52 protein-coding genes and 3 pseudogenes (2 of these 55 running past the window's edge) are annotated in these 56,004 nt (G+C 70.9%); 27 read left to right on the top strand and 28 right to left on the bottom strand.

Annotation, left to right across the window (positions count from 1 at the left end; all coding sequences use genetic code 11):
• Together FL583_RS04205 and FL583_RS04200 are read left to right on the top strand one after the other, a co-directional pair.
• Positions 1-628 carry the 3' portion of an alpha/beta hydrolase gene (locus tag FL583_RS04205; protein ID WP_142703108.1) on the top strand. The gene continues 272 nt to the left of window position 1, outside the view, so the window shows 628 of its 900 coding nt (coding positions 273-900); its start codon lies off the left edge, out of view; its stop codon occupies positions 626-628.
• Positions 629-716: 88 nt separating this feature from the next.
• The gene (locus FL583_RS04200) at positions 717-902 is read left to right on the top strand and encodes a hypothetical protein (protein WP_142703107.1); all 186 of its coding nucleotides are present in this window, start codon (positions 717-719) and stop codon (positions 900-902) included.
• Here FL583_RS04200 and FL583_RS04195 read toward each other — a convergent pair.
• Both FL583_RS04195 and FL583_RS04190 read right to left on the bottom strand, forming a co-directional pair.
• Complete coding sequence (locus FL583_RS04195; protein ID WP_142703106.1) at positions 842-1,528, bottom strand: response regulator; 687 nt, start codon at positions 1,526-1,528, stop codon at positions 842-844. The two genes, FL583_RS04200 and FL583_RS04195, sit on opposite strands and share 61 nt — an antisense overlap.
• Complete coding sequence (locus FL583_RS04190) at positions 1,525-3,447, bottom strand: sensor histidine kinase (protein WP_142703105.1); 1,923 nt, start codon at positions 3,445-3,447, stop codon at positions 1,525-1,527. The genes FL583_RS04195 and FL583_RS04190 overlap by 4 nt, the downstream gene beginning before the upstream one ends.
• 118 nt (positions 3,448-3,565) lie before the next feature.
• Between FL583_RS04190 and FL583_RS41415 the strand changes: the two are divergent.
• Positions 3,566-4,246 (top strand): annotated as a pseudogene (locus FL583_RS41415) (lysostaphin resistance A-like protein); the annotation flags it as partial.
• A 116-nt stretch (positions 4,247-4,362) separates the two neighbouring features.
• Here FL583_RS41415 and FL583_RS04180 read toward each other — a convergent pair.
• A complete protein-coding gene (locus tag FL583_RS04180) occupies positions 4,363-5,223 on the bottom strand; it encodes a helix-turn-helix domain-containing protein (protein ID WP_142703103.1) in 861 nt (286 codons plus the stop codon).
• Between the two features lie 102 nt (positions 5,224-5,325).
• Between FL583_RS04180 and FL583_RS04175 the strand changes: the two genes are divergently transcribed.
• The 5 genes from FL583_RS04175 (at position 5,326) to FL583_RS42275 (ending at position 8,712) form a co-directional block, all read left to right on the top strand.
• Positions 5,326-5,910, top strand: coding sequence for an NADPH-dependent FMN reductase (locus tag FL583_RS04175; RefSeq protein ID WP_142703102.1), 585 nt, complete (start codon positions 5,326-5,328; stop codon positions 5,908-5,910).
• Between the two features lie 11 nt (positions 5,911-5,921).
• The gene (gene ychF / locus FL583_RS04170; protein ID WP_142703101.1) at positions 5,922-7,001 is read left to right on the top strand and encodes a redox-regulated ATPase YchF; all 1,080 of its coding nucleotides are present in this window, start codon (positions 5,922-5,924) and stop codon (positions 6,999-7,001) included.
• Positions 7,001-7,699: a VOC family protein gene (locus FL583_RS04165; RefSeq protein ID WP_142703100.1), complete on the top strand. Its 699-nt coding sequence runs from the start codon at positions 7,001-7,003 to the stop codon at positions 7,697-7,699. The genes ychF and FL583_RS04165 overlap by 1 nt, the downstream gene beginning before the upstream one ends.
• 357 nt (positions 7,700-8,056) lie before the next feature.
• Positions 8,057-8,191: a hypothetical protein gene (locus tag FL583_RS42280; RefSeq protein WP_276611543.1), complete on the top strand. Its 135-nt coding sequence runs from the start codon at positions 8,057-8,059 to the stop codon at positions 8,189-8,191.
• 392 nt (positions 8,192-8,583) lie between these two features.
• Complete coding sequence (locus tag FL583_RS42275; protein WP_276611542.1) at positions 8,584-8,712, top strand: hypothetical protein; 129 nt, start codon at positions 8,584-8,586, stop codon at positions 8,710-8,712.
• Between the two features lie 461 nt (positions 8,713-9,173).
• Here the strand turns inward: FL583_RS42275 and FL583_RS04160 are convergent, their stop codons facing one another.
• The 3 genes from FL583_RS04160 to FL583_RS42265 all read right to left on the bottom strand — a co-directional run bounded on the left by FL583_RS04160 (position 9,174) and on the right by FL583_RS42265 (position 10,890).
• Entirely contained in the window at positions 9,174-9,893 is a 720-nt protein-coding gene (locus tag FL583_RS04160; protein ID WP_142703099.1) for a DinB family protein, read from the bottom strand.
• A gap of 303 nt (positions 9,894-10,196) precedes the next feature.
• Positions 10,197-10,328, bottom strand: a complete 132-nt coding sequence (locus tag FL583_RS42270; RefSeq protein WP_276611541.1) for a hypothetical protein — start codon at positions 10,326-10,328, stop codon at positions 10,197-10,199.
• Between the two features lie 427 nt (positions 10,329-10,755).
• Positions 10,756-10,890: a hypothetical protein gene (locus FL583_RS42265; RefSeq protein ID WP_276611539.1), complete on the bottom strand. Its 135-nt coding sequence runs from the start codon at positions 10,888-10,890 to the stop codon at positions 10,756-10,758.
• Between the two features lie 192 nt (positions 10,891-11,082).
• Here FL583_RS42265 and FL583_RS04155 point away from each other — a divergent pair, with 192 nt between their 5' ends.
• A complete protein-coding gene (locus tag FL583_RS04155; RefSeq protein WP_142703098.1) occupies positions 11,083-12,819 on the top strand; it encodes an ABC transporter ATP-binding protein in 1,737 nt (578 codons plus the stop codon).
• Entirely contained in the window at positions 12,816-14,630 is a 1,815-nt protein-coding gene (locus FL583_RS04150) for an ABC transporter ATP-binding protein (RefSeq protein ID WP_142703097.1), read from the top strand. Before FL583_RS04155 ends, FL583_RS04150 begins: the two co-directional genes overlap by 4 nt.
• A gap of 37 nt (positions 14,631-14,667) precedes the next feature.
• Here FL583_RS04150 and FL583_RS04145 read toward each other — a convergent pair whose 3' ends face one another.
• Positions 14,668-15,474 carry a MurR/RpiR family transcriptional regulator gene (locus FL583_RS04145; protein ID WP_205751822.1) on the bottom strand — a complete coding sequence of 269 codons (807 nt, stop codon included), beginning with the start codon at positions 15,472-15,474 and terminating at the stop codon, positions 14,668-14,670.
• A gap of 152 nt (positions 15,475-15,626) precedes the next feature.
• Between FL583_RS04145 and FL583_RS04140 the strand changes: the two genes are divergently transcribed.
• A complete protein-coding gene (locus tag FL583_RS04140; protein WP_142703095.1) occupies positions 15,627-16,766 on the top strand; it encodes a DNA recombination protein RmuC in 1,140 nt (379 codons plus the stop codon).
• On the opposite strand, the gene FL583_RS39915 is transcribed toward FL583_RS04140, so the two are convergent.
• The 3 genes from FL583_RS39915 to FL583_RS04115 all read right to left on the bottom strand — a co-directional run bounded on the left by FL583_RS39915 (position 16,742) and on the right by FL583_RS04115 (position 19,831).
• A complete protein-coding gene (locus FL583_RS39915; protein ID WP_170323473.1) occupies positions 16,742-18,328 on the bottom strand; it encodes a methyl-accepting chemotaxis protein in 1,587 nt (528 codons plus the stop codon). The two genes, FL583_RS04140 and FL583_RS39915, sit on opposite strands and share 25 nt — an antisense overlap.
• Before the next feature lie 63 nt (positions 18,329-18,391).
• Positions 18,392-19,354: a 4-hydroxy-3-methylbut-2-enyl diphosphate reductase gene (locus FL583_RS04120; protein WP_142703094.1), complete on the bottom strand. Its 963-nt coding sequence runs from the start codon at positions 19,352-19,354 to the stop codon at positions 18,392-18,394.
• An 87-nt stretch (positions 19,355-19,441) separates the two neighbouring features.
• Entirely contained in the window at positions 19,442-19,831 is a 390-nt protein-coding gene (locus FL583_RS04115) for a hypothetical protein (RefSeq protein ID WP_142703093.1), read from the bottom strand.
• Between the two features lie 202 nt (positions 19,832-20,033).
• On the opposite strand from FL583_RS04115, the gene xseA reads away from it, so the two are divergent.
• On the top strand, positions 20,034-21,263 hold the full coding sequence (gene xseA / locus FL583_RS04110; RefSeq protein WP_142703092.1) for an exodeoxyribonuclease VII large subunit: 1,230 nt from the start codon (positions 20,034-20,036) through the stop codon (positions 21,261-21,263).
• Here the strand turns inward: xseA and FL583_RS04105 are convergent.
• The gene (locus FL583_RS04105) at positions 21,250-21,837 is read right to left on the bottom strand and encodes a hypothetical protein (RefSeq protein ID WP_142703091.1); all 588 of its coding nucleotides are present in this window, start codon (positions 21,835-21,837) and stop codon (positions 21,250-21,252) included. The genes xseA and FL583_RS04105 overlap by 14 nt on opposite strands.
• Positions 21,838-21,993: 156 nt before the next feature.
• Here FL583_RS04105 and FL583_RS04100 point away from each other — a divergent pair, with 156 nt between their 5' ends.
• The 3 genes from FL583_RS04100 to FL583_RS04090 all read left to right on the top strand — a co-directional run bounded on the left by FL583_RS04100 (position 21,994) and on the right by FL583_RS04090 (position 24,625).
• Positions 21,994-22,188: an exodeoxyribonuclease VII small subunit gene (locus tag FL583_RS04100; protein ID WP_142703090.1), complete on the top strand. Its 195-nt coding sequence runs from the start codon at positions 21,994-21,996 to the stop codon at positions 22,186-22,188.
• A gap of 108 nt (positions 22,189-22,296) precedes the next feature.
• Positions 22,297-23,004, top strand: coding sequence for a response regulator transcription factor (locus FL583_RS04095; protein WP_142703089.1), 708 nt, complete (start codon positions 22,297-22,299; stop codon positions 23,002-23,004).
• A 13-nt stretch (positions 23,005-23,017) separates the two neighbouring features.
• Entirely contained in the window at positions 23,018-24,625 is a 1,608-nt protein-coding gene (locus FL583_RS04090; RefSeq protein ID WP_142703088.1) for a sensor histidine kinase, read from the top strand.
• Here the strand turns inward: FL583_RS04090 and FL583_RS04085 are convergent.
• Positions 24,594-25,232, bottom strand: coding sequence for a TetR/AcrR family transcriptional regulator (locus FL583_RS04085; RefSeq protein ID WP_205751821.1), 639 nt, complete (start codon positions 25,230-25,232; stop codon positions 24,594-24,596). The two genes, FL583_RS04090 and FL583_RS04085, sit on opposite strands and share 32 nt — an antisense overlap.
• A 71-nt stretch (positions 25,233-25,303) precedes the next feature.
• Between FL583_RS04085 and FL583_RS04080 the strand changes: the two genes are divergently transcribed.
• From FL583_RS04080 to FL583_RS04065, 4 genes are read left to right on the top strand one after another with little or no spacing between them, the layout of a single operon-like run.
• Entirely contained in the window at positions 25,304-26,008 is a 705-nt protein-coding gene (locus FL583_RS04080; RefSeq protein ID WP_142703086.1) for an ABC transporter ATP-binding protein, read from the top strand.
• Positions 26,005-26,718 carry an ABC transporter permease gene (locus FL583_RS04075; protein WP_142703085.1) on the top strand — a complete coding sequence of 238 codons (714 nt, stop codon included), beginning with the start codon at positions 26,005-26,007 and terminating at the stop codon, positions 26,716-26,718. The genes FL583_RS04080 and FL583_RS04075 overlap by 4 nt, the downstream gene beginning before the upstream one ends.
• 34 nt (positions 26,719-26,752) lie before the next feature.
• Positions 26,753-27,664 carry an ABC transporter ATP-binding protein gene (locus FL583_RS04070; RefSeq protein WP_142703084.1) on the top strand — a complete coding sequence of 304 codons (912 nt, stop codon included), beginning with the start codon at positions 26,753-26,755 and terminating at the stop codon, positions 27,662-27,664.
• A complete protein-coding gene (locus tag FL583_RS04065; RefSeq protein ID WP_142703083.1) occupies positions 27,661-28,452 on the top strand; it encodes an ABC transporter permease in 792 nt (263 codons plus the stop codon). The genes FL583_RS04070 and FL583_RS04065 overlap by 4 nt, the downstream gene beginning before the upstream one ends.
• 123 nt (positions 28,453-28,575) lie before the next feature.
• Here the strand turns inward: FL583_RS04065 and FL583_RS04060 are convergent, their stop codons facing one another.
• Together FL583_RS04060 and FL583_RS04055 are read right to left on the bottom strand one after the other, a co-directional pair.
• Positions 28,576-28,872 carry a GlsB/YeaQ/YmgE family stress response membrane protein gene (locus FL583_RS04060; protein WP_142703082.1) on the bottom strand — a complete coding sequence of 99 codons (297 nt, stop codon included), beginning with the start codon at positions 28,870-28,872 and terminating at the stop codon, positions 28,576-28,578.
• A gap of 206 nt (positions 28,873-29,078) precedes the next feature.
• The gene (locus FL583_RS04055; RefSeq protein WP_170323472.1) at positions 29,079-29,738 is read right to left on the bottom strand and encodes a DUF4245 domain-containing protein; all 660 of its coding nucleotides are present in this window, start codon (positions 29,736-29,738) and stop codon (positions 29,079-29,081) included.
• A 147-nt stretch (positions 29,739-29,885) separates the two neighbouring features.
• Between FL583_RS04055 and glpX the strand changes: the two genes are divergently transcribed.
• Both glpX and FL583_RS04045 read left to right on the top strand, forming a co-directional pair.
• Complete coding sequence (gene glpX, locus FL583_RS04050) at positions 29,886-30,902, top strand: class II fructose-bisphosphatase (RefSeq protein WP_205751820.1); 1,017 nt, start codon at positions 29,886-29,888, stop codon at positions 30,900-30,902.
• A complete protein-coding gene (locus FL583_RS04045; protein WP_142703079.1) occupies positions 30,899-31,882 on the top strand; it encodes a carbohydrate kinase family protein in 984 nt (327 codons plus the stop codon). The genes glpX and FL583_RS04045 overlap by 4 nt, the downstream gene beginning before the upstream one ends.
• Here the strand turns inward: FL583_RS04045 and FL583_RS04040 are convergent.
• Complete coding sequence (locus FL583_RS04040) at positions 31,879-33,063, bottom strand: RtcB family protein (RefSeq protein ID WP_142703078.1); 1,185 nt, start codon at positions 33,061-33,063, stop codon at positions 31,879-31,881. The genes FL583_RS04045 and FL583_RS04040 overlap by 4 nt on opposite strands.
• Positions 33,064-33,329: 266 nt before the next feature.
• Between FL583_RS04040 and FL583_RS04035 the strand changes: the two genes are divergently transcribed.
• Positions 33,330-34,982, top strand: a complete 1,653-nt coding sequence (locus FL583_RS04035; RefSeq protein WP_142703077.1) for a fumarate hydratase — start codon at positions 33,330-33,332, stop codon at positions 34,980-34,982.
• Between the two features lie 703 nt (positions 34,983-35,685).
• Complete coding sequence (locus tag FL583_RS04030) at positions 35,686-36,630, top strand: winged helix DNA-binding domain-containing protein (RefSeq protein ID WP_240746581.1); 945 nt, start codon at positions 35,686-35,688, stop codon at positions 36,628-36,630.
• Here FL583_RS04030 and FL583_RS04025 read toward each other — a convergent pair.
• Entirely contained in the window at positions 36,627-37,220 is a 594-nt protein-coding gene (locus tag FL583_RS04025) for a Uma2 family endonuclease (RefSeq protein WP_170323470.1), read from the bottom strand. The two genes, FL583_RS04030 and FL583_RS04025, sit on opposite strands and share 4 nt — an antisense overlap.
• A 135-nt stretch (positions 37,221-37,355) precedes the next feature.
• Here FL583_RS04025 and FL583_RS04020 point away from each other — a divergent pair, with 135 nt between their 5' ends.
• The gene (locus FL583_RS04020) at positions 37,356-38,744 is read left to right on the top strand and encodes a class II fumarate hydratase (RefSeq protein WP_142703074.1); all 1,389 of its coding nucleotides are present in this window, start codon (positions 37,356-37,358) and stop codon (positions 38,742-38,744) included.
• Between the two features lie 39 nt (positions 38,745-38,783).
• Here FL583_RS04020 and FL583_RS04015 read toward each other — a convergent pair whose 3' ends face one another.
• The 5 genes from FL583_RS04015 to FL583_RS03995 all read right to left on the bottom strand — a co-directional run bounded on the left by FL583_RS04015 (position 38,784) and on the right by FL583_RS03995 (position 45,722).
• Positions 38,784-40,109 carry an aggregation-promoting factor C-terminal-like domain-containing protein gene (locus FL583_RS04015; protein ID WP_142703073.1) on the bottom strand — a complete coding sequence of 442 codons (1,326 nt, stop codon included), beginning with the start codon at positions 40,107-40,109 and terminating at the stop codon, positions 38,784-38,786.
• Positions 40,110-40,462: 353 nt separating this feature from the next.
• Positions 40,463-41,221: a 3-oxoacyl-ACP reductase FabG gene (gene fabG, locus FL583_RS04010; RefSeq protein ID WP_142703072.1), complete on the bottom strand. Its 759-nt coding sequence runs from the start codon at positions 41,219-41,221 to the stop codon at positions 40,463-40,465.
• 104 nt (positions 41,222-41,325) lie between these two features.
• A complete protein-coding gene (locus FL583_RS04005) occupies positions 41,326-42,762 on the bottom strand; it encodes a PhoH family protein (RefSeq protein WP_142703071.1) in 1,437 nt (478 codons plus the stop codon).
• Positions 42,763-43,019: 257 nt separating this feature from the next.
• Positions 43,020-43,787, bottom strand: coding sequence for an isoprenyl transferase (locus FL583_RS04000; protein WP_240746570.1), 768 nt, complete (start codon positions 43,785-43,787; stop codon positions 43,020-43,022).
• Between the two features lie 96 nt (positions 43,788-43,883).
• Positions 43,884-45,722 carry a phosphoenolpyruvate carboxykinase (GTP) gene (locus FL583_RS03995; RefSeq protein WP_142703069.1) on the bottom strand — a complete coding sequence of 613 codons (1,839 nt, stop codon included), beginning with the start codon at positions 45,720-45,722 and terminating at the stop codon, positions 43,884-43,886.
• Positions 45,723-46,152: 430 nt separating this feature from the next.
• Here FL583_RS03995 and trhA point away from each other — a divergent pair, with 430 nt between their 5' ends.
• Positions 46,153-46,773, top strand: a complete 621-nt coding sequence (gene trhA, locus FL583_RS03990) for a PAQR family membrane homeostasis protein TrhA (protein WP_142703210.1) — start codon at positions 46,153-46,155, stop codon at positions 46,771-46,773.
• A gap of 67 nt (positions 46,774-46,840) precedes the next feature.
• Here trhA and FL583_RS03985 read toward each other — a convergent pair whose 3' ends face one another.
• On the bottom strand, positions 46,841-47,443 hold the full coding sequence (locus FL583_RS03985; RefSeq protein ID WP_142703068.1) for a hypothetical protein: 603 nt from the start codon (positions 47,441-47,443) through the stop codon (positions 46,841-46,843).
• A gap of 117 nt (positions 47,444-47,560) precedes the next feature.
• Between FL583_RS03985 and FL583_RS42785 the strand changes: the two are divergent.
• A pseudogene (locus tag FL583_RS42785) lies at positions 47,561-47,880 on the top strand (TetR/AcrR family transcriptional regulator); the annotation flags it as partial.
• A gap of 620 nt (positions 47,881-48,500) precedes the next feature.
• Positions 48,501-48,809: pseudogene (locus FL583_RS03975) on the top strand (DUF6069 family protein); the annotation flags it as partial.
• Here the strand turns inward: FL583_RS03975 and FL583_RS03970 are convergent.
• The 6 genes from FL583_RS03970 to FL583_RS03945 form a co-directional block, all read right to left on the bottom strand.
• Positions 48,783-51,152, bottom strand: a complete 2,370-nt coding sequence (locus FL583_RS03970; protein WP_142703066.1) for an asparagine synthase-related protein — start codon at positions 51,150-51,152, stop codon at positions 48,783-48,785. The pseudogene FL583_RS03975 and the gene FL583_RS03970 overlap by 27 nt on opposite strands.
• A 51-nt stretch (positions 51,153-51,203) precedes the next feature.
• Complete coding sequence (locus FL583_RS03965) at positions 51,204-53,171, bottom strand: thioredoxin domain-containing protein (RefSeq protein WP_142703065.1); 1,968 nt, start codon at positions 53,169-53,171, stop codon at positions 51,204-51,206.
• Between the two features lie 29 nt (positions 53,172-53,200).
• Positions 53,201-53,620, bottom strand: a complete 420-nt coding sequence (locus FL583_RS41410) for a YciI family protein (RefSeq protein WP_142703064.1) — start codon at positions 53,618-53,620, stop codon at positions 53,201-53,203.
• A gap of 88 nt (positions 53,621-53,708) precedes the next feature.
• Positions 53,709-54,284 carry an SAM-dependent methyltransferase gene (locus FL583_RS03955; RefSeq protein WP_142703063.1) on the bottom strand — a complete coding sequence of 192 codons (576 nt, stop codon included), beginning with the start codon at positions 54,282-54,284 and terminating at the stop codon, positions 53,709-53,711.
• 57 nt (positions 54,285-54,341) lie between these two features.
• Positions 54,342-55,826 (bottom strand): aldehyde dehydrogenase family protein, encoded by a 1,485-nt coding sequence (locus FL583_RS03950; RefSeq protein ID WP_142703062.1) that lies wholly within the window; start codon positions 55,824-55,826, stop codon positions 54,342-54,344.
• Between the two features lie 46 nt (positions 55,827-55,872).
• Positions 55,873-56,004, bottom strand: the end of a protein-coding gene (locus FL583_RS03945; protein WP_142703061.1) for a hypothetical protein. Its footprint extends 276 nt past the window's final position; the window shows 132 of its 408 coding nt (coding positions 277-408); its start codon lies off the right edge, out of view — the gene reads right to left on this strand; the stop codon is at positions 55,873-55,875.

Below are 56,004 nucleotides of genomic sequence, written 5' to 3'. Positions count from 1 at the left end.
GGTCAGCGCGCTGGCGATCCACCCCGCGGTCGACGAGAACCGGATCGGCGCGGTCGGCATCTGCCTCGGCGGTGGCTACGCGCTCCGGTTCGCCGCGTTCGACCCGCGCATCAAGGCCGTCGCCTGCATCGCCGGCGGCTACAACGACCCCGCCGCCATGCGCGCGGCGATGGGCGCCGACGCCTACCGCGCCCAACTGCTCCAGGCGGCCGGGACGGCCGCCGAGCAGTACAGCACCGGCCGGATCGACTACCTCGCCGCGGTCTCCGACGACGAGGACGTCCCCGCCGTGATGGCGGGCCCCGAGCCGTTCGCCTACTACGGCACCGAGCGCTCGAAGGCCGACACCTGGGTCAACCGCCTCACCGCGCTCACCGTCCGCGAGCTGATCACCGTCGACCTGGCCATCGGCGCCGACTTCCTGGGCCCGACCCCACTGCTCGTCGTCCACGGGACGACCGACGCCTACTGTTCGCCCGAGGGCGCCCAGACCGTCTTCGAGCGGGCGAAAGGCCCGGCCCAGATCCTCTGGCTCGACACCACGAACCACATCGACCTGTACGACGGCCCTAAATACGTCGAACCTGCAGTCGAACGTACCGTAGAGTTCCTTATGTCCAGTATGTGAGAGCCCTTTGTCCGCCAGATAGCTGACAGCATTCTGTTGTCATCGACGGCACAATAAGCGGAGGGAAAGTACTCACGAGGGGAGGGTCATGACGCTCGCCAACGAACGGCCCGTCACGGTTTCCGCCCCTCAGTTCCTGGCCCGCGCGGCCGGCTGGGCCAAGGAGCGCCGCCGCCGTCGCTACGTCGCCGCGGTCAAGCGTCGCCTCCGCCGCTACGACCCGCCGCCGCGCCTCGACGACGAGGAGTTGGGGCGCACCACCCCGAGGTCGTAGGCGAGGATCGTCGCCTGCACCCGGTCACGCACCCCGAGCTTCGTCAGCAACGCGTTCACGTGCGTCTTCACGGTCCCGACGCCGACGCCGAGCTGGTCCGCCAGCTCGGCGTTCGACATTCCGGACGCCAGCAGCACGAACACCTCGCGCTCCCGGGACGTCAGCATCGCCAGCGCTTCCGACGCCTCCGGGCCCGGCGGCGGGCCGCCGGCCGCGAACGTCGCGATCATCCGGCGGGTGATCGGCGGCGCCAGCATCGCCTCACCGCCGGCGACCACCCGGATCGCCGCCAGCAGCTCGTCCGGCTCGGCGTCCTTGAGCAGATAGCCGGACGCGCCGGCCCGCAGCGCCTCGTACACGTAGGCGTCCAGATCGAACGTCGTCAGCACGACGACGGCCGGCGGCGACGGCCGGCCGGTCAGCAGCCGGGTGGCCGTCAAGCCGTCCATGCCCGGCATCCGGATGTCCATCAGCACGACGTCCGGCGCGAGCGCCTCGGCCTGCGCCACCCCCGCGGCGCCGTCGCCGGCTACGCCGACGACCTCCAGGTCCGGCTCCGCGTCCACGATCGCCGCGAAACCCGCGCGGAGCACCGGCTGATCCTCGACGACCAGGACCCGGATCATGCGGACGCCGCCAGCGCCGGCGCGGAAGCAGGCGGGTCGAGGGCCGTGAGCAGGTCCCGCATCGCGGCCAGCGCGGCCCGGGCCGCGGCCAGCACCTGGTCCGGGTCGCCCTGCTCGGCCGCGGTCACGACCCGGTCGGTCTGCTGCAGGACCTGGTCACGCAGGCCGGCGACCAGCCGCGCCCGCTCGGCCCGAGCCTCCGCCTCGGCCGCGGCCACCGCCGCGCCGACCGCCCCGTCTTCCCGGCCGACGATCCGGTCGCGCCGGATCCGCACCGCGAAGCCCACCGCCCACACGACCGCGACCGGCACCAGCCAGCAGGCCGCGAACAACCCGACCAGCAGCGGGAGGAACAGCCAGCCACCGGAGTCCTGCCAGCCGTACACCGCCGTGCCGACCGCGAACGTCGTGCCCAGGGCCACACTCGACGCCGGGACGACCAGCAGGCTCGGCCACTTGCGCCGGGCGTGCGCGCCGACCGCGTAGACCGCCACCACGTCGGCGCAGGCCCCGAACATCGCCACGTACTGCATCCGCTCGGACGGCGGCAGCCAATCGCCGAGCAGCCAGGTCGGCCACAGCGCGACCGTGACGAACACCGCGGCCCAGGCCACCCAGGGCGCCCGGCGACGGTAGAGCAGCGGCACCGCGTGCACCGGGACGACCACGGCCAGCAGCAGCCACGACCGCAGATCCAGCGGCGGCGACGGGTCGGGCAGGAGCGCGGCGCCGACCGGCAGGCCGAGCATCAACGCGACGACGCCGAGGTCGATGAAGCCGTGCCGCCACCGGCTGCTGCCCCGGGCGGTGGTCAGCATCGTCGCCTCCACCTGCCAGCGACCCCCGTCGGCCGGGCCGGCCGACCAGGTTCCGCCCAGCAGCTGCGTCCGGCGGCGCAGCCCGGCCAGGCCCCGGCCCGATCCGAGTCGTCCGGCGTCCGCCGGAGCGCCGGTACCCGGTCCGTTCTCGACGACGACGCGCAGCTGACCGGCGTCCGCATCGGTGGTACTGAGGGAGAGCCGGACGCCGACGTCGGCACCGGGCGCGTAGCGGACGGTGTTGGTCAGCGCCTCGCGGACGAGCGCGTGCGCGAGTTCGGCCACCGCGGGAGGGAGGACGCCGACCGAGCCGGCACCCTCCACGCGGACGCGCTGCCCGAGCCGGGTGAACGCGTCGGCGAGCTCGTTCAACCGCTCGGCCAGCGGGGTCTCGGCCGGCAGCGCACTGTCGGTCAGCAGCCGGCGCAGCTCGGCCTGGGCGGCCCGGCCGGTGTCGGCGGCCAGCCGCAGGCTGTCGTCGACCAGCTCCGGGCGGGCGAGGCGGCGAGCGGCGTTCATCGTGACGACGATCGAGGTCAGGTGGTGAGCGCTGACGTCGTGCAGCTCGGTGGAGAGGCGGCGACGCTCGCCGTCGCCGGCCTCCTGCCGGGCGCTCTCGGCCCGGCGCAGCGCCTCGGCCGCCTGCTCCCGCCCGGCCAGCCACTGCTTCCGGGCGACCCCGCAGCCCGCGATGAGCACGTAGCAGAGCAGGGTCATCCCGCTCTCGGCCACGTACTCCGACCCGAACCCGTACTCGAACGCGCCACACACGAGCTGCCAGACGGCCAGCGCGCCGAGCGCGGCCAGCCACGTCCGCCGGGGCTCGCGGGCGGCCACCGAGTAGAGCGCGATCATGTCGGTGATCTCCATCAGCACGACCGCGTCCTCCGGGGCGGTCAGCACCCCGAGCGTGAGGCCGGCGGCCGCACCGGCCAGCGCGATCAGCGGACGACGACGGCGCCACCCGAGCGCGACCGTGATGATCAGGATCCCGAGCAGAGCGGGGTACTGGCTGGGCTGCGGGGTCAGGTCACGCGGCCAGTACGCCACCTGGGCGACGGCCAGCGTTACCGGTAACAGCCAGTTGCGGACGGCGTTCATCGGCACACACGATAAAGGCTCCGACCTTATCGGGTCATTAAGTCTCTATCGCTCGGTAGAGAGCGGTTTCCTGCCCGCAGCCGACGAGATCGGCCAGGCCCGGCCGGACGCTGAGCCCATGATGATCTATCGCGCTCCGTCAACGCCGTACCACCACCTCGCGCGCACCGCGACCAACCGCTGGTGGAAGACGGCCCTCGGCTTCCTGCTGGCCCCTGCGCTCTACTTCCTGGTCGTGCTGGTCGCGGTGGCGGCGGCCACCCTGTTCGGCATCTCCGACGTCAGCCCGGTCACCGAGCTCGCGCTCACGCTGGGTTCGATCGTCCTGTTCCTGCCAGTGGTGCTGCTGACCGCGTGGTGGACGCAGGGACGCCGTCCGGGCACGCTCTCGTCGGTCCGCGGCCAGCTGCGCGTGCGCTGGATGCTCGGCTGCGCGGCGGTGGCGCTCGCGTTCACGATCGTCTCGTTCGTCGTGCTGGCGCTGCTCCCCGGCTCCGGGACCCCCTACGAGTGGGCCGGCTGGGCCACGTTCGTCCCGGCTCTGATGGTCATCGTCGTGCTGGTTCCGCTGCAGGCGGCGGCCGAGGAGTACCTCTGCCGGGGCTGGATCCTGCAGTCGATCGGGGCGTTCACGCGCTCGCCGTGGCTCGCGGTCGGCGTCCAGGCGGTGGTGTTCGCGCTGCTGCACGGCATCGGCACCCCGTGGGGGTTCGCCGACCTCGTCGTGTTCGCCGCGGTCGCCGGCTGGCTGGCCGTCCGGACCGGCGGCCTGGAGGCCGGGATCGCGTTGCACGCGATCAACAACCTGCTCGCGTTCACGCTGACGGCCAGCGCGGCCGGCGGCCTGACCGACGACACGACGGCGGCCGACGCCGGGTGGGCGGTGGCCGTCGTCGACATCGCGGTCGTGGTGGCCTACGGGCTGGTCGTGCGCTGGCTGGCCCGGCGGTTCCGGGTGGGCGCGGAGAGGCTGGTCCCGCTCGCGGTCGTGTCGAGGCGGGAGGTGCCGACCGCCCGCGGACCGGTCCTCACCAGCCGGTCGAGCCGCGACGACGTCTCCTCGTCGTGCGGCAGGTAGACGATGATCCGCAGGTCGGCCGTGTCGGCCACGGCCAGCGCCTCACGGGTCAACCGCAGCTCACCGACGTCCGGATGGTGCAGTTCGTCGCGGTCGGGAGGGCACGGACCGGCGGGCGGGGCACCCAGCTCGGCCAGCAGGCGGGCGACGTAGGGGTCGGTCGACCGCAGGTCGCCGACCACCGCACCGGGCCAGTTCCGGTAGGTCTCGCGGGCCCGCGGGTCACCCAGCACGAACCGCGCGATGTTGCGGTGGTCGAACAACCCGAGCGGCTCCATCACCAGGCGGAAGGCCGCGGTGTAGGCGAGCACGTCGGTGAGCCGGTTGACGACGACGGCCGGCGTGGGTTCCAGCCGCTCGAGCAGCAGGCGGACGCTGGGCCGCACCACGGTCTCGGGCGGCTCGACGACCAGACAGCCGACGCCGTCGGCGGCCTTGACGATCGCCCGCAGATCCAGCCGCTCGGCCGTCGAGAGCCGCAGCGCGTTGGCCAGCGCGTCGAGGACCTGCGCCGACGGGTGCCGATCGCGGCCCTGCTCCAGGCGGGCGAGGTACTCCACGCTGACGCCGGCCAGCGTGGCCAGCTCACCGCGCCGCAGCCCGGGAGTGCGACGGCGCGACCCGGTCGGCAGGCCGACCGCTTCCGGCGGGAGGGCCTCGCGCCGCCGGCGGAGGAATTCGCCCAGGTCGCTGCTCATGGGTTCGAGGCTAGTAGTGGGGCCGGTCTTTAGCGTCGCCCTCCGAGGGCTAGTCATCGCGCGGTGTTCCTGTTTCTTCGGCCGCCTCGCAGGCTGACCGGCATGAAACTTCTGATCATCGTGGGCAGTGTTCGTGAGGGCCGGTTCGGGCCGCGGGTGGCGTCGTGGTTCGCGTCGCAGGTCGACGGGCAGTTCGAGGTCGACGTGCTGGATCTGGCCGACGTCTCGCTGCCGGACGCGCTGCCGCCGAACGGGATGGCTCTCCGGGACGTGGCCGGGCGTGCGCCGGAGATGCAGGCCCTGGCCGCCCGGCTGGCCGCCGCCGACGCGTTCGTCGTGGTGACCCCGGAGTACAACCACAGCTTCCCGGCGTCGCTCAAACACCTGATCGACTGGCATTTCACCGAGTGGCAGGCCAAGCCGATCGGCTTCGTCTCCTACGGCGGCCACGGCGGTGGGTTGCGCGCCGTCGAACAGTTGCGGTTGGTCTTCGCCGAGCTTCATGCGGCGACCATCCGCGACACGGTCAGCTTCGACCGCCACTGGGAGCGGTTCTCCGACGGGCCTCTGGTGGACGCCGCTGGGCCGAACGCCGCGGCGAAGGTTCTGCTGGACGAGCTGGCGTGGTGGAGCCGCGCGCTTGCCGAGGCCCGGGCGGTGCGACCGTACGAGGCGGGCGCCGCGTAACCTTGGTCGGCGTGAGCCTTACGCTGGGTATCGTCGGCCTGCCGAACGTCGGGAAGTCGACGCTCTTCAACGCCTTGACCAAGAACGACGTGCTGGCCGCGAACTACCCGTTCGCGACGATCGAGCCGAACGTCGGTGTCGTCGGGGTGCCGGACGAGCGTCTCGGTGCGCTGGCGAAGATCTTCGACTCGCAGAAGATCGTCCCGGCCGCGGTGAGCTTCGTCGACATCGCCGGGCTGGTGCGGGGCGCCTCGACCGGTCAGGGCCGGGGCAACGCGTTCCTCGCGAACATCCGTGAGGCGAGCGCGATCTGCCAGGTGATCCGGGCGTTCAGCGACCCGAACGTGGTGCACGTCGACGGCAAGGTGAGCCCGGCCGACGACATGGAGACGATCAACACCGAGCTGATCCTGGCCGACCTCCAGACGCTGGAGAAGGCGATTCCGCGGCTGGAGAAGGAAGCCCGGATGAAGAAGGACCGGGTGCCGGTGCTTTCGGCGGCGCGGGAGGCTTCGTCGTTGCTCGATTCCGGGACGACGCTGTACGCGGGTGGGTCGGGCATCGATCTGGATCTGCTGCGGGAGCTGTCGCTGCTGACGACGAAGCCGTTCCTGTACGTCTTCAACGTCGACGAAGACGAGCTGGGGAATTCTTCGTTCCTGGACGAGCTGCGTTCGCTGGTGGCGCCGGCCGAGGCGGTGTTCCTGGACGCGAAGATCGAGTCCGAGCTGATCGACCTGCCTGCCGACGAGGCGCAGGAACTGCTCGAGTCGGTCGGGCAGGCGGAGCCGGGGCTGAACCAGCTGATCCGGGTGGGCTTCCGCACGCTCGGCCTGCAGACGTACCTCACGGCCGGGCCGAAGGAGGCGCGCGCCTGGACGATCCCGATCGGGGCGACCGCTCCCGAGGCGGCTGGGGTCATCCACTCGGACTTCCAGCGCGGCTTCATCAAGGCCGAGGTCGTGTCGTTCGACGACCTGATGGCCGCCGGTTCCATGCAGGAGGCGCGTTCCCGGGGTCGCGTCCGCATGGAGGGCAAGGAGTACGTCATGCAGGACGGGGACGTCGTCGAGTTCCGCTTCAACGTCTGATGGCGCTGCGCCTGGTGCAGGCCAACATCAAGGCCGCGGACGCGTCGGCGCTGGGCCGCTTCTGGGCCGCGGTGCTCGGGTGGGAGCTCGTCACCGAGGCGCCGGGCGTGATGAACGTCGAGGGCCCGGGCGCGTTCGGGGTCGACGTGGTGACCGTGCCGGATCCGTCGACGGTGCGGTACCGGGTGCACCTCGACCTGGCCTACCGGCCGGGCCTGGTCGAGCGGTGTCTGTCGCTGGGGGCGACGCCGGTGGACGTCGGCCAGGGAGACGTCCCCTGGACGGTCCTGGCCGACCCCGAGGGGAACGTGTTCTGCGTCCTGGAGTTCCGCGAGATCTATCGGGATACCGGACCGATCGCCGCGCTGGTGGTCGACTGCGACGACCCAAGGGCGATGGCCGGGTTCTGGGGTGCGGCCACGGACTGGGACGTGGTCGAGGTGACCGACGACTTCGCGTCGCTGCACGCCGGGAGCGGTCCGTACCTGGAGTTTTTGCGTAAGCCGGGGGAACGGGTGTGGTGGAACCGTTTGCATCTGGAGGTGGCGCCGTACGTCGGCGACGACCACTCGGCGGAGGTGGACCGCCTGCTCTCGTTGGGCGCGGAGTCTGTCGACGTCGGCCAGGGTGACGACGTGTCGTGGCGGGTCTTGGCCGACCCGGAGGGGAACGAGTTCTGCGTGCTCTCGGCGCGCTGAGGGGCTGCCGTTTTTGTCGGTTGGGGTGGCTACGGTCGGTGGGTGCAGTCGGAAACGTGGCTCGATCAGCTGGCGGCCGAGCGTAGGACCAGGGTCGAGCGGAGGGCAGTGGAGCGGGGGTTCCGGGCTGCCCGGCGGCGGCATGGGATGAACGCGAGGAATAGAGCGAAGTTGGAGCGGCTGAGGGGTGGGGATGAGTGGCCGCTGGACATGGAGTGGTGAGGTAGGCGGCTGGGCCGGCAGTGTTGGGAAGCGAACGTTCCTGTCGTCGGGAGGGCGAACGAGCCTGGGCGTGATTCCGGCGAAGCTGGAGGCACACGGGGAACGGCCCCGCAAACCTCACGGAGGCTGGACGATATGAGCGGCTGCTACGACGACTCGTACGACTACTGCAACGACAACTACTCGTACGACTACGACTGCCGGCCGCGTCGTCGTCACCACAAGCGTCGTCACCACAACGACTGCTGGGACTACAGCTACTGCAGCTGAGTTTGCTTGATGATGCGGGCCCGGAGCGGATTGCTCCGGGCCTTCGTCGTGTAGGAGCGACGATCATCGAGTTTCCCGCAGTGCCTAAAGAGTGGGCTGGCGGCGGCCCTGTTCGGATCAACGCCGACCGCCCAGTAAAGCGGTGAACGCTCGAGCACGGCAGTTGGTCTGGGCCGGGATGGTCGCGCAGATCTCACGTCGGCTCAGATACAGGTCGGGTCCTGGCCGGCGGCCCGCGCCGGCGTGGATCGAGCCGCGCTGCCGCGGCCGGCCCACCGTGTTGGGAAGCGAACGTTCCCGCCGTCGCGCGGCCGAACGAGCGCACGCCTGATCCCCGCGAAGCTAGAGGCACACGGGGAACGGCCCCGCAAACCTCACGGAGGCTGGACGATATGAGCGGCTGCTACGACTACCAGTACGACTGCAATGACTACTCGTACGACTACGACTGCCGCCCGCGTCGTCGCCACCACAAGCGTCGTCACCACAACGACTGCTGGGACTACAGCTACTGCAGCTGATCCTCACCTTCGCTGAGGCCCGGAGCTGATCGCTCCGGGCCTTCGTCGTGTAGAGGAAGCGGGTCGGTGGCACGCCGGGCGGCTTCGTTCGGGCCGGCAGTGGTCCTGGATGGAGCGTCGGGCCCAGCGACCGGCGCGGCCGCGGCGCGCACCGATCGGAGCCGAAGGACTGGGTCAGTTCCTGGGCCGCGGGTGCTGTGTTCCTCATGCGTTCGACGGTAGGAAAGTCGGGGTAGGCGGCGGCAGAGACGAATCACCGGAGGGCGCCATTCGTCCTACGCGGAACGGGCCGGGTCTAGGCCCTGTCCTGCGAATCCATGCTCGGCTGCGGCTCCGCTCAGCCGCCGCCAGGCCGCGTTGTCGGGATGTCCGGATACAACAGCGGTATCCGGACATCCTTCCGCCTTGCCTGACGACGGCTGAGCGGCGCCTCGCTGCGAGCGAGATTCGCAGGACAGGCCCTAGTCGGCATCTTGGGCCTCGATGAGGTCGAGGTCGCGGACGCAGAAACCGTGGTGCTCGAAGGTCTCGTTGAGCACGGTGCCGAGGCACTGGCGCACCGAGCGGCCCCGGGCGTACGGCGGCCAGACGTCGTCGTCGGGCACCGGGGCGACCGCGGCGAACTGGGCCGTCGTGACTTCGGCGAGCCAGGCCTCGAGCTCGGCGTTCTGGGCGGTGCGAACGCTGACGATGTCGTCGAAGCTCGGATCGGCCGTGAGGTCGAGCCCGTGCGTTCCGCGGTAGGGCTCGATCTCCGGGCCGATGCCCATGGGAGTGAAGAGGGCGGTCGAGCCCAGACAACAGCGGCGGAACCACGAGTCGTGAACGAAGACGAGGTGGCGCATGGTCTGTGCGGCCGACCACTCGTCGTTGACGCTGCGGCGCTCGATGCCGGGCGTCCGGCGGATTCGTTCGATCGTGGCGCCCCACTCGGCCTGGAGTTGCCGGAAGGCCTCGCGGAGATCGGCCGGCTGCTCGGAACGGATCAGGCTCCGAACCGGATAGCGCCGGTCGAGCTCGGCCTCGACGTACTCGCTGACCTCGACGCCGTTCACCACGAGGTTCGACACGAGCCCGTCAATGACGGCGTTCTGCATGACGACGCCGATGAGGCGCGCACCGGTCAGGTCGCACTCGCGGAACTCGGCACCGTTCAGATCCTCGTCGACGTACCGTTTCATGGCCTGGATGCTAGGGCGGGGCACCGACAGAATTGGGTCGACGGACCTTTGTCGAGGGTGGCGTGGTAGTCGGCCACGACAAAGGGCCCGGAGCGGTTTCGCTTCGGGCCCTTCGTGGGGGCTTCAGTTGCAGTCGTCGCGGCGGCCACAGGCGCTGCTGATCACCGCCGAACACACCGCGGAGTCCGTACTGCCGGCCGGGGCGGGCGCTGGCCGATAAGGCCCACGGATCCTGCACCACTAACATCCCGACGCGGCGAAGGGCCCGGAGCATTCCGCTCCGGGCCCTTCGCGGTGAGGAATTCAGCTGCAGTAGCTGTAGTCCCAGCAGTCGTTGTGGTGACGACGCTTGTGGTGGCGACGACGCGGGCGGCAGTCGTAGTCGTACGAGTAGTCGTTGCAGTAGTCGTACGAGTCGTCGTAGCAGCCGCTCATATCGTCCAGCCTCCGAGAAGTTGTCCCAGGGTGTGTTCCCCGTGTGCCTTCAGCTTCGCGGGGATCAGGCGTGCGCTCGTTCGCCCGGGCGACGGCGGGAACGTTCGCTTGGCGACACTCGGCCGGCCGCGGCCCGGCGGCGGCAGGTCCTCAAGAGGATCGGCTCGCGGGTTCGAACGAACGCACGGCTCTGATCGCTGAAACGTGTCCGTCAACTCGGCGATGATCCGGGCTGCCAGGGACGGGGATCGAGGCGCGCTCCGGGACCTCCAAGCAGCGCCACACCGTCCAGCGCAGACGGCTCGGCCACCTCTCCTGGCCGATCACTACCGACCCGAACGAAGCCCGCCCGGCGTGAAACCAACCCGCCTCCACTACACGACGAAGGCCCGGAGCATTCCGCTCCGGGCCCTTCGCGGTGAGGAATTCAGCTGCAGTAGCTGTAGTCCCAGCAGTCGTTGTGGTGACGACGCTTGTGGTGGCGACGACGCGGCCGGCAGTCGTAGTCGTACGAGTAGTTGTCGTTGCAGTAGTCGTACGAGTTGTCGTAGCAGCCGCTCATATCGTCCAGCCTCCTGAAGTCTTCGGGGCCGTTCCCCGTGTGCCTTCAGCTTGCGGGGAATCCCCGCCCCGCTCGATCAGACGCACGACGGCCGAAGCGTTCGCTTGCCAACACTGCCGGCCCAGCCGCCTACTCACCACTCCCCCGAAAAACCATGCACGCCGCCGAGCAAACCCCACTTATCGTCGAACCATGGGCGTCGAAACGGGGGCGGCGGAGCCCGGTGCCCTCTCCACTCTGTTCAGACTCCGCACCTACGCCAGGCCCCACTCCGCCTCCCTCGCCGCCATGCTCTTCTTCCACGCCGTCGGCACCGGCCTGGAGATCATCAGCCCCCTCCTCACCCAGCGCCTGATCGACGGACCGGTCCGGCACCGCACCACCGACGGCATCGCGGTCCTGGCCGGCCTGGCCCTGCTCGTCAGCATCGGCGTGATGGTCACCGACCACCTGGGACGCCTCGCGCACGCGGCCGGCACCGTCGGCATCGAGAAGTCGCTGCGCACCGACCTCTACTCCCACCTGCAGCGGCTCCCGCTGTCGTTCCACGAGCGGTGGCCGAGCGGCCAGCTCCTCTCCCGGGCCACGACCGACCTCCGGGTCGTCGGCGGCTTCCTCGGGTTCGGATCGGTCTTCATCGTCCTGCAGGCCTCGACGTACCTCGGGGTCTCGATCCTGCTGATCACGATCTACTGGCCGCTCGGCCTGCTGGTCTCGGCCGGCGTCATCCCCGTGCTCTGGCTGACGTACCAGCTCAGCCGGAGCTTCCTGCCGGTCTCCCGACGCCTGCAGGACGAGCTCGGCGACCTGACCAGCCTGGTCGAAGAATCAGTACTGGGCTTCCGGACGATCCGGGCGTTCGGACGGCACCGGTACGTCAACCAGCTGTTCAGCAAGGCCGCCAAGGTCGTCTACGACACCGGCCTGGAGAAGGGACGGATCATCGCCCGGTTCTGGCCGGCGATCGAGATCGTCCCCGGGCTGATGCTGGCCGCGATCCTGTGCGGCGGTGCCTACGCGGTCGCCAACGGCGCGATGACGATCGGCGAACTGGTCGCGTTCATCGGCCTGATGATGTTCGCGATCTGGCCGCTCGACTCGCTCGGCTGGCTGCTCGGCGAGGCCCAGCAGGCCGCAACCGCGGCCCAGCGCGTCTACGAGATCCTCGACACCGAACCCACCATCCGCAGCGGCCCGCGGACGATGAAGAGCCGCGGCCACCTGCAGTTCCATCAGGTCGCGTTCCGGTACCCGGGCGAGACCGCCGACGTCCTCCACGACGTCACGCTGAGCGTCGAGCCCGGCGAGACGATGGCCCTGGTCGGCGCCAGCGGCTCGGGCAAGTCGACGCTCACGCTGCTGGTCAACCGGCTGCACGACGTCACCGCGGGACGCATCACGCTGGACGGCGTCGACATCCGTGACCTGGAGCTGGCGAACCTGCGCACGGTCATCGGCGCCGCGTTCGAGGAGCCGACGCTGTTCTCGGCCAGCGTCCGCGAGAACCTGACGCTGGGCCGGCCGGACGCGACCGACGACGAGGTCCGCACCGCGCTCGAGATCGCCCAGGCCGAGTTCGCCCACGACCTGCCCTGGGGCCTGAACACCCGGATCGGCGAGAAAGGACTCTCGCTCTCCGGCGGTCAGCGCCAGCGGCTCGCGCTGGCTCGCGCGGTCATCGGCCGGCCGCGCGTCCTCGTCCTCGACGACCCGCTGAGCGCCCTCGACGTCCACACCGAATCACTCGTCGAGCAGGCGCTGAAGAGCGTCCTCACCGACACGACCGCGTTGCTCGTCGTCCACCGGCCGTCGACCGTGGCCCTGGCCGACCGGGTCGCGCTGATCGACGGCGGCACGATCGCCGCCGTCGGCACCCACCACGAACTGCTGCGGACTCCCGCCTACCGCGAGGTACTGGCCCAGAAATGACTACGGAATGGCACGGCGTCGCGGCCGAGGACGTCGACGAGGTCCCGGATGAGGCCGGCGTCCGGCTGCGCCGGCGCAGCCGCGCGCTGCTGGGCAGCCTGCTGCGGCCCTACCGCAACCGGATCGTGCTCGCGTCCGCCCTGCTGATCGTGCAGAACGTCAGCGGGCTGGCCGGTCCGTACCTGGTCAGCGTCGGCATCGACGCGGGCATCCCGCCGCTGGTCGACGACCGGAACGCGAGCGTGCTGATCGCGGTCGTCGTGGCCCTGGTCGCCAGCACCGCGATCGAGTACGCCAGCCGCCGCGTCTACCTGGCGATCAGCGCCCGGGTCACGAACGGCGTCCTGTTCGACCTCCGCCGGCGCGCTTTCGCGCACCTGCAACGCCTCTCGCCCGCGTTCCACGAGCGCTACACGTCCGGACGGGTCATCTCCCGGCTGACGTCCGACGTCGACGCGCTCTCGGACATGCTCGACGGCAGCCTCGACGACCTGATCATGCAGACGCTGAACCTCGTCGTGATCGGCGGGCTCCTGCTCGTCCTGGACTGGCGGCTCGGTCTGCTGACGATGCTCTCGTTCCCGCTGCTCGGGCTGCTGATCGCCTGGTTCCGGCGCCGTTCGGGCCCGGCCTACCGGCGCACCCGGGAAACCGTCGCGCTGGTCATCGTCCACCTGGTGGAGACGCTCGGCGGAGTCCGAGCGGTGCAGGCCTTCCGGCGGGAGCCGCGCAACGACGAGATCTTCGACGGCCTCGCGTCCGACCTCGCTGCGGCCGACCGGCGGGTGATGCGGTTGATGGCGGTCTTCGCGCCGGGCATCTTCGGCGTCGGGACCGCCACCACCGCGGTGGTGCTGGCCGCCGGCGGCTGGCTCGCGGTGCAGGGGGACCTGCAGGTCGGGGTGCTGGCCGCGATTTTGCTGTACGTCCGCCGGTTCTTCGATCCGATGCAGCAGCTGTCGGTGTTCTACAACAGCCTGCAGGCGGCGACGGCCGCGCTGGAGAAGATCTCCGGCGTGCTCGAGGAGCAGTCCGACGTCGCTCCGCCGACGACGCCGACCCCGTTGCCCGCCCGAGCCGGGCGGGGCCGGTCCCTCGAACTGAGGGGCGTCCGATTCGGGTACGCCGACGAGCGGACCGTGCTGCCGAGCCTCGACCTGACGATCCCGGCCGGTCAGACGGTCGCGCTGCTCGGCGCGACCGGTGCCGGCAAGACGACCGTCGCCCGCCTGCTGGCCCGGTTCTACGACCCGACCGCGGGATCGGTCCGGTTGGACGGCGTTGACCTCCGCGAGGTCGACGACGACGCGCTGCGCGCGAGCGTCGTGACCGTCACGCAGGAGAACTTCCTGTTCGGGGGCACCGTCGCCGACAACATCTCATTCGGACGTCCGGGAGCGAGCCGATCGGAGGTGATCGACGCGGCCGCGCACATCGGGGCCGAGCCGATGATCCGGGCCCTGCCGCTGGGCTTCGACACGCCGGTGGGGCAGCGCGGGTCGCGACTCTCGGCCGGGCAGCGCCAGCTGGTGGCGTTCGCCCGGGCGGTGCTGGCCGACCCGGACGTGCTGATCCTCGACGAGGCCACGTCGTCGCTGGACATCCCGAGCGAGCGGGCCGTGCAGCGGGCGCTGGAGACGCTGCTGGCCGACCGGACCGCGGTGATCATCGCGCACCGGCTGTCGACAGTGGAGATCGCCGACCGGGTGCTGGTCATGGAGAACGGCGTGATCGTGGAAGACGGCCATCCGGCCGACCTGTTGTCGGTCGGCGGCCGCTACGCCGAACTCCAAGAGCTGGCGAGCCGCTGAAGCGGCTGTGCGTCTCGGCGACCGAACGCACAGCGCTTCACGGGCCGTCCAGCTCGGCGGCCAGTGCCTCGGCCTGGGTCAGGCGTTGGGTGCCGTCTACGCCCAGGCGGTCCAGCACCCGCCCGGCCACCGCCTCCAGTAACGCGACGGCCGGGGTCAGGGCCCGGGGCGCCGACTCGCTCGGCAGCACGACTTCGGCGTGCGCCGCGGCCGGAGACAGCCCGGCCGCGGTGAACAGCACGACCTTGGCGTGCTGCCGGGAGGCGTACCGGGCCAGCGCCGTCACGGCCGGCTCGTACGGTGGCAGATCGAAGGCCACCAGGACGTCCCGCCCGGTCAGGTCGGCGATCGTCGTCGCCGACAACCCGCCGACGACCTGCACCCCCGGCCGCACGGTGGCCAGCAGTTCGTACAGGTATCCGGCCAGCAGCGACCCCCCGGCCACGTAGACCTGCCGACGCCGATCGGCCAGCAACTCGACCGCCTCCTCGACGTCGTAGGGCGGTAAGCCCTGCACCGTGCGCCGCATCGCCCCGGCGGCCGCGTCGATCGGCGCCAGCAGCGGGGTGTCCCGGGCCGCCGGGGCCGGGTCGGTGCCGCTCGTTTCACTGCGCAGGCCACGCTGGAAATCCGGAAACCCCTGGAAGCCGAGGCGGGTCGCGAACCGCACCACGGTCGGCCCGCTCACCCCGGCCCGCGCGGCCAGCCGCGCGACGGTCTCGAAGCCCGCCGCCGGGTAGTCGGCGAGCAGCACCCGCGCGACCTTCCGCTCGGCCGGACTGCAGTCCCCCAACCGCTGCCGGATCACCTCCGCCAGCGTTCCCTCCGCCACGATTCCCCCCACGTCTGTTCCTCCCCGTGATGCGCCGCCCCCTTGTGCACTACCTGACGGACGAAGCCTTCTTAACAGCATTTATCGGACGTTTGACCGAGAATCTGTCGTGATCGAGGGCGTGCCGACGTGGAACCACCGGCCCGATGAGTCACGATTCGCTCATGACCACCATCGGCTTGATCGTCGTCGCGCTGGTGTGTCTGGCCGCTGGAGTCACAGTGGGCTGGTTCGCCGCGCTGGCCAAGCACGCCACCGAAACGGCCGCCCTGAAAGCCACAGTGGAGGCCACCAACAAGAACGAAGCGAGGCTCGAGCAGGCCCTGCGGACGGTGTCCACCGAGGCCATCGACCGCAACAATGCCGCGTTCACCCAGCTCGTCGGCCCGATCCGGGAGAGCATCGCGAACGTCGAGCACACGGTCGTCGAGCTCGAGAAGGATCGCGCGGTCGCGCACGCGGCCCTCCGCGAGCAGGTCAACGCGATGCAGCAGACCGGCGAGAAGCTGCGGGTCGAGACCGGTCAGCTCGTGTCGGCGCTCAAGGCCCCGCAGGTCCGCGGACGCTGGGGCGAGCACCAGCTCCGGCGCATCGTCGAGGTCGCCGGCATGGTCGAGCACTGCGACTTCGTCGAGCAGGCCATCTCCAGCACCGAGGACGGCGTCCTGCGGCCCGACCTGGTCGTGACGCTGGCCGGCGGGAAGAGCGTCGTCGTGGACGCGAAGGTGCCGTTCGCCGCGTACCTGGAGGCGATGGAGGCCCGCGACGAGCAGGCCCGCAACACCCGGATGGAGGCGCACGCCCGGCACCTGCGCACCCACGTCGACCAGCTCTCGGCGAAGGCGTACTGGCAGCGGTTCGAGCCGACGCCGGAGTTCGTCGTGCTGTTCGTCCCGGCCGACACGTTCCTGGACGCGGCCCTGCAGCGCGAGCCGAACCTGCTCGAGCACGCGTTCGCCCGGAACATCGTCGTGGCCACGCCGTCGACGCTGGTCGCGCTGCTGCGGACGATCGCCTACACCTGGCGGCAGGAGGCGCTGGCCGAGAACGCGGCCGCCGTGCACGCGCTCGGTCGCGACCTGTACCAGCGGCTCTCGACGATGGGCGGCCACGTCGACAAGCTCGGCACCGCATTGAGCGCCGCGGTGGCCCGCTACAACGACGCGGTCGGGTCGCTGGAGGCCCGGGTGCTGGTCACCGCCCGCCGCTTCACCGACCTGCAGGTCGCCACCAGCGACATCACCCCGCCGCGTCAGGTGGAGGCGGTTCCGAGAGCGCTTCAGGCCCCCGAGCTGGTGGACTGAAATCCCGCCACCAGGCGTTCCAGTTCGCCGGCCATGCCGGCCACCTCGGCCGCCGAGCCGCGGGAGCCGTCGGCCTGCGAGCTGATCGCCACGGCCCCGTCCGCCACTCCCCGGATCGTCGTCGCGATGCCCATCGCTCCGGACGCGGCCTCGGCGACGCTCCGGTTCATCTCGATCACGGTCGCGCTCTGCTCCTCGACCGCGGCCGCGATCGTCGTCTGGTACTCGCTGATCTGACCGATCACCTCGGCGATCTCGGCGATCGCGACGACCGCACCCTGGGTGTCGGCCTGGATCGCGCTGACCCGCTGGGCGATGTCCTCGGTGGCCCGCGCGGTCTCCTGGGCCAGGTCCTTGACCTCACCGGCCACGACCGCGAACCCCTTGCCGAGGTCGCCGGCCCGGGCCGCCTCGATCGTCGCGTTCAGCGCCAGCAGGTTCGTCTGCTCGGCGATCGACGTGATGACCTGCACGACCTCGCCGACCTGGGCCGACGACGCGCCGAGCCGCTCGACCGTGTCCCGGGCCCCGGCGGCGCCCCGCACGGCCGAGGTCGCGACGTCCGCGGCCCGGGCCGCGTTCTGCGCGATCTCCTGGATCGAGACGCCCATCTCCTCCGACCCCGCCGAGACGGCCTGCACGTGCGCGGAGACCTCTTCCGCCGTCGTGGCGACGGTTCCGGCCGAGGACGCCGCACCGGTCGCCGACGCGCTGATCCGCTCCCCCACGCTGACCAACTCGGCCGACGACGACGAGAGCCGCTGCGCCGACGACCCGATCGACCTCACGATCCCGGCGACGCTGCCGACCGCGGTGTCGAGCTCGCGCCCGAGCCGTCCGATCTCGTCGTGGCCGGTGACGTTCGACCGCCGGCTCAGGTCCCCGCCGGCCATTCCGACGACGACGTGCTCGACGGCCCGGAGCCGGGACACCAGCGACCGGATCAGTGCGGCCGCGGCGACGCTCACGACCAGCGCGAGCAGCACCCCGGTGCCGACGATCCAGATCAGCGCCGACCGGCGGGCGTCGTCGACCCGGGCCGCCTCGCGGTCGGCCTGGGCCTGGACGCCGTCGGCCACCTCGGGCAGCGCCTCCTCGACCGCGGTGAACGCGGCGTTGAACGCCGGGAGCAGCGCGCGGGCGCGGTTCCGGTCGGTCGCGGCGGCGCGCAGGACGGCGTCCGCCCGGGTCCGGTAGTTGTCGATCGCGGTCAGCGACCGGGTCGCGGCCGCGGTGACCGCGGAGGAGACCCCCGCGTCGCGGACGCGGACGACCAGCGCACCGAGCTCGGCCGCGTGCGCTTCGAACTCACTACGGACGTCGCTGAGGCTCACGCCTCCGACCAGCGCGAGCAGCACGTCGCCGCGGATCGCGTCGTGATCCATGTCGGCCTGGAGCGTGGCGCGGGTCAGGTCACCGGCGACGAGGACGCGCTCGGCCGAGTCGTGGGCGACGGACAAGCCGTGCACGCCGACGGCACCGACACCGAGCGCACCTATCACCGCGAGGACCGCGAAAGCCGACAGCTTCTGACCAACCGACCGGTCGCCTAGGAAAGACATGCGGAGTCTCCCGACAACAAACCAGAGTTCGGGCACTCCACCATCGGCGGGAGACCGACGCAGTTAAGCCTTCGCGGCGGCCTTCAGGTCGCGGCGCAGCTCCTGGGGCAGCGAGAACGCGAGCTTCTCCTGCGCCGACAGGATCTCCTCGACCTCGCCGTAGCCGCGCTCGGCCAGGAACGCCAGCACCTGCTCGACGAGCTCCTCCGGCACCGACGCCCCGGACGTCAGGCCGACGGTCGTCACGCCCTCGAGCCAGGCCTCGTCGATCTGGTGGGCGAAGTCGACCAGACGGGCGTCGTTCGCGCCGGCCTGCTTGGCCACCTCGACCAGCCGCACCGAGTTCGACGAGTTCCGCGACCCGACGACCAGCACGAGCTCGCACCGGGCGGCGATGTCCTTCACAGCCTGCTGCCGGTTCGTCGTCGCGTAGCAGATGTCGTCGCTGGGCGGCGACTCCAGCAGCGGGAACCGGGTCTTGAGCCGGTCGACGGTGGCGTTGGTCTCGTCCACCGACAGCGTCGTCTGGGAGAGCCAGACGACCTTCGACTCGTCACGCACGGTGACGTTGGCGACGTCGTCCGGCCCGTCGACCAGGTGGACGTGGTCGGGCGCCTCGCCGCTGGTGCCGATGACCTCCTCGTGGCCTTCGTGGCCGATGAGCAGGATGTCGTAGTCGGCGGCGGCGAACCGGCGGGCCTCGTGGTGGACCTTGGTGACCAGCGGGCAGGTCGCGTCGATCGACCTCAGGTTTCGCGCGGCGGCCTCCTGGTGCACGACCGGCGCGACCCCGTGCGCGGAGAAGATGACGGTCGCGCCCTCGGGCACCTCGTCGGTCTCCTCGACGAAGATCGCACCGCGCTTCTCGAGTTCGGAGACGACGTGCCGGTTGTGCACGATCTGCTTCCGCACGTAAACCGGGGCGCCGTACAGTTCCAGCGCTTTCTCGACCGTGACGACCGCGCGGTCGACGCCGGCGCAATAGCCCCGGGGCTTGGCGAGCAGGACGCGCTTCGCGGAAGTCATGTCCCCATCGTAGGCAGACGAAGGCCCCGGCCACCTGATGAGGTGACCGGGGCCATGCGCAGTCAGGCCGCCACCTGACGGAGCGCGTCAGTCCTCGACGTACAGCGCCCAGACGCCGTAGCGGTGACCCCAGCGGTCCCACTCGCCGCCCCAGTTGCCGTAGGTGTTGCGACGGTCCCAGCCGCGACGCCACTGGTTGCTGCGGACGCAGACGTAGTCGTCACCGCGCCAGCCCCGGGTCTGCCACTGGCCGGCCCGCTCGCAGGCCCAGCGGCTGTTGTACAGCCCGCGGAAGTCCCAGTCGTCGTCGTCCCAGCCGTTCCAGTTGTGCCCGTGGGCGCCCCGAGCAGTCTGGTTCTGGGTGGTCGCAGCCTTGGCGTTGTCCGCCGAGGCCGGGTTCGCCAGACCGAGGACGCCACCGGCGGCCAGGGTCAGGCCGGCCAGTAGAACCGAAGTCCGTCGGATCGTGGTGTTCATGATTTCTGCCTCCCTTGGATCTTGCGGCAGAACGGAGCTAATCAGACAAAAGGTGTTTTCAGGGAGCTATTTCCCGGCCGTGAAAGCTTTCCGGCTTTGCGGAGGAAGACTCGTTAGCCGTTCGGTTGATAACGACCTAATACGCCCGTTTAGCACCAAATAGTGCAAGCGGACGAAGGTAGCCCCCACGTAGGCTCACGGCGTGACCGAAGCCGCCACCTCGCGCCCGCAGAGCACCGCCGACGCGCCCTGGCCGGTCCGCGTCGTCAGCATGAAGATCGGTCAGTGGGTCGCCCGGCTGGGCGAGGTCTGGGTCGAGGGGCAGGTCGCACAGGTGTCGCGCCGGCCCGGCGCCCCGACGGTCTTCCTCACCCTGCGTGATCCCGCCGCCGACATCAGCGTCTCGGTCACCTGCGCGCGAATCGTGTACGACGCGGTGCAGCCGCCGCTGACCGAGGGCGCCCGGGTGCTGGTCCACGCGAAGCCCGACTACTACCTCCAGCGCGGGACGCTCTCGCTCCGCGCCACCGAGCTGCGCGCGGTCGGCATCGGCGAGCTGCTCGCCCGGCTGGCGCGCCTGAAGGAGCTGCTGGCCGCCGAGGGCCTGTTCGCCGTCGAGCGCAAGCGCAAGCTGCCGTTCCTGCCCGGAACGATCGGCCTGGTCACCGGCCGGGCCAGCGCGGCCGAGCGGGACGTCCTGGAGAACGCCAAGCGCCGCTGGCCGGCGGTGCGGTTCGAGGTGCGCCCGGTCGCGGTGCAGGGCACGCAGGCGGTGCCGCAGATCCTCGACGCGCTCCGCGAGCTCGACAAGGACCCCGACGTCGACGTGATCATCCTGGCCCGCGGCGGCGGCTCGGTCGAGGACCTCCTGCCGTTCAGCGACGAGACGCTCTGCCGGGCGGTGTTCAGCTGCCGGACCCCGATCGTCAGCGCGATCGGGCACGAGACCGACACGCCGCTCGTCGACTACGTGGCCGACGTCCGGTGCTCGACCCCGACCGACGCGGCCAAGCGCGTGGTGCCCGACCTGAGCGAGGAACGCCAGCGCATCGACGCGGCCCGGCAGCGGATGCTGCGCTGCATCGTCTCCCGGCTCGAGGCCGGGCAGCAGTGGCTCGACGGCGTCCGGTCGCGGCCGGCGTTCGCGCAGCCCACCGTTCTGATCGACCAGCGCGAGGCCGACGTCGACGGCCTGCGCGAGCGCGCCCGGCGCACGCTCGGGCACCGCCTCGACGCCGCCGGCGGGGAGCTGGCGCAGGTCCGGGCCCGGGTGCGCGCGCTGTCCCCGCAGGCGACGCTCGACCGCGGCTATGCGGTCGTCCAGACGTCGGACGGCTCGGTCCTGCGCGACGCGTCCGACGCGTCCACCGGCGACGCGTTGCGCGTCCGTCTGGCGTCCGGAGAAGTGACGGCGACGGTCACCGAGAGCTGAGGTGCACCTCGGCGGTGCCGATCGGCTGGCCGGTCCAGAACCAGGTCGTGCCGAAGGCACGGTCGAGCGTCTGCTCGCCCTCGCGGGTCAGGCGCAGGCTGACGTCCCGGTCGGTGCGGTCGGCACGGTCGCGGTCCGGGCCGCGGCGGTCGCGCTCCTGCGTGCGGTCGGTGACCGAGAGCAGCGTCACCCGGTCGCGGCCGAGCCCGAAGCTGACCGTGTGCCGATCGAGGTCGACGGTCGGCCGGGTGAGCACGACGTCCGGCCGGCGCGGGCTGTCGAGCACCAGGCTGCCGCGGTGCTCGATCACGCCCGGCCGGGCCATCCGGTCGACCCGGAACGTGACCCGCAGGTCGTCGCCCCGTCCGCCGCGCTGGTCGGCGTCCACCGCACGGACGGAGACGCCCCACCGCGCGAGCTGAGCGACGACGGTCCGGTCGAACGTGACCTCGGTCTGGGCGCCGCGCTCGGGCGCGGCCGCCTGAGCGGGCACCGCGACCGCGACCGTGGCTGTGGCTGAGGCTGCGGCTGTGGCCACCGCCAGGCCCGAGCAGATCCGCTGTCGATTACGCATGAGAACTCCTTCCCCGGGTCCGGCCTCGGCGCCGGACTCCTCCGGACCTTTCCGACGGGAAGACGGGCAATCACCCTTTACGGGAGTAATGTCGGAAACTGACCCCAGGGTCGAGGCCTCGGCCACCCGGCGCGGGAAGGCCGTAGGCTGGCCGCCATGGCGGAACGGCTGAGCTACGAGGACGCCCGCGCGCAGCTGGTGGAGGTCGTCGCGCGCCTGGAGGCCGGCGGCACGACGCTCGAGGAGGCGCTGGCGCTCTGGGAGCGCGGTGAGCAGCTCGCGACCGTATGCCAGGAGTGGCTGGACGGCGCTCGGGCCCGGCTGGAGGCCGCCCGCGCCACGCCCGAGTGAGGGCTTCACAGCTCGGGCACAGGATCGACACAGTTTCCGCTCAGGGTGCCTGATCATCGTGGGTGGCATGACGACGAATCGCTCCTCCCGCGTGTCAGGCTGGACAGCATGAACGACCGTGCCGGACAGCGCCGAGTCCTCGTCGTGGACGACGAGGAGAACGTCTCGCACCTCGTGTCGACAGCCCTCCGCCTGGACGGGTTCACCACGGTGGTGGCCGACACCGCTCCCGGTGCGCTCGCCGCCGTGGCCGAACACGACCCGGACCTGGTGGTGCTCGACATCATGCTCGGGGACGCCGGGGGGATGGACGGGGTCGGTGTGCTGCGCCGGCTTCGGGAGGCCGGGGCCGAGGTGCCGGTGATCTTCCTGACCGCGCGGGACGCCAGCGGGGACGTCGTCGCGGGTCTGCGGGCCGGAGCGGACGACTACGTCGTCAAGCCGTTCCGGGTCGAGGAGCTGCTGGCCCGGGTGCACGCGGTGATGCGCCGGGCGGTCCCGGATCCGGCCCGGGCGGCGACGCTCCAGGTCGCCGACCTGGAGCTGGACGAGGAGAGCCGGGAGGTGCACCGGGCCGGGCAGGAGGTGCACCTGACCGCGACCGAGTTCGAGTTGCTGCGGTACCTGATGCGCAACGAGCGGGTCGTCGTGAGCAAGGCGCAGATTCTCGAGCGGGTGTGGCGGTACGACTTCGGCGGTCAGTCGAACATCGTCGAGCTGTACATCGGCTACCTGCGCAAGAAGATCGACAACGTGGAACCGCGGTTGATCCACACGGTCCGTGGCGCCGGCTACGTGCTGAAAGCTCCGCGATGAGGCTCGAGCGGAGATGACTCGTCTTTCGCTGCGTACCCGCCTGGTGGCGGTCGTCGTCGCGGTCACGATCTTCGCCCTGGCCACCGGAGGAGCCGCCACCTGGCTGGCCCTCCGCGCCTACCTGTACAACCGGCTCGACGAACAGCTGCACGGCATGAGCGGCGGCCGTTTCGCCGACGCGATGAACCGGCAGATCGCTACCGGCCTGCCCAGCGGCGAACTCGACGACGCCGGATTCCCGATTCCCGGTTTCGGCCCGCACACGTCGGTGTTCCTGTTCTCGCTGGTCCAGCCCAACGGCACGCCGGTGTGGTCGAAGATCACGGTCACCAGCAGCACCCTGGGTACGACGCAGAGCATCCTGTTGTCGCTGACCGACGACGACAAGAACGAAGTCGTCGACGCGGCCAGGACCAAGGACGACACCCGGACCGTCACGACCACCGACGGACTCAAGATGCGGGCGATGGCTCAGCCGCTCGACGACGGATACATCCTGCTCACCGCGATCTCCACCGACGAGACCGACGGCAGCCTGACCCGGCTGCTGCTGCTCGAGTTGGCCGTCGGGGGCGCGGCCGTGCTGGCGGCCATCGGGCTCGGGGCTTACGGGGTTCGGGCTGGGTTGCAGCCGTTGACCCGGGTGAGTCGCACCGCGCACGAGATCGCCGAGAACCTGTCGCAGCACGGCAGCGGCCTCGAACGGCGCGTCCCGCCGAGCGACCCGCGCACCGAGGTCGGCCAGCTCACCGAGGCCGTCAACACGATGCTCGGCGCGGCCCAGGTCGCCTACGCCCAGCGCGTGGAGAACGAGGAACGCATGCGCCGCTTCCTCGCCGACGCCTCGCACGAACTCCGCACCCCGCTCACGTCACTCCGCGGCTACGCCGAACTCGAACGCCTCCGCGCCACCACGATCGGCGCCGAGGACCCGGCCGCGACCCAGGACGCGCTCCGCCGGATCGAGACCGAGGGCGACCGGATGGCTCGGCTCGTCGACGACCTGCTGCTGCTCGCCCGCACCGACCAGGACTCGGCCGCGCCCGACCTCGGCCCGGTTCCGGTCGACGAGCTGCTCGACGAGGCCGCCGACCGGGCCGGCGCCGCGCACCCGGCCCGCCCGTTCGTCGTCGACACCCCGAACACCGGGCTGGCCGTGGTGGGCGACCGCGAGGTGCTGCTCCAAGTGCTCGGCAACCTGCTGCGCAACGCGGCGATCCACACGCCGGGGCCGCGCCCGATCCGGCTCGGCGCCCGGCCGGACGGTCACTCGGTCCTGCTGATGGTCGCCGACGAGGGCCCGGGCATGACGCCGGAACAGGCCGCCCACGCGTTCGAACGGTTCTGGCGGGCCGACTCGGGCCGCACCCGGGCCACCGGCGGCAGCGGGCTGGGCCTGGCCATCGTCCACGCGCTGGTCACCGCCCAGGGCGGCGCCGTCGGCCTGAGCAGCGACGTCAACTCGGGCACCCGGGTGATGATCCGGATGCCCGGCGTCGTCGACGAGGGCGGCAAGCTGGAGCACCACCCGCACGGCGAGGCCTATCCGCAGCACTACGTCGACCAGGTGACCGGTGCGCAGCGCTCGGTCAGCGCACCTCGGTCACCCCGTAGTTCCTAGGGACACCGTTCTCCAGCAGGTCGAACGCGCGCTGGTAGGCGTCCCGGGCCCAGGTCTTGACGACGTCGAACGGCTCGCCGGCGAGCAACCGTCGGCGGGCCTCGGCCAGCACCGCGTGCCTGCTGCCGGCCACCAAGCCGGCCACCAGGCTCGGCATCGGGTCGTCCGGACCGGCACCGGTCTCGGTGGCGAGCGTGCGCGCGAGGGCGTTCTCGGTGCGCTCCCCCAGCTCCCGCGTCCGGGCCCGGAGCGACGGGCTGTCGTCGACGAGCCGGAAGAAGTCGGCGGCCTCGGGCCAGAGGCCGGTCGCCCACAGGTCCGTGTCGAAGCCCTCGACCACCCAGCGGCGCAGCGCGCCGATCACGCTCTCCCCCGGCCGCCGGGCCCGGACGACCGCGGCCAGCGAGTCCTCGACCTCGGCCTCCCGGTCGAAGAACAGGTCCTCCTTCGTGGGGAAGTAGTTGAAGACCGTGTTGACCGAGACGTCGGCCGCCCGCGCGACCTCGGCGACCGTGACGCCGTCGAAGCCGCGCTCGGCGAACAGCCCCATCGCGATGTCGGCGATCAGCAGCCTGGTCTGGGCCTTCTTCCGTTCCCGCAACGACATGCCGGCGATCCTAACTCACCCTAAATTTGGTGCCGTTGCAATTTTGGTGTGACTCTGTTTTTGTGGTCACCATGTTGACGATTCGAGGACTGCGCAAGGAGTTTCCGGGGCCGGTGGTCGCGCTGGCCGGGCTCGATCTGGACGTCGGGCCCGGTCAGATCGTCGGGTTGCTCGGCCCCAACGGCGCGGGCAAGACCACGACGATGCGGATGCTCACCACGCTGCTCCGCCCCACCGCGGGCACCGCGACGATCGCCGGGGCCGATCTGGTGTCCGATCCGGCCGGAGTGCGACGACGGATCGGCGCGGTCGCCCAGGGCAACAGCACCGATCCGACCTGCACGGTGTCGGAGGAGCTGATCCTGCAGGGCCGCCTGCACGGGTTGACCGCCGCGGGAGCTCGGGCCGCGGAGCTGATGAAAACCTTCGAGCTCACCGACCGCCCCACCGGCCAGCTCTCCGGCGGTCAGCGCCGTCGCCTCGACCTGGCGCTCGGGCTCGTCCACCGGCCGGCCGTGCTGTTCCTCGACGAGCCGAGCACCGGCCTCGATCCGGGTAGCCGGGCCACGCTCTGGGCCTGCGTCCGCGAGGCCCGGGACGCCGGCGCGACCGTCGTCCTCAGCACCCACTACCTCGACGAGGCGGACGCGCTGTGCGACCGCGTCGTCGTCATCGACGCCGGCCGGGTGATCGCCGACGACTCCCCGGGCGCGCTGAAGGCGAGCCTGGGCGGGAACTCCACGCTGGACGAGGTCTACCTGGCGTTGACGGCATGACGGCAACGTGGTTGATCTTTCAGCGGGCGATGCGGCAGACGCTGCGGACCAAGGTCGGCGTGCTCTTCGGCCTGCTGCAGCCGATGCTCTACCTGCTGTTCTTCGGGCCGCTGGTGAACGGCTCGTGGCCGATCGTCGTGCCCGGCCTGCTGATCCAGCTGGTCCTGCTGTCGGCCGGGCTGGCCGGGTTCGGCATCGTGTTCGACCAGCGGTTCGGGGTGCTCGACCGGCTGCGCACGACGCCGATCGGACGGCTCCCGCTGCTGCTCGGCCGGGTCCTGCGGGATGTCGTCGTGCTGCTCGTCCAGGCGCTGGTGATCGTCCTGGTCGGACTCGCGCTCGGGCTGCGTGCGCCGGTCGGTGGCGTCCTGCTGGGGCTGGTGCTGCTGGTCCCGCTGGCCGGCGGGGTGGCCGCGGCCTCGTACGCGGTCGCGCTCCGCCCGGGCGCGCAGGACCTGTTCGCCCCGGTGATGAGCACGGTCGTCATCCCGCTCGTGCTGCTCTCCGGTGCGTTCCTCCCGATGACGCTCGGCCCGCGATGGCTCGACGTCGTCTCCCACGCCGACCCGTTCCGGTACGCGGTGGACGCTCTGCGCGAGCTGTACGCCGGGCACTACGCGTCCACCTCGGTGCTGGTCGGCGCGGGCCTGACGCTGGTGCTCGCCGCGGGCGCGACCGCGTTCGGCGTCCGTGCGTTCAAATTCCCGTAGGGAATTGTCGGGGTTGCTGTCTACCGTGTAGCTCGTGCCTGCTCAGAACGCGATCGAACTGTCCGGGGTCGTCAAACGGTTCGGTGCGGTGACGGCGGTCAACGGGCTCGACCTCGTCGTACCGGCCGGCACCTGCCTGGGGCTGCTCGGGCCGAACGGGGCCGGCAAGTCCACCACGATGCGGATGCTCACCGGCCAGGCGTTGCCCGACGCCGGTGAGATCCGCGTGCTGGGCTACCGGGTGCCGGCCGAGTCCAAGCACGCCCGGGCGCTGATGGGCGTCGTCCCGCAGCTCGACAACCTCGACACCGAGCTCACCGCGCGGGAGAACCTCGCGGTGTTCGCGCGGCTCTACCGGGTGCCGCGGGCCGAGCGCCGGGCCGCGGTCGACGCGGCGCTCGAGCTCGGCCAGCTCACCGATCGCGCCGACGCCAAGGTCGACGAGCTGTCCGGCGGCATGCGGCGCCGGTTGCTGATCGCCCGGGGCCTGGTCCACCGGCCGCGGCTGGTGCTGCTCGACGAGCCGACCGTCGGGCTCGACCCGCAGGTCCGCCAAGACCTCTGGTCGCTCATCGACCGGTTGCGCCGCGACGGAACGACCGTGCTGATGTCGACGCACTACATCGAGGAGGCCGAGCGGCTGGCCGACGCGGTGGCGGTGGTCAGCGCGGGCCGGGTCATCGCGTCGGGCACGCCGGCCGAGCTGCTGGCGGGCCACGCCGGGCGGTCCGCGGTCGAGTACAACGGCACGCCGGCCCGGCTGAGCGAGATCGAGCGGATGGCCGCCGCGGCCGGCATGCCCACCCGGCGCACCGGCCCGAGCATCTCGGTGCTGCGGGCCGAAGACATGCCCGCGACGCTGGCCGCCGTCCTCGGCCCCGGCACCCCTCGTCCCGCCAATCTCGAAGACGTCTTCGTCACGCTGACCGGGGAGTACGTGGCATGAGCACCGACGAACGGCCGCGGCTGCGGTTCATCGAGCCCACCGCGCTCGCCGGCGTGATGGTCCACGACCTGGCCGTGTTCCGGCGCTACTGGCTCTCGAGCACGTTCTCGTCGGTCGTCGAGCCGACGATCTACCTGCTGGCGTTCGGGTTCGGGTTCGGCTCGCTGGTCTCGGCGGTCGGCGGCTACCGGTATCTCGACTTCCTGGGCACCGGCGTGGTCGGCACCGCGGTGCTGTTCACGTCGGCCTTCGCCGGCATGTTCCAGACGTTCGTCCGGCGCACGTTCCAGCACACGTACGACGCGGTGCTGGCCACGCCGGTCGACGTGCACGAGCTGGTCACCGGCGAGGCGCTGTGGATCGGGCTGAAAGCGGGCGTCTACGGGTGCGCACCGCTGGGCGTCGCCGTGCTGTTCGGGCTCCGGCCGTCCCCGACCGTCGTGCTGGTGCCGCTGATCGGCTTCGTCACCGGGCTGGGGTTCGGGCTGTTCGGCATGTGGATGTCGGCGATCGTTCCGAACATCGACAGCTTCAACTACATCATTTCCGGGCTACTGACCCCGTTGTTCCTGGTCGCCGGCACGTTCTTCCCACTCGACACTCTTCCCCCGTGGGCGCACACCGCGAGTCAGCTCAACCCGCTCTACCACTGCGTCGAACTCGTGCGTCACTCGGTTTTCGATCGGCTCGGCCCTAACGATCTGGGGCACGTTCTCGCGCTGGTGTTTTTCGCTTCCGCCATGTGGGTAGGCGCAGTTTCTTTTCTGCGTCGGCGACTCATCGACTGAAAGCAATTCGGCACGTATAGCCGCTGGCTCTCGTCGTCAAACATAGGCATTCGCAAAACGCGGCTGGGGCCGCTCCCCCGAAGGGGAGCGGCCCCAGCCGCGTTACCAGATGTGCTAGCTGGTTCAGCGAACCAGCGGGCGACGGCCACGGCCACCGCTGCGGCCGTAGAAGCCGGCGACCAGGGCAACACCCACGGCGGCGAGCACGACCTGAACGGCCAGCTCACGCCAGTCGATGCCGGAGGTGGCGGTCGGGATGCCGATCGCCCGGGCGAGGGCGGTGCCGAGGAAGGCGGCGATGATACCGACGACGATCGTCAGCCAGATCGGCATGTTCTGCTTGCCGGGAACGACGAGCCGGCCCAGCGCGCCGACGATGGCACCGATGATCAGCGCGGTGAGGATGCCGGTGATGGTCATGGCTACTCCCTTTACTCCCTGGAGGTTTTCGCTCCCTAGCGGGTTGGCGTTGGTCATCTGATGCCCGGGGCAACGAGTTCTCACACACTCGGAGAAAGAAAATTTTTCGACGCTCCGCCTTATACGAATTGAGCTGCAGAAAGGCCGAGCGGCCATTCATATGAATGGCCGCCCGAGGAGGAACCGACAACTTACGCGAAACGGTCTTATTGCAGTGAATGGATCATTTTTCGAGCGGTGTCCAGCGAGGCGTCACCCACCACGACGACCGTCACGTCCGGCTCGATGAGCACGAAAGCGTTCTCCCGGCCCTCGCGTGCGGTGTAGCGGGTCCAGGTGTCGCCCTCGATCTGCTCGGTACCGACCGGCGCGGTCCGGTCGATGATCCCGGCGATCAGCGAGTCCGCCGCCGCATTGCTCTGGACGAGCTGCAGGTAGCCGCCGTCCGGGGTCGAGTAGCTCACCCGGATCGTGAACCGGCCGGCCGCCGACGGGTTGAACGAGGCCACGGTCGGCTTCCAGCCGGTCAGACCCTGGGGTTCCCGGACCCGGAACGCCTTCTCGGCCCGGGCCGTGTCGTAGACGTGCGTCGGGTCGACGGTCGGGGCCGCCGACTCCGACGGCTGGAACAGCGCGACGATCGCCACCAGCGGAATCACCAGGATGCCGAGCGCGATCGCGAGGTTGCGGACGGTGGCGTCGCGCCGGGTCGCCTTGGGCGGCGGTGTGCTCGACCCCTCGTCCGTGCTCAGAGCGACCGTGACGTAGTCGGGCTCGGGTTTCGACTTCGACGCCTGCTTCGGCGTCCGCTTCGACTCGACGATGTCGACCATGCCCCGGTCGTTCGAGGGCTCGTCACTGCTCATGCCTCTATCGTCGTACAAGCGGCCCGAAGCGCCACCCCCGGCTCCCTGAATCGAAACCTCTGGTGGCATTGAACACCCGGAGCCCGATACCTCCGGGCGTGACCCATCCGTGATGTCAGGATGAAGGCCCCCGTCGATGGAGGTCAGATGTCGCAGCCCCAAGTACCGGACCGCAACCTCGCCCTCGAGTTGGTCCGGGTCACCGAGGCCGCCGCGATGGCCGCCGGCCGCTGGGTCGGCCGTGGCGACAAGAACGGTGGCGACGGTGCCGCCGTCGACGCGATGCGCCAGCTCATCAACAGCGTCTCGATGCGGGGCGTCGTCGTGATCGGCGAGGGCGAGAAGGACAACGCGCCGATGCTCTACAACGGCGAGGAGGTCGGCGACGGCACCGGACCCGAGGTGGACGTCGCGGTCGACCCGATCGACGGCACGACGCTGATGGCCAAGGGCATGCCGAACTCGATCGCCGTGCTCGCGGTGGCCGAGCGGGGCGCGATGTTCGACCCGTCGGCCGTCTTCTACATGGAGAAGCTCGCGGTCGGCCCGGACGCGGTGGGCGTCGTCGACATCAACGCGCCGATCCGCGACAACATCCGCGCGGTCGCGAAGGCCAAACGCACCGGCGTCCGGGACGTGACGGTCTGCATCCTCGACCGGCCGCGCCACGAGAAGCTCGTCCAGGAGATCCGCGAGACCGGGGCCCGGATCCAGTTCATCTCCGACGGTGACGTGGCCGGCGCGATCTCCGCGGCCCGGGAGCAGACCGGCGTCGACCTGCTGGTCGGCATCGGCGGCACGCCCGAGGGCATCATCGCCGCCTGCGCGCTGAAGTGCCTGGGCGGCGAGATCCAGGGCAAGCTCTGGCCCCGCGACGACGACGAGCGCCAGAAGGCCCTCGACGCCGGCCACGACCTCGATCGGGTGCTCACCACCGACGACCTGGTCAGCGGCGACAACGTGTTCTTCTGCGCGACCGGCGTGACCGACGGCGAGCTGCTCCGGGGCGTCCACTACCGTCGCGGTGGGGCCTCCACCGAGTCGCTCGTGATGCGGTCCCGCAGCGGCACGATCCGGACCGTGGGAAGCTGGCACTCGCTGACCAAGCTCCGGGCCTACTCGCTGATCGACTTCGGACACCGCGGCGACGACGAGGACGAGTGACCACAAACCTGATTACCGTCGTAGGCGAGAACATCATCGACCTGGTCCCCGACCAGGGTGACGATGCTCCGTACCACGCACGAGCCGGCGGCAGCCCGGCCAACATCGCGGTCTCGGTGGCTCGATTGGGCTCCCGCGCCGCGCTGGCCGCCCGGGTCAGCCGGGACGTGTTCGGCGGCCGCATCCGCACCCGGCTCGCCGAAGCCGGCGTCGAGACCCGCTTCCTGGTCGACGCGGTCGAGCCGTCGTCCTTGGCCGTCGTCACGTTCGACGCCGAGCGCCGGGCCAGCTACGACTTCTGGCTCAACGGCACCGCCGACTGGCAGTGGCGCGACCGCGACCTGCCCAACCCGCTCGACGACGACGTCGCCGCGCTGCACGTCGGCTCGCTGGCGACGTATCTCTCGCCGGGCGCCGAGGTGATCGAGAAGATCGTCACCCGCGAGGGCCTCCGGGGCCGGGTCACGCTCAGCTTCGACCCGAACATCCGCCCGACGATCGTCGCCGCCGCCGACGGCTCGCTGGACGCCGCCCGGGCGCGCACCGAGCGGCTCGTCCGGCTGGTCGACGTCGTCAAGGTCAGTGACGAGGACCTGGGCTGGCTGTACCCGGACTCGCCGGCCGAGGACGCGGCGGCCGAGTGGGCCGAGATCGGCCCGGCGCTGGTCATCGTCACCCGCGGGCCGCAGGGCGCGCTGGCGATCGGACGCGCCGCGACGGTGACCGTGCCCGCCCCGAAGGTCGAGGTGGCCGACACGATCGGGGCCGGGGACTCGTTCGCGGGCGCACTGTTGCACGCGCTGAACGTCCGCGGGCTGCTCGGACCGGGAGGCGCCGACCGGATCGCCGGGCTCGACGCGGACGCCCTCACCGACATCATCCGCACGGCCGCGACCGCGGCCGCCCTCACCTGCACCCGGGTCGGCGCCGAGCCCCCCACCGCGGAGGAACTCGACGCCGCCCTCGAGGAATACCGCTAACCCTTGACGCAGACGACCTGCTTGAGGTGGGCGACCACCTCGACCAGGTCGGTCTGCTGGGCCAGCACCGCGTCGACGTCCTTGTACGCACCGGGGATCTCGTCGATGACCCCGGGGTCCTTGCGGCACTCGACCCCGGCCGTCTGCGCGGCCAGATCCTCGGCGGTGAACGTCTTCTTGGCCTTCGCCCGGCTCATCCGCCGCCCGGCCCCGTGCGAGGCCGAGTTGAACGCGTCCGGGTTGCCCCGTCCGCGCACGATGTACGAACCGGTGCCCATCGAGCCGGGGATGATGCCCAGGTCGCCGGCGCCGGCCCGGATCGCGCCCTTGCGGGTGACCAGCACGTCCACTCCGCCGTACGTCTCCTCGGAGACGTAGTTGTGGTGGCAGGAGATCGGCTCGTCGAACGTGACCTGCGGAAGCGCGGTGCGGACCACGTTCTCGAAGAGGCCGAGCATCAGGGCCCGGTTGCGCTTCGCGTACTCCTGCGCCCAGTACAGGTCCCGCCGGTAGGCGTCCATCTCCGGGGTGTTCGCGAGGAACACCGCGAGGTCGCGATCGGGCAGGTCGGCGTTGTGCGGGAGCTTCTTCGCGACCGCGATGTGCCGCTCCGCGAGCTCCTTGCCGATGTTCCGCGACCCGGAGTGCAGCATCAGCCAGACGCGTCCGTCGGTGTCGAGGCAGACCTCGAGGAAGTGGTTACCGCCTCCGAGGGTGCCGAGCTGCCTGCTCGCTTTACCTCGCAGGCTGGACACACCGGGGTGCAGGTCGTCGAACCCGGCCCAGAAGGTGCTGAGGCCTTTAGTGTCCACACCCCGGACCCGGCGCGGGTCGACCACGTCGTCGTGCGAGTGGAAACCGACCGGGATCGCGTCCTCGATCGCCCGGCGCAGCGGGCCGAGGTCGTCCGGCAGGTCCTCGGCCGTCAGCGACGTCCGCACCGCGGACATCCCGCACCCGATGTCGACCCCGACCGCGGCCGGCGAGACCGCCTGCCGCATCGCGATGACCGACCCGACCGTCGCACCCTTCCCGAAGTGCACGTCCGGCATGACCGCGACACCCTCGACCCACGGCAGCGCGCCGATGTTCCTCAGCTGCTTCGCAGCCTCCGGCTCGATGTCGTTCGGGTCCGTCCAGACCTTCACCGGCGCCCGGGTCCCGGGCAGCAACGCGTACATGCTTTTCCTTTCTACGAGATGCGGCGAACCACCGCGGGAAAGCTCTGCGCGGGCGAACCACCGCCGCACCGCGAAACTCCCGGACCACCGCCGGGGCGGAGGCTCAGGCCGGTTGATACCTGGCGGCGCGCATGTCGCTCAGTGTGCAGCCGCGTCGGCGTCGACACCGAACGGTTTTCCGCGCGTCGGTGGTGCTTCTCACGCCGTGGCTGTCGGGGGGCAGCATTAATCTGGCGGGAACTCCCCGACGCCGTGAGGTTCCTTCGATGCCTGACTTCCGCTACTCGGATCTGCTCCCGCTCGGGCCGGACGAAACGTCGTACCGGCTGCTCACGACCGAGGGCGTCGAGCCTCTCGAGGTCGGCGGCGAGACGTTCCTGCGCGTTTCTCCGGCCGCTCTGACGACGCTGACCGCGGCGGCGATGCGCGACATCGCCCACCTGCTGCGCCCGGCGCACCTCCAGCAGCTGCGCAACATCCTCGACGACCCGGAGGCCTCCGGGAACGACCGGTTCGTGGCGCTCGACCTGCTGAAGAACGCGAACATCGCGGCCGGCGGCGTGTTGCCGATGTGCCAAGACACCGGCACCGCGATCGTCATGGGCAAGAAGGGCGAGCGGGTCCTCACCGGCGGCGGGGCCATCGACGGCGAGGCGATCAGCCGGGGCGTCTACGACGCGTACACGTCCTTGAACCTGCGCTACTCGCAGCTGGCCCCGCTGACCATGTGGGACGAGAAGAACACCGGCTCGAACCTGCCCGCGCAGGTGGAGCTGTACGCCGACGGCAAGCCGGGCGAGTACAAGTTCCTGTTCATGGCCAAGGGCGGCGGCTCGGCCAACAAGAGCTTCCTGTACCAGGAGACCAAGGCCGTGTTGAACCCGACGCGGATGATGCGGTTCCTGGAAGAGAAGCTGCGGTCGCTGGGTACGGCGGCCTGCCCGCCGTACCACCTGGCGATCGTCGTCGGCGGCACGAGTGCGGAATACGCGCTGAAGACCGCGAAGTACGCGAGCGCGAAGTACCTGGATTCGCTGCCGACGTCGGGTTCCCTGTCCGCGCACGGTTTCCGGGACATCGAGCTGGAGTGGCAGGTGCTGGAGCTGACGAGGCAGTTCGGCATCGGCGCCCAGTTCGGCGGCAAGTACTTCTGCCACGACGTCCGGGTCGTGCGGCTGCCTCGCCACGGCGCGAGCTGCCCGGTGGCGATCGCGGTGTCGTGTTCGGCCGACCGTCAGGCGCTCGGCAAGATCACCGCCGAGGGTGTGTTCCTCGAGCAGCTCGAGACCGAGCCGGCCCACTATCTGCCCGAGACGACGCACGAGGACCTCGACTCGGAGGTCGTCCAGATCGACCTGAACCGTCCGATGGCTTCGATCCGGGAGGAGCTGTCGCGCTACCCGGTGAAGACCCGTCTGTCGCTGACCGGCCCGCTGGTCGTGGCCCGCGACATCGCGCACGCGAAGATCGCCGAGCGCCTCGACGCGGGCGAGCCGATGCCCCAGTACCTGAAGGATCACGCCGTCTACTACGCGGGCCCGGCCAAGACGCCGGAGGGTTACGCGTCGGGCTCGTTCGGCCCCACCACCGCGGGCCGCATGGACTCGTACGTAGAGAAGTTCCAGGCCGCGGGCGGTTCCCTGGTGATGCTGGCCAAGGGCAACCGCTCGAAGCAGGTCACGGACGCCTGCCAAGCCCACGGAGGCTTTTACCTGGGTTCGATCGGCGGCCCGGCCGCGAGGCTCGCGCAGGACTGCATCACGCATGTAGAGGTGCTGGAGTACCAGGAGCTGGGGATGGAGGCGGTCTGGAAGATCGAGGTGCGCGACTTCCCGGCCTTCATAGTCGTCGACGACAAGGGCGAAGACTTCTTCGCCGACACGACGAAGCCGGTCCTCACCATCGGCCCCCGCCCCTGACCAAGCCCGTGCCCACCAGCACCGAGACTCGCACCGCCAGCACAGCCAACCGAGCCGCGGACGCCGCGACCGGGGGCGACGCGGCCCACCGAGCCAAGGCCAGCACCGCCGACCGGGCCGAGGGCGGCGCAGCCCGCCGAGGCGCGGGCGGCGCGGCCGCGAGCGGGGTGGTGGGCGGGGTCGCGGGTGAGGTGGCCCGGCACGCGAGCGGGCCGCCCGGCCGAACCGCTAACGGGGTGATGGGCCGAGCCACGACCGGCCTGGCCAGCCGAGTCAGAGACAGCGTGGCCGGCCAGGCCACGGACGAGGCGGCCGGCGGAGGCGCGAGCGGGGCAGCTGCCCAGACCGCAGGCCGGGCAGCAGCCAGGACCGCGGACGGAGCCGCCAGCCGAATGCCCGGCCAGCAGCCCGGCACGGCCACCAGCGCAGTCAGCGCCGCCACCACCCGCGCGGTTCGAGGATCAGCCGGGAGCGCCTCCGGAGGATCCGCCGCCGGGCGAACCCGGAAGACGACCGTCTACACAAACGACCGACAGACCGACACACCCACCACCGGCGCAGCCAGCGCCGCCACCCGCGCGCCCGACCCGCCGGGCAACGCGCCCGCCAGCGCCGCCGCCGCTAGCCGGACTACCGGCCGCCCGGCCGACGGATGACCGGCGGAGCGGCCCGCCGGGTGGCCGAAGCTCGCACGGTGGCGCAGATGCTGGCGGGGCCACCAGGCAAGTCGGCGGCGGACGTAGTCGCGCGGCTCGGAGCCTTGCAGGCGCAGGATCTCAGCGCCACGGCCCTGGCCGTACGGGCGCGCACCCGCGGCCGCACCGCGGACGAACTCGGGCTCGAAGGACCCGGCTTCGTCCGCACCTGGCTCCTGCGCGGCACGCTCCACTTGGTCGCCGCCGACGACGCCGGCTGGATGCTCGCGCTCCTCGGCCCCCTCAACCGCACCCGAGGCGCCCGGCGCCGCCAACAGCTCGGCCTCGACGACGAACTGTGCGGGCGCGCGGTCGAGACACTCCCCGAGGCCCTCGCCGACGGGCCCGTCGGCCGCGCCGACCTGATCGCCCGACTAGCTTCGCTCGGCGTGACGATCGACCCGACCGGCCAGGCCCCAGCCCACCTGCTCGCCTACGCCGCCTCCACCGGCACGATCTGCCTGGGTCCCGAGATCGGCCGCGGGAAGGCGTCGTACCGGCTGCTGAACGCGCCAGCGCCCAACTTCAGTCGGGAGGAGGCGCTGACCCGGCTGGCCAGCCGCTATCTGGCCGGCCACCGCCCGGCCACGCCGGCGGACTTCGCGGCCTGGTCGGGCCTCCCCGCCCGAGACGCGAAGGCCGCGTTCGAGGGCGCCTCCCCGCCGCCCGACGCCGAACCGGCCAACTCGATCCGCCTGGTCGGCCACTTCGACCCCTACCTACTCGGCTACGCCGACAAGACGGCCGCCGTCCCGCCGAAATTCGTCGACCGAGTCCGCACCGGCGGCGGCTTCGTCACCCCTACCGTCCTGGTCGACGGCGTAGCAGTAGCCACCTGGCGCCAACACGGCTCCACGATCGCGGTCGACCCCTTCGAGCCCCTCCCCAACGACGTCCAGTCCGCCGTCGCCGCGGAGATAGCAGACATCCACCGCTTCCAGCGCCGGCCCTAGGCGTACCGTCCCATCAGCTCGGTCAAGTCGACCGAGAACGGAAACGGCTCGCTGACCTCGATCCGGGGCCCCCGCGAGACCTCGACGTACCCGCCGTACTTCAGGTGGTGGACGATCGCCACCGGCTCGGTGTTGATCTCGATGCGCCAGTAGTACGGGATCTTGTAGTCGGCATAAACGAGCGGTTTGACGATCCGATCCATGCGGCCGCTGGTCGGCGACTCGATCTCGACCGCCACCACGAGGTCTTCACCGGCGTAGTAGGGCCATGCACGACTGATGCCGGAGCGCACGATGAGCACGTCCGGCCGGCGGGTGGTCCGCTCGCTCAGATGAACATCGACGTCTTGGTTGACCGCGTACGTCTCGGGGCGAGCGTCCTCGAGACGGGCGCCGAGCATCATCGCGACGTACTGGTGGGCGCTCGAGGCGGAGGGCGACACGGTGAGGGCTCCGTCGGTCAGCTCGATCCGGGTATGGGTCTCCGGCATCGCGAGCAGATCCGCAACGGTGTAGCCGCCCTGAGGCATCGGGAGCGGCACCCGGAGAACCGACTCCGGGCCCTCCAGGTACTTCTCCTCGGTCGACACGGCTTGATCGTTGCACGGTTCTAACGTGGGAGTGCGCATTCGGGTCCTCCCTTTCGACGCTCGGTGGTTCGTTGGCTTGAGTGTACTAGTGCCCCGCATTGGCCGCGGACCGAAACGGCGGCGTAGGTATGGGGTATGAGCGAGAGCGAATTCCGCATCGAGCACGACACCATGGGCGAGGTCCGGGTCCCCGCCGCCGCCAAATGGCGCGCCCAGACCCAACGCGCGGTCGAGAACTTCCCGATCTCCGGCACGCCCCTGGAACCAGCCCTCATCGCCGCGCTCGGCCGCATCAAGGCGTCCGCCGCGCGCGTCAACGCCGACCTCGGCGTCATCGACGCCGACATCGCCGCGGCCATCACCGAGGCCGCCGAGGAGGTCGCGACCGGCAGCTGGAACGACGAGTTCCCGGTCGACGTCTTCCAGACCGGCTCGGGCACGTCCAGCAACATGAACACGAACGAGGTGATCGCGACGCTGGCGAGCGAGCGCCTCGGCAGGAACGTCCACCCGAACGACCACGTCAACGCGTCGCAGTCCTCCAACGACGTGTTCCCGTCGAGCATCCACCTCGCCGCCACCGGCGCGGTCGCGAACGACCTGGTCCCGGCACTGCAGCACCTGGAAACAGCGCTCCGCCGCAAGCAGGACGAATTCCAGGACACGGTGAAGTCCGGCCGCACCCACCTGATGGACGCGACCCCGGTCACGCTCGGCCAGGAGTTCGGCGGCTACGCGACCCAGATCGCGCTGGGCATCGAGCGCCTCCACGCGGCGCTGCCCCGGCTGGCCGAGCTACCCCTCGGCGGCACCGCCGTCGGCACCGGCATCAACACCCCGCCCGGCTTCGCCGCCGCGGTCATCGCCGACCTCGCCACCCGTACCGGCCTCCCGGTCACCGAGGCCCGCGACCACTTCGAGGCCCAGGGCGCCCGCGACGGGCTGGTCGAGGTCTCGGGGCAGCTCCGCACGATCGCGGTCGGGCTGGTCAAGATCGCCAACGACCTGCGCTGGATGGGCTCCGGCCCGCGCGCCGGCCTGGCCGAGATCGCGCTGCCCGACCTGCAGCCCGGGTCGTCGATCATGCCGGGCAAGGTCAACCCGGTCATTCCCGAGGCGGTGGCCCAGGTCGCGGCCCAGGTGATCGGCAACGACGCGACGGTGACGTTCGCCGGCGCCTCCGGCTCGTTCGAGCTCAACGTCATGCTGCCGGTGATGGCCCGCAACGTCCTGGAATCGGTCCGGCTGCTGGCGAACGTCACCCGGCTGCTGGCCGACCGCTGCATCGACGACATCGTGGCCAACGTCGACCGGATGCGTGAGTACGCGGAGTCGTCGCCGTCGATCGTCACACCGTTGAACAAGTACCTGGGGTACGAGGAGGCGGCGGCGATCGCGAAGCAGGCGCTCAAGGAGCGCAAGACCATCCGGGAGGTGGTCATCGAGCGCGGCCACGTGCCCGACAAGGTCAGCGAGAAAGACCTCGACGCCGCACTCGACGTCCTGGCGATGACCCGGCCATGAAAAAGGGCCCGCCCCGGAAGGGGCGGGCCCGACGACGACTCAGTACCAGCCCGTGGCCTCGGAGTGGTTCCACGCGCCACACGGCGTGCTGTACCGGCCCTTGATGTACTGCAGACCCCACCGGATCTGCGTCGCGGCGTTCGTCCGGTAGTCGTCGGCCACCGTCGCCATCTTCGACGCCGGCAGCGCCTGCGGGATCCCGAACGCCCCCGAGCTGGGGTTGGTCGCGGACACCCGCCAGCCGCTCTCCCGGTCCCAGAGCTTCTCCAGGCACGACATCTGGCTGGTCGCGAAGCCGAACTCGGCCAGCAGCGAGCACCCGGTCTTCTTGTTGCCCGAGTAGCCGTCGCACGACGACGGTCCTTCGGGCACCGGGTCGCCGGTGGTTCCACTGCTGCTGCTCGAGCTGGAGCTGGAGCTGGTCGTGGACTCCTGAGTGCGCTGCTCGCTCCGGGAGGCCCGCGCCTTCTCGGCCCGCTCGGCGGTCTGCGCGGCCTTCTTCTGCGCCGACGTCGCCTTGTCCGCGGCCCTGGTCTGGGCGGCGTCCACCGCGGCCTCGTGGTCCCGGGCCGCCGTGTCCGGGCTCGGCGAGGCCGACGCCGCCCCGGTGTCCGAGGACGGCTCGGTCGCCAGCGGCGCGTCGGCCTGCAGGTCCTGCTGGACCTGGACCGTGTCCGGGTCCGAATCGCGCAGGACGGTCACCGCGACGCCGATCGCCGCCGAGAACACCAGCACGAGGGCCGCGGCGATCCGCAGCACGAGGTGCTTCCGCGGGCGCTCCCGCCCACCGATGGTGGGTGGCTCGGCCGGCACCGCGGGTTCCGGCCCAGGCTCATCCGGACGCCCCTCAGCCGGGCCGCGTTCGTCGGCCGGGCCATTTTGGGCGGGCGTCCGAACCTCGGTGGCGTCGAGGTCGTCCGGACGGTTCCGGTAAGGCACACCGGCGGCGGCGCGCAGTGCGTCGGCGTCCCAGGCGCTGCCTTCTCCACGGCGGCGGGCACTCCAGTCCGGCGGGGCTTGTTCGTACCAGACCGGGCCCGCGGCCGTCTCGGCCGTCGCGTCCGTGGGACGTTCGTAGTTGCGGCCGCCGAAGGTCGGTTCCGCGTAGTTCGCGCCGCCGACGTCGGGGCGGTCGTAGTTCGCGCCGCCGTACTCGTCGTAGGAGTCGGCCGCGATCCGCTGGTTCCCGAACCAGTCGACCGGGGTCTTCTGGTCGTCGGAAGATTCGGCGTAGCGCCGGCGGCGGCGTGGAGCCCAGTCCGCCGGGCGCTGGTAGGTGTATCGCTCGGTACCGGCCAAGTCGGCGGAGTGCCGTCCCTCGTCGGTCCGGTCGGTGGTCTCGTCGTCGTGTAATCGATAGGTCATCGGCGCGGGCCCCTCCCCGCACCGGTTCGCAGGAAGTTCCCTGGCGCTGTCGAGCCCGGCAGCGCTGTAGTCATGAGCACCTCTCGCGTCAGGTCGCGCCTCGTACCTCATCAGTCCGAGAGCTCGTCCGTCGCCCCTTGCACACTCCGAGCGAACGTACCTGAGGTGCTGCCGAGGCCTTCTCCGCTGAGGCCATCGCTATACGTCTCTTACTGTTGCCTTAACCCTGCGTGCGAAACGACCGCCCGCTATGGGTGGTTTCACGGCGTTTACCAACGCGATCCGTGACCTACCTCACCGAACAGGCGAACGGGCGGCCCCGGATGCCCGGAGCCGCCCGTTTCGACCATGTTTCAGTCCCGCGGCCCGCCGGCTACGTAGATCACCTGACCGGAGACGAACGAGGCGTCGTCGCTCACCAGGAACGAGGCCACTCCGGCGATGTCCTCCGGCTGCCCGGGGCGGCCGACCGGGATCTGCGACGCGGCCGCCTTGATGAAGTCCTCGAACGGGACGCCGATCCGCTCCGCGGTGGCCGCGGTCATGTCGGTCTGGATGAAACCGGGCGCGATCGCGTTCGCGGTGACGTTGTACCGGCCGAGCTCGATCGCCAGCGTCTTCGTGAAGCCCTGCATGCCGGCCTTGGCCGCGGAGTAGTTGGCCTGACCGCGGTTGCCGAGCGCCGACGTGCTCGACAGGTTGACGATCCGGCCCCACTTCTGCTCGACCTGGAACTTCTGGACGGCCTTGGTCATCAGGAACGCGCCCCGCAGGTGCACGTTCATCACCGAGTCCCAGTCGTTCTCGGTCATCTTGAACAGCATGTTGTCGCGGATGATGCCGGCGTTGTTGACCAGCACGGTGGGCTCACCCAACCCGTCGACCACGGCTTGGACGCCGTCCTCGACCTCGCCGGAGTGGCTGACGTCGGCGCCGACCGCGAGCGCCCGGCCGCCGGCGGTCGTGATCGTGTCGACCGTGTTCTTGCACGCCTCGGCGTCCAGGTCGACGACGCCCACGGCGAAGCCGTCCCGGGCCAGCCGGACCGCGGTGGCGGCACCGATCCCCCGTGCCGCGCCCGTCACGATCGCTACCCGCTGCTCTGCGCTCACGTTCACTCCTTAACGGTCAGATCTGACCGGTACCTTACCGACGCGTACCCGCAGCAAATCGGGGCTATGGCGAGTGCCATAGCCCCGATTCGACGTACCGAACCTCAGTGCGGCAGGTCCTCGAGCATCTCGGTGACCAGCGCCGCGATCGGCGACCGCTCCGAGCGGGTCAGCGTCACGTGCGCGAAGAGCGGGTGGCCCTTGAGCGTCTCGACCACGGCCGCGACCCCGTCGTGCCGCCCGACCCGCAGGTTGTCCCGCTGGGCGACGTCGTGGGTGAGCACCACCCGCGAGTTGGCGCCCACCCGGGAGAGCACGGTCAGCAGCACACCGCGCTCCAGCGACTGGGCCTCGTCGACGATCACGAACGCGTCGTGCAGCGACCGGCCGCGGATGTGGGTCAGCGGCAGCACCTCGAGCAGGTCGCGGCCCATGACCTCCTCCATCACGGTGTCGCTGACCAGCGCGCCGAGCGTGTCGAAGACCGCCTGGCCCCAGGGGCTCATCTTCTCGGCCTCGCTGCCCGGCAGGTAGCCGAGCTCCTGGCCGCCGACCGCGTAGAGCGGCCGGAACACGACGACCTTCTTGTGCGCCCGGCGCTCCATGACCTGCTCGAGGCCGGCGCACAGCGCCAGCGCCGACTTCCCGGTTCCGGCCCGTCCGCCGAGCGACACGATCCCGACCTCGTCGTCCAGCAGGAGGTCCAGCGCTACGCGCTGCTCGGCCGACCGGCCGTGCAGACCGAACGCGTCCCGGTCGCCGCGCACCAGGCGGACGGTCTTGTCCGGGCGGACGCGAGCCAGCGCCGATCCGCGGCCGGAGTGCAGTACCAGGCCGGTGTGGCAGGGCAGGCCCTGCGCGCCGGCCAGGTCGATCGTCTCCTCGCCGTAGAGCCGGGCCATCTCCTCGTCGCTGATGTCGAGGTCGACCATGCCGGTCCACGGCCGCTCGGCCACCGACACCATCTCGGCCCGGTACTCGTCGGCGTTCAGACCGACCGCACCGGCCTTGACCCGCAGCGGGACGTCCTTCGTCACCAGGACGACGTCCGCGCCCTCGGCGGCCAGGTTCAGCGCGACCGCGAGGATCCGCGCGTCGTTCGTCTCGGCCCGGAAGCCGATCGGGAGGTTGTCGGTCGAGACGTGGTTGAGCTCGATGCGCAGCATGCCGCCGGAGTCGTTCACCGGCACCGGGACGTCGAGCCGGCCGTGCTTGACCCGCAGATCGTCGAGCATGCGCAGGGTCTGCCGGGCGAACCAGCCCAGTTCCGGGTGATGCCGCTTGCCTTCGAGCTCGGTGATGACGACCAGCGGCAGGACTACCTCGTGCTCGGCGAACCGGCCGAGCGCGCCGGGGTCGGAGAGCAGAACCGAGGTGTCGAGGACGTAAATCGTGTCGGGCTCACCCGATGGGTGGCCCTCCGTACGCGGCGCGCGCTCACGGGTGCGGTGGTGGGAGTCCGATGCGGACTCGGAGGGCGCGGAAACCTCGGTGGGAGCGAACTCGCTCAGTGAGGTTTCTGGGGTACGACGATCGGACATGAGGTGCTCCTGGTCCCGTGGGCGCGCACCCGTGCGCCCACTGGCTCGCCGGATCCGGTACCCGCCCCACGGGGCCGGGTGCCGGCCCCGCGACGAAGACAACCGATCGAAGGTTTCAACGCCTGGGCCTCCCGGGTGGGGAAAGAGAACCCCACCGGCACCAAACCTACGCCGTCCGTCCAGCTTGTGGGCCCTTATCGCCCAGACTTGCTCTACCGGTGTGTGAACATCACGTAACCGGACAGCTCCGAAACTACTCAGACGCCGAACCGGCGATTGCGCTTGGCGTAGTCACGCAACGCCCGCAGGAAGTCCGTCCGCCGGAAGTCGGGCCAGTGGGCGTCGCAGAAGTAGAACTCCGAGTGCGCGCTCTGCCAGAGCAGGAACCCGGAGAGCCGCTGCTCCCCCGACGTCCGGATGACGAGGTCGGGATCGGGCTGGCCCTTGGTGTAGAGGTGTTCCGCGATGTGATCGACGTCGAGCACCTCGGCCAGCTCTTCGATCGACGTCCCCAGGCTGGCGTGTTCGTGCAGCAGCGACCGGACCGCGTCGGCGATCTCCCGGCGCCCGCCGTAGCCGACCGCGATGTTGACCGACGTGCCGGTCTTGCCGTGGGTGCGTTCGGCCGCGTCCTTCAGGACGCGGGCCGTATCGGCGGGCAGCAGGTCGAGTGCGCCGACCATCCGGAGCCGCCAGGGCTGGTCGTCGGCGGCCAGGTCGGTCGCGACGCCCTCGATGATCCGGAGCAGCGGGGCGAGCTCGCTCTCCGGACGCGTCAGGTTGTCGGTGGACAGCAGCCAGAGCGTCACGACCTCGACGCCCTGCTCGGAACACCACCCGAGCACGTTCTCGATCTTCCGGGCTCCGACGTGGTGACCCTCGTTCGGGTCGTCGAAGCCGGCTTCCCGCGCCCAGCGCCGGTTACCGTCGAGGATCACCCCGACGTGCCGCGGGCGCGGCTTACCGCTCAGCTCCCGCAGTAGCCGGCGCTCGTAGAGGGAATAGAGAACATCCCGAACAGCCACCCCGGCAGGGTACGCCTCGCAAAGGGGCACTCGGAACGACATGTCGGTTAACTCGAGGGGCCCGGTCGGCCGGAACCGACCGGACCTTCTCGGTAGCTACTGCACGCCGAGCTTCGTCTTGAGGACGTCGAGCTCGGACCAGAGGACGCCCGGCAGTTTGTCGCCGAACTTCTCGAACCATTCGGTGACCTGCGGAATCTCCGCGCGCCACTCGTCCGGGTCGACGGCCAGCGCGGCTGCGACCTGCTCGTCGGTCATCCCGAGGCCCTCGACGTCGAGCGAACCGGGCGCCGGCACGTGGCCGATCGGGGTGTCGACGGCGTCGGCCTGACCCTGCAGACGCTGGATCACCCACTTGAGCACCCGGCTGTTCTCGCCGAAGCCCGGCCAGAGGAAGCCACCGTCGGCGTCCCGGCGGAACCAGTTGACGTAGAAGATCTTCGGGAGCTTCGACGCGTCGCCGGTCGGGCCGCCCTTGCCCATCTCGATCCAGTGCCGGAAGTAGTCGCCGCCGTGGTAGCCGATGAACGGCAGCATCGCCATCGGGTCCCGCCGCACGACGCCGACCGCACCGGCCGCCGCCGCGGTGGTCTCGGAGGACAGCGTCGCGCCGAGGTACACGCCGTGGTTCCAGTCGCGAGCCTCGCTCACCAGCGGGACCGTCGTCTTGCGGCGCCCACCGAACAGGATCGCCGAGATCGGGACGCCCTTCGGGTCCTCCCACTCCGGCGCGATGATCGGGCACTGGCCGGCCGGGGTGCAGAACCGGGAGTTGGGGTGCGACGAGGGCTCGGTTGATTCCGGGGTCCAGTCCCGGCCCTTCCAGTCGATCAGGTGCGAAGGCGGCTCCTCGGTCATGCCCTCCCACCAGACGTCGCCGTCGTCGGTGAGAGCGACGTTGGTGAAGAGCGAGTTGCCGCGGTCGATCGTCCGCATCGCGTTGGCGTTGGTGTGCCACCCGGTGCCGGGCGCGACGCCGAAGAAGCCGAACTCGGGGTTGAGCGCGTAGAGCCGGCCGTCCTCGCCGAAGCGCATCCAGGCGATGTCGTCGCCGAGCACCTCGACCTTCCAGCCCGGGATCGTCGGCTCGAGCATCGCGAGGTTCGTCTTGCCGCAGGCCGACGGGAACGCGGCCGCGATGTAGTTGACGTCGCCCTCGGGGTCGGTCAGCTTCAGGATCAGCATGTGCTCGGCCAGCCAGCCCTCGTCGCGGGCCATGACGCTGGCGATCCGCAGCGAGAAGCACTTCTTGCCGAGCAGCGAGTTGCCGCCGTAGCCGGAGCCGTAGCTCCAGATCATCCGCTCCTCGGGGAACTGGACGATGTACTTCTCCGGGTTGCACGGCCACGCGACGTCGGCCTGGCCCGGCTCGAGCGGCGCGCCGATCGAGTGCAGCGCGGGCACGAACGTCGCGTCGTCGCCCATCTTCTCCAGGACGGCGGCGCCCATCCGCGTCATGATCCGCATGCTGGTGACGACGTAGGCGGAGTCGGTGATCTCGACGCCGAACATCGGGTCGACCGCGGTCAGCGGGCCCATGCAGAACGGAATGACGTACATCGTGCGGCCACGCATGCAACCCCGGTAGAGGTCGGTCATCGTGGCCTTCATCTCGGCCGGGTCGACCCAGTTGTTGGTCGGTCCGGCGTCGGCCGGATCGACCGAGCAGATGAACGTCCGCTCCTCGACGCGGGCGACGTCCGAGGGGTCGGTGCGAGCCCAGAACGAGTTCGGTTTCTTCTCGGGGTTCAGCCGGACGAGCGTCCCGCCGTCGACGAGTTCGTCGGTGAGGCGCGTCCATTCCTCTTCGGATCCGTCGACCCAGACCACCCGGTCGGGGGTGGTGAGTTCGGCCGTCTCGCGCACCCATTCGAGCAACCTGGCATGGGTGGTGGGGGCCTCGGTCAGGCCTGGGATCGCGGTGGGGGCTGACATCGATCACTCCTCCGATGGGGTCGCTGACCGTTTCACCGAAACGCCAATAGACCGCTCAGCGGCGGGAATCGGCGGGGTGTTTCCGTCAGCGTAGACCCGACAGAACGGACTGTCGGCCGTCCGCATTGTGAGAACTCGCATAAGCATCGATTCAGTTTCCTAGGCCTGTGACCTGCTTCATCGCCCCTCGTTCACCGTTGTGGCGACGAGGTTTCATCAACGTTGACGAATACTCAGCTCGGCCTTACAGCGGCAAAACCTACGGTGCCGTAACCTCGAAGACGTGCCTAGTGAAGACGTGACCACCGATGAACTGACGACCGAGAATCTGGCGGCCGGCGGCGTGACGGTCGCGGACGTGGCAGCCGAAGCCGCAGACGGCTCGCCGGTCCTGCTCAGCCGCAAGGGAGATCCACTGGGGCGGCCGCGCATGCGTGGCTGGCTCCACGTCTACGCGGTCGGCGTCGCTGCCGTCTGCGGAATCGTGCTGTGCAGCATCGCCGCCTCGCGGCCGGGCTGGATCTACTTCTACGGGTGCCTCGTGTACAGCCTCACCGTCGTCGGGCTGTTCGGCACCAGCGCGCTCTACCACCGCCGGATCTGGGGTCCGCGCGGCTACGCGACCATGAAACGGCTCGACCACTCGATGATCTTCGTGTTCATCGCCGGGACGTACACGCCGTTCTGTTTGTTCTTGCTCAAACCACCGGCCGCCGACTGGCTGCTGCTGGTGGCCTGGATCGGCGCCCTGCTCGGCGTCGGGCTGAAGATGGCGTGGGTGTCCGCGCCGAAGTGGCTGGGCGTGCCGCTCTACATCGGTCTCGGCTGGATCGCGGTGTTCGTCCTGCCGGAGATCGGGCACGCCAGCGTCACCGCATTGGTGCTGCTGGCGGTGGGTGGGGTGATCTACTCGCTCGGCGCGATCTTCTACGCGACCGGGTGGCCGAACCCCTGGCCGCGGACGTTCGGCCACCACGAGTTCTTCCACGCCTGCACGTTGGTGGCGGCGGTCTGCCATCACATCGCGATCTACTTCGCGGTGTTCGCCTGACTTCTGTCGAGATTGACCGATGCCCGGCCCCGTATCGGGGTCGGGCATCGCTCGTTCGAGGCATTTATCAGGCGGTGGTCTCCGGACCGGAGGCCTCATCCGGGCTGCCCGAGTCGGGCCCGGCCGCGCGGACGCGGTCGACCTCGCTCATCGCCTCGCGCAGCTGGTCGAGCCACTCGTCGGCGTTGCGCCCGACCAGCCGGACGCACCACGACAGCGCGTCCGAGCGCGAGCGCGCGACGCCGGCGTCGACCAGCGTGTCGAGCACCTGGCGCTCCGGCTGGCGGAGCCGGGTCATCACCGGGGCCGAGTGCGTGGTGAACAGCTCCTTGGTGCCGCCGGCGGTGGCGCCCCAGGAGATCTTCCGCCCGTAGCGGTGCTCGCCCTCGCGTGCGACGCGGATCCGCGCCTCGCGCGTCTCCTCGCGGAAGCGGGCGATCAGGCCCGCTTCGTGGCCGGCCCGGTCGGCGTCCGAGGCGTCGGCCGTGTGGTCCACCGGGATCGTGCCGACGACCAGGATCTCGTCCCGGTCGACCTGGACGTCCGGTGCGCCGGTGAACCAGCCGGCCGGGAGCCGGCCGGCGAACCAGGCCGGTGCGTCCTCCGCGGGCGGGAGATCCGCCTGCTGCCAGCCGCCGGAACGACCGAACCCTCGTCCATGTCCGCGCATTGTTACCTCCTGCGGCCGCTTACCCCGTTGGGGCGATTACATGATTACAAGCTAGCTCTCGATTTCTGAGTTGGCCATGGGCGCGGCGAAACACTCAGTCCCGAAGATCGCCGCGACCTGATCGTGAAGGCGGCTCTGCCGCTGGTCGCCGAGCGCGGGAGCGCGGGAGCGCGGTCACCACGGCCGAGGTCGCGCGGGCGGCCGGGATCGCCGAGGGCACGATCTTCCGGGTGTTCCCCGACAAGACCGCGCTATGGGACGCCTGTGTCGCCGAAGCGCTCCGGCCCGATCACGTGCTCGCGGAGCTCGCGTCGATCGAGCTCGACGAGCCGCTGGCGGCCCGCCTCGTCGAGGCGGCGGACGCGCTGGCGGCTCACCTGGGCCGCATGGGCGCGGTGATCGGTTCTCTGCACGCCACCGGCGGGGTGCCCCTGCGCCGTGGTCCGGCCCCCGGCGACCCGGGCGGCGGCGTCCACGCCGCCTTGATCAGCAACGCCCTCGGCCGAGACTCGTCCACCGACGACCCGGACGCTTCGCCAGCCGCGGCCGCGGCTGGCCCGGGCGCGCCGGGCGCAGGTGGCGCGGGAGCGCCCGGCGCGGGAGCGGGTGGCGCGGGTGCGGTTGGCGTGGGCAGCGCAGGCGCGCCCGGCGCGGGCAGCGCAGGTACGCCCGGCGCGGGCAGCGCAGGTACGCCCGGCCCGGACAGCACAGGAGCGCCCGGCGCGGGTGGTGCGGGAGCGCCGGGGGCGGGTGCGGCGGTTCGTGGGCGGGCGGCCAGCGCGGACGCGATCGTCACTGCGCTGGCCGGGCTCTTCGAGCCCGAGCGCGAGCAACTCCGCGTCACCCCCGAGACCGCGGCCTCGATCCTGCTCTACAGCAGCCAGGGCCGCCGCACCCCGCCACCGACCCCGCCACCGACCCGGCCGTCGACGTCGAGACCGTCGTCGACGTTCCCCCACGGCGCCCGGAGCCGACCCCGTGAACCGCCCGGGTCACCCGAGCCCTCGCGGTCGCCGCCGCCACCGCGACCGCCGCCGTCGCCGGCTGGGCCGTCGTCGGCAAGGACCTGCTCGTCGAGGGCAACAACGGACGCACGCTGACCGTGGGCCCCGGCGCGGTGGTCTTCCTCAGCGCCGCGGCCGGCCTGGCCGCCTGGGCCCTCCTGGCGTTGCTCGAGCGGATCACCGCTCACGCCCGGGTCACCTGGGCCGCAGCGGCCCCCGCCGCGTTCCTGCTCTCCTACGTCCCGCTCCGCGGATCGAAAAAGCGGCGGACGCGCCTGGGCCTCCTGCACGTCCTCGTCGCCGCAGTCCTGATCCCGATCCTGTGGAGAACCGCCTCAGCCGACGCGAACAGCCACCGCTAGCGGGGTCTGCTCGCTCCCCTGGCCCAGCGGGTTGTCGCCGAACAGGTTCTCGTAGAACTCCTCCGGACGGTCGGCGTCACTGCCGAGCACGTTCCGCCCGATGTCGTTCGCGTCGATCACGACGACGCCGGCCAGCGTCTGGGCCGGCTGCGGGAACCCGTGCTCCCGCAGCGTCGACGCGATCGTCGCCTTCAATTTGGACGCCACCCGGTCGGGGTGCGCCGGAGCCAGCTTCGCCGACACGTTGGCCGGATAGACCGAGTACTCCGTCGGCCCGTCGATCGCCCGCACCGAGTGCCCGGCGACCTGGTAGAACAGCCCGCGCTTGCCGACCGCCTTACCGGCCGCACTCACCCCGGCGGCGAACAGGATCCGGGGCAGCCCGGCCTCCCGGATCGCCAGCTCCATCGTCCACGGGCTGCCCAGCCCGATGCCGTACGGCGTCTTGACCACGAACTTCGCCAGCGTCCGGGCCCACCACGAGGGCTCGATGTCCCAGATGAAGTACGAGCGCCCCTGCGAGATCGCGATGATCTTCTCGCTCACCAGGAGGTACCAGGGCCGGTCGAACGCGCCCACGTACGAACCGTCGGCGCGGACGTGGCCGAGGAAGTCCGTGACGTAGTCGGTGATCCGGCGGGTGTAGTCCTCGCCGGATGTGAACAGCTCGGTGCGGATCGGGAACCGGATCCAGCGCTCCCCGCCGACCGTGATCTCGAGCTGCTTGTTCGCGTTCGCTTCCAGCGGTTCCTTGATCCGGACCGGCTCCTTCTCCTCCGGCTTCGGGTCGAGGAACTCCTGGGCCCACATCTCGACGCACCAGATCCGCCAGAACAGGTCGGCGTCGTGGTTGCGGCCCTTGATGAAGTCCTCGAACGCGACGAGGACGTTCTGCTGGTGGAACCACGGCCGGTTGACGAACGACTCGGCCAGGAACGTGCCGTAGATCCGGTTCTTCAGCCGCAGCAGCCAGTCGCGCACCGGCGCCGAGGCCCGGACGTCGCCCGGCGCACCCTTGGGCAGCGCGGCTCGCAGCGACGCACCACCGCCCTGACCGGCGTCGGCCACCGGGTTGGCGAACGGAGTCTCGATCCGGATGCCGAGGCGGGCCGCCGACCGGTCGGCGCACCGGCGAGCCTCGGCCAACCGCGCCGAGGCCCCGGCCGCCGGCGCCGACCCCGCCGCCGGGACCGACCCCTCCGCCGGGACCGACCGGGACGCCGACAACGTCGGCGCCAGCAGCGTCGCCGGCGTGACCTCCTTGCGGGGCTTCTTCCCGGTCGTCTCGACGGTGAGCCCGTAGGCGGCGATCGCGCCGATCGGGTCGACCAGCGAGTCCGCGCCACCCTCACGGGCGGTCTTGGCCACCGCGTACTGGACGTACTCCCCCAGGTCGGCGACCGGCTCGCCCTGCACGCGCAAGAACGTGGCCAGGTCGGACGCGAGCGTGTCGGCGTTCACCCGGACGGAGTGGACGGTCGCGCCGAGCGCCGCGCCGACCGCGCCGACGTACAGGTCTTCGGTGGTGTCCATCGGCGCGAAGCTGGACGAGAACACGGCCGACGGCGGGGTGTCGGGCCCGCTGGCCACGGCCGCGAGGGCCGCACCCGGCAGGCCCAGGCCGAGCCGCACCGCGGGCCGGTCGGTGGAGGTCAGGGCTCGGCGGGCCGCGGCCAGCCCGTCGACCGGCGGCGTCACCGCGTCGATCGGACGCGTCGCCGCGCCGCTGCCGTCGACGATCAGCGCCTGGCCGGCGGGCAGCCGACGGATACCGGCGAAGAACGTGGCCTCGCCGTCCTCGCCGCCGCCGGTGAGGACGAACTCGACGACCCGCTCGGTGTCGGGCGCGGACGCGACCAGCCCGGCCTCGACCAGCGCGGCCGGCTCGGACGCGAACGCCAGCCCGTCTACGCCGGCCGCGGCCGGGGCGTAGTAGAGCGGCGCACCGGCGGCGACCAGCACGAGCGCCTCGCGGGCCGGGTCGAGCAACGCGGCCGTCCACGGCGTCGGCAGCGTAGCGAGCAACTCGACGCCGCCGGACGCGTACCGGTCGGCGACCGCCGCCGGGTCCACGCCGGACGCGACGACGACCGTGCCGTCACGGTCGGTGTAGCTGGAGGTCACCTTCTCGGCACTGCGGGCGACGAGCCCGATGCGTCCGAGCTCGGCGCGGTGCTCGGCCTCGCCCCGGTGCGCCAGCGCCCGGCTCAGCGCGAGCAGGGCGATCGCCTGCCCCGACCGGGCCGCGCCGTAGTAACCGGCAATCCCGCCTGGGTTGAAGCCGCCGGTCAGCGCCGCCGGCTCGGACACTGCCGCGTCGCCGTCCGTTCCCGTCACACCCATGAAGGACCAGTCTCCTGTCTCCGAGGAAGTCCCGCCGATCGTAGCGAGGCCTCACCGCACCTGGTCCACGAGCGTCGCGGGGTCGGTCGTCGGGCGGTCGCAGACGAAGCCGCGGCACACGTACGCTGCCGGTTCGCCTCCGACGAGCGGCCGGTCGGCCAGCAGCGGCACACCGTCGGCGTCCGGTTCGCCGGCCACCACCACGGTGCCGGGTGCGGTGCCGCGCCAGGCCACCGCGCGCAGCTCGTCGGCGTCCGCACCCGAACCGACGACCGCGACCTGCAGCGGACCGGCGACCGCGGCCTCACCGACCGCGCAGGCCCAGCCCGCGAAGCGGGCGAACCGTTCGGCGACCGGAGCCATCTTCTCCAGGGCGGCCTCGGCCGCCTCCCGGTGCCGGATCGACGCGGTCAGCGCCGCGTAGGTCAGCAAGGCGCCGGCGACGGCCGACGAACCGGACGGCGTCGCGTTGTCGGTCGGGTCCTGCGGGCGGCGGATCAGCGTCTCGGCGTCGTCGGCGGTGTCGTAGAAGCCACCGCTGCCGTCGGCGAACCGGGTGAGCGCGGTCTCGAGCAGCTCGCCCGCCGACTCGAGCCAGCGCGCCTCTCCGGTGACCTGGTGCAGGACGAGCAGGCCCTCGGCCACGTCGCCGTGGTCCTCCAGGACACCGGCGTGCGGCCCGACCCGGCCGTCCCTCGACGTCCGCCGCAGTCGTCCGTCGACCAGGTGCAACTCCAGCAGGAGATCGGCGGCGCGGGCCGCCGCGTCCACGTAGGTGCGGTCGGAGGTGAGCTCGCCGAACTCGGCGAGCGCGGCGATCGCCAGACCGTTCCAGGCCGCGACGACCTTGTCGTCGCGCGCGGGCTGCGGCCGCGCGTCCCGCGCGGTCAGCAACCGGCCCCGGAGGGTGGCCCACCGGTCCGCGTCGTCGGGGTCCTGTCGCAGTTGCAGGACGCTGGTCCCGTGCTCGAAGGTGCCGTCGGACGTGACGCCGAGCAGCGCGGCGGCCCAGGTGCCGTCGGTGTCGCCGAGGGTCTCCACCAGCTGAGCCGGAGTCCAGGCGTAGGTGAGGCCCTCGACGCCGTCGGTGTCGGCGTCGAGCGCGGACGCGAACCCGCCCTCGGGCGTGCGCAGGTCGCGGACCAGGAACTCGGCGGTCTCGCGGGCCACGCGCAGCGCGAGCGCGTCGCCGGTCGCGCGCCAGAGGTGCAGGTAGACGCGGAGCAGCAGCGCGTTGTCGTAGAGCATCTTCTCGAAGTGGGGCACGGTCCAGGTGGCGTCGACCGCGTACCGGGCGAAACCGCCGCCGAGCTGGTCGTACATGCCTCCGCGGGCCATCGCGGCGCAGGTCTCGGCGACCATTTTCCGCGAGTCCGGATCGCCGGTGCGGGCGTGGTGACGGAGCAGGAACTCCAGGCCCATCGACGGCGGGAACTTCGGCGCGCCCCCGAAGCCCTTGTTGGTCTCGTCGTAGTCACGCCGGAACGTGCTGGCCGCGGTGTCGAGCTGCTTGGCGTCGAGCGGGTGGCCGGGGGCCAGCGCGCCGCCGGTGAGCGCCTCGACGACGTTGCGGCCCTGGGCGATCGCGTCCTCGCGCTTGGTGGCCCAGGCCTCGGCGACCGCGGCGATCAGACGTTGGAAGTGCGGCTTGGGGAAGTAGGTGCCGCAGAAGAACGGCTCGCCGGTCGGGGTCGCGAACACGGTCATCGGCCAGCCGCCCTGGCCGGTCATGGCCTGGGTGGCCTCCATGTACACCGCGTCGACGTCCGGGCGTTCCTCGCGGTCGACCTTGATCGGCACCGTGTACTGGTTGATCAGCGCGGCCGTCTCGTCGTCCTCGAACGACTCGTGGGCCATGACGTGGCACCAGTGGCAGGCGGCGTAGCCCACGGAGAGCAGCACCGGGACGTCCCGGCGCCGCGCCTCCGCGAAGGCCTCCTCGGACCACTCCCACCAGTCGACGGGGTTGTCCTTGTGCTGCAGCAGATACGGGCTGTACGCGCTTGCTAGCCGGTTCACCTGCCCGATGATTCCACGCAGCGGTTCAGTTAATCGCGACGAAGCACCCCGACGTTGTCGTCGAAAGCGGCCACCTCGTCGGTCGCCACGTCGGCGAAGTCCTCCGGCTCGAAGAGCTGCCGGAGCTCGACCTCGCCGACCCCGCCGGGCAGGTTCGGGCTGCGCTTGATCCATTCGATGGCCTCTTCCTTGGAGGCCACGTCGAGGATCGAGAAACTGGCGATCACTTCCTTGGTCTCGGTGAACGGGCCGTCGATCACCGTGCGGTCGCTGCCGTCGAACCGGATGACCGCACCCTTGGCGGTCGGCTGCAGGCCGTCGGCCGCGACCAGGACGCCCGCCTTGACGACCTGCTCCATGTACTGACCCATCTCCACCATCGCCTCGGTGGTCGGGGGCGCGCTGACCTGGGACTCGTCCTTCACCTTGCTGAAAGCGACGAAACGCATCGTGGTGCCTCTCGGTGTCGTTCGGACCCTGCTTCACCAGAGCGTCGAACGACCTGGGCTCGAGATCGACACGGTGCCGGAAAGTTCTTCAAGATTTGCGGGCGACGGCCCCGTAGGCCTCGATCGACGGGGCGTCGCCGTCCGGGCGCCAGGCGGTGATCTGGACCAGGCCGGGCTCGACGAGCGTCAGACCGTCGAACGCGGTGGCCAGGTCGGCCGGGCTGCGGAGGATGTAGGGGACGCCACCGCTCTGAGCGAGTCGCGCGGCGCCTTCCACGACCTCGGGCGTGGTGTTCGTCCCGTCCCAGAGCACCAGGTGGCTGCCCGGGGCCAGCGGCGCGAGCATGCGGCTGACGATGCGGTTCAGCTCGGCGAGGTCGGGTTCGTAGCCCAGGACGCCCATGAACATCACGGCCACCGGTTGGTCGAAGTCGAGCGTCTTGGCGGCTTCGGTGAGGATCGTGTCGGGGTCGTGGTAGTCGGCGTGGATGTAGGTGGCGGCGCCGTTCAGTTGATCGCGCGCGTGGGCCGCGACCAGCGGATCCACGTCGACGTAGACGACGCGTGCGTCGGGCGCGACCTCGTGGGTGTTCTGCATGACCGGCAGGCCGGTGCCGACGTCGAGGAACTGCCGGATGCCCGCCTCTTCGGCCAGGTAGCGCACGACGGCACGTCAGCCCGCAAATCCTCAGTGGACGCCATGCCCACACAGTGGCACCGTTCAGGCCGGTAGGCCGAGGGTTTTGATTTCCAGGTACTCCTGGAATCCGTGGGCACCGTTCCGGCGGCCCAGGCCGCTCTGCTTGGTGCCTCCGAACGGGCTCGTCAGCCCGAAATACATGCCCCCGTTGATCGTCGCGCTCCCGGTACGCAGCCGCATCGCCACGGCCAGGGCCCGCTCCTCGTCGGCGCTGCTCACCTCGCCCGACAACCCGTAGATCGAGTTGTTGGCGATCGCCACGGCCTCGTCCTCGGTCTCGTACGGGATCACCGACAGCACCGGGCCGAAGATCTCCTCCTGCGCCACCCGCGAATCGGGATCGACGTCGGCGAGCAGCGTCGGCTGCACGTAGTACCCGCGCTCGAACTGCGGCGGCACCCCACCACCGGTCAGCACCCGCGCCCCCGACGCGACCCCGTCGGCGATCAGCCCGAGCACCTTCTCCCGCTGCCCGGCGCTGATCTGCGGCCCCTGCAGAACCGCCGGGTCCCACGGATCCCCGATCGGGAACGCCTCCATCGTGGCCTGCAGGATCGCCAGCCCCTCGTCGTAGCGCGAGCGCGGTAGGAGGATCCGGCTCGGCAGCACGCACGACTGCCCGGACATGATGCAGGCCATCGTCGCGGCCATCGGCAGCGCCTTCGTGAGGTCCGCATCGTCCAGGACGACGTGCGCGGACTTGCCGCCGAGCTCCAGCAGCGTCCGCTTCACGGTCGACGCCCCGGCGGCCAGGATCGCCCGCCCGGTGGCCGTCGAGCCGGTGAACGTGATCATGTCGACGCGCGGGTCGGCCGAGAGCGCGGCCCCGACCTCGTTCGCGTTCGAGAGCACGACGTTGAACACCCCGGCCGGGATGTCGGTCTCCTCGGCGACGATCCGGCCGAGCTCGCTGCCCGCCCACGGCGTCAGCTGGGCCGGCTTCAGGACGACGGTGTTGCCCGCCATCAGGGCCGGCATCGTCTCGGCGACGTTCAGGTAGAACGGCACGTTCCAGGGCGTGATCGCGCCGACCACGCCCACCGGGTCGTAGTGGATCAGCCGCCGCGACGACGTCCCCATCGTCTGATGCAGGCCGGTGTCCTCCAGGTACTGGAACGAGCGCCCGAACTCGGCCCAGTGCTCGACCTCCTCGATCGGGCTCTCGACGTGCGACCAGGTGACACCGACCGGGCACCCCACCTCGGTGACGACGATCCGGCGCAGCCGTTCCTGATCGCGCTGCAACGCGGAGTGCAGCTGGGTCAGACACCGGTACCGGAACTCGACGTCCCGGGACCACTCGGTGGTGTCGAAGGCCCGGCGAGCGGCGTCGACGGCCCGGGCCATGTCGTCGGTCGTGCCGTCGGTGGCCACGCCGGCGACCTCTTCGGTCGCCGGGTTGATCACGTCGAATGTGGCCCCACCGGCGGTGAGCTGGAGCTCTCCGTCGATGAGCATCCGCGGGTCGCCGGCGAGAACGCCGCTGTCACTCTCGACCGTCGTCATCGAAGGTCCCTTCCGATAGTGAAATCACTACCGCAAGGCTTTCCGGTTAGTAGTCGGGCGTCAAGAGCCCCTGGAACCCGACGATGACCGCGATGATCCCGAACACGGCCAGCAGCAAAGCCAGCCCGGCCGGAGCCGCAACCGTCTGCACCGCTCCGTTTCCCCCCTTCGACGGAGC

The organism is Cryptosporangium phraense (genome assembly GCF_006912135.1).
In the GTDB taxonomy this organism is placed as follows: Bacteria; Actinomycetota; Actinomycetes; order Mycobacteriales; family Cryptosporangiaceae; genus Cryptosporangium; species Cryptosporangium phraense.
Note: the sequence above shows the minus strand (reverse complement) of the source record. Positions and strands in the feature narration are given on the sequence as shown.

Excerpts from the sequence above, each read along its gene's own strand:
- FL583_RS04200 (WP_142703107.1), top strand. The coding sequence starts at position 717 with ATGACGCTCGCCAACGAACGGCCCGTCACGGTTTCCGCCCCTCAGTTC.
- FL583_RS04140 (WP_142703095.1), top strand. The coding sequence starts at position 15,627 with ATGACCACCATCGGCTTGATCGTCGTCGCGCTGGTGTGTCTGGCCGCT.
- FL583_RS04075 (WP_142703085.1), top strand. The coding sequence starts at position 26,005 with ATGACGGCAACGTGGTTGATCTTTCAGCGGGCGATGCGGCAGACGCTG.
- FL583_RS04015 (WP_142703073.1), bottom strand. The coding sequence starts at position 40,109 with ATGACCTATCGATTACACGACGACGAGACCACCGACCGGACCGACGAG.
- FL583_RS04175 (WP_142703102.1), top strand. The coding sequence starts at position 5,326 with ATGAAACTTCTGATCATCGTGGGCAGTGTTCGTGAGGGCCGGTTCGGG.
- FL583_RS04195 (WP_142703106.1), bottom strand. The coding sequence starts at position 1,528 with ATGATCCGGGTCCTGGTCGTCGAGGATCAGCCGGTGCTCCGCGCGGGT.
- FL583_RS04030 (WP_240746581.1), top strand. The coding sequence starts at position 35,686 with ATGCTGGCGGGGCCACCAGGCAAGTCGGCGGCGGACGTAGTCGCGCGG.
- FL583_RS04160 (WP_142703099.1), bottom strand. The coding sequence starts at position 9,893 with ATGAAACGGTACGTCGACGAGGATCTGAACGGTGCCGAGTTCCGCGAG.
- FL583_RS03970 (WP_142703066.1), bottom strand. The coding sequence starts at position 51,152 with ATGGGTGTGACGGGAACGGACGGCGACGCGGCAGTGTCCGAGCCGGCG.
- FL583_RS04095 (WP_142703089.1), top strand. The coding sequence starts at position 22,297 with ATGAACGACCGTGCCGGACAGCGCCGAGTCCTCGTCGTGGACGACGAG.
- FL583_RS41410 (WP_142703064.1), bottom strand. The coding sequence starts at position 53,620 with ATGCGTTTCGTCGCTTTCAGCAAGGTGAAGGACGAGTCCCAGGTCAGC.
- FL583_RS04120 (WP_142703094.1), bottom strand. The coding sequence starts at position 19,354 with ATGACTTCCGCGAAGCGCGTCCTGCTCGCCAAGCCCCGGGGCTATTGC.
- FL583_RS04085 (WP_205751821.1), bottom strand. The coding sequence starts at position 25,232 with ATGTCGTTGCGGGAACGGAAGAAGGCCCAGACCAGGCTGCTGATCGCC.
- FL583_RS04065 (WP_142703083.1), top strand. The coding sequence starts at position 27,661 with ATGAGCACCGACGAACGGCCGCGGCTGCGGTTCATCGAGCCCACCGCG.
- FL583_RS04090 (WP_142703088.1), top strand. The coding sequence starts at position 23,018 with ATGACTCGTCTTTCGCTGCGTACCCGCCTGGTGGCGGTCGTCGTCGCG.
- FL583_RS04155 (WP_142703098.1), top strand. The coding sequence starts at position 11,083 with ATGGGCGTCGAAACGGGGGCGGCGGAGCCCGGTGCCCTCTCCACTCTG.
- FL583_RS04055 (WP_170323472.1), bottom strand. The coding sequence starts at position 29,738 with ATGAGCAGTGACGAGCCCTCGAACGACCGGGGCATGGTCGACATCGTC.
- FL583_RS04020 (WP_142703074.1), top strand. The coding sequence starts at position 37,356 with ATGAGCGAGAGCGAATTCCGCATCGAGCACGACACCATGGGCGAGGTC.
- FL583_RS04165 (WP_142703100.1), top strand. The coding sequence starts at position 7,001 with ATGGCGCTGCGCCTGGTGCAGGCCAACATCAAGGCCGCGGACGCGTCG.
- FL583_RS39915 (WP_170323473.1), bottom strand. The coding sequence starts at position 18,328 with ATGTCTTTCCTAGGCGACCGGTCGGTTGGTCAGAAGCTGTCGGCTTTC.
- FL583_RS42280 (WP_276611543.1), top strand. The coding sequence starts at position 8,057 with ATGAGCGGCTGCTACGACGACTCGTACGACTACTGCAACGACAACTAC.
- FL583_RS04080 (WP_142703086.1), top strand. The coding sequence starts at position 25,304 with ATGTTGACGATTCGAGGACTGCGCAAGGAGTTTCCGGGGCCGGTGGTC.
- FL583_RS04060 (WP_142703082.1), bottom strand. The coding sequence starts at position 28,872 with ATGACCATCACCGGCATCCTCACCGCGCTGATCATCGGTGCCATCGTC.
- FL583_RS04150 (WP_142703097.1), top strand. The coding sequence starts at position 12,816 with ATGACTACGGAATGGCACGGCGTCGCGGCCGAGGACGTCGACGAGGTC.
- FL583_RS04180 (WP_142703103.1), bottom strand. The coding sequence starts at position 5,223 with ATGAGCAGCGACCTGGGCGAATTCCTCCGCCGGCGGCGCGAGGCCCTC.
- FL583_RS04005 (WP_142703071.1), bottom strand. The coding sequence starts at position 42,762 with ATGTCCGATCGTCGTACCCCAGAAACCTCACTGAGCGAGTTCGCTCCC.
- FL583_RS03995 (WP_142703069.1), bottom strand. The coding sequence starts at position 45,722 with ATGTCAGCCCCCACCGCGATCCCAGGCCTGACCGAGGCCCCCACCACC.
- FL583_RS04190 (WP_142703105.1), bottom strand. The coding sequence starts at position 3,447 with ATGAACGCCGTCCGCAACTGGCTGTTACCGGTAACGCTGGCCGTCGCC.
- FL583_RS04100 (WP_142703090.1), top strand. The coding sequence starts at position 21,994 with ATGGCGGAACGGCTGAGCTACGAGGACGCCCGCGCGCAGCTGGTGGAG.
- FL583_RS04035 (WP_142703077.1), top strand. The coding sequence starts at position 33,330 with ATGCCTGACTTCCGCTACTCGGATCTGCTCCCGCTCGGGCCGGACGAA.
- FL583_RS03950 (WP_142703062.1), bottom strand. The coding sequence starts at position 55,826 with ATGACGACGGTCGAGAGTGACAGCGGCGTTCTCGCCGGCGACCCGCGG.
- FL583_RS42270 (WP_276611541.1), bottom strand. The coding sequence starts at position 10,328 with ATGAGCGGCTGCTACGACGACTCGTACGACTACTGCAACGACTACTCG.
- FL583_RS04105 (WP_142703091.1), bottom strand. The coding sequence starts at position 21,837 with ATGCGTAATCGACAGCGGATCTGCTCGGGCCTGGCGGTGGCCACAGCC.
- glpX (WP_205751820.1), top strand. The coding sequence starts at position 29,886 with ATGTCGCAGCCCCAAGTACCGGACCGCAACCTCGCCCTCGAGTTGGTC.
- trhA (WP_142703210.1), top strand. The coding sequence starts at position 46,153 with ATGCGTGGCTGGCTCCACGTCTACGCGGTCGGCGTCGCTGCCGTCTGC.
- FL583_RS03985 (WP_142703068.1), bottom strand. The coding sequence starts at position 47,443 with ATGCGCGGACATGGACGAGGGTTCGGTCGTTCCGGCGGCTGGCAGCAG.
- FL583_RS04115 (WP_142703093.1), bottom strand. The coding sequence starts at position 19,831 with ATGAACACCACGATCCGACGGACTTCGGTTCTACTGGCCGGCCTGACC.
- FL583_RS42275 (WP_276611542.1), top strand. The coding sequence starts at position 8,584 with ATGAGCGGCTGCTACGACTACCAGTACGACTGCAATGACTACTCGTAC.
- FL583_RS42265 (WP_276611539.1), bottom strand. The coding sequence starts at position 10,890 with ATGAGCGGCTGCTACGACAACTCGTACGACTACTGCAACGACAACTAC.
- FL583_RS04040 (WP_142703078.1), bottom strand. The coding sequence starts at position 33,063 with ATGTACGCGTTGCTGCCCGGGACCCGGGCGCCGGTGAAGGTCTGGACG.